The 57,671-nt window shown below is 37.3% G+C and carries 40 protein-coding genes (1 of these 40 running past the window's edge); 23 read left to right on the top strand and 17 right to left on the bottom strand.

The genetic code is table 11. The features are described 5' to 3' along the window. The first annotated feature begins 217 nt into the window (after positions 1 to 217). Positions 218 to 592, top strand: coding sequence for a BlaI/MecI/CopY family transcriptional regulator (locus tag HND50_20060; protein NOG47544.1), 375 nt, complete (start codon positions 218 to 220; stop codon positions 590 to 592). Further along, complete coding sequence (locus tag HND50_20065; protein ID NOG47545.1) at positions 593 to 2,056, top strand: peptidoglycan DD-metalloendopeptidase family protein; 1,464 nt, start codon at positions 593 to 595, stop codon at positions 2,054 to 2,056. Between the two features lie 141 nt (positions 2,057 to 2,197). Here HND50_20065 and HND50_20070 read toward each other — a convergent pair whose 3' ends face one another. Continuing rightward, positions 2,198 to 3,832: a TlpA family protein disulfide reductase gene (locus tag HND50_20070; protein ID NOG47546.1), complete on the bottom strand. Its 1,635-nt coding sequence runs from the start codon at positions 3,830 to 3,832 to the stop codon at positions 2,198 to 2,200. 226 nt (positions 3,833 to 4,058) lie between these two features. Further along, positions 4,059 to 6,338 (bottom strand): carbohydrate binding family 9 domain-containing protein, encoded by a 2,280-nt coding sequence (locus tag HND50_20075; GenBank protein ID NOG47547.1) that lies wholly within the window; start codon positions 6,336 to 6,338, stop codon positions 4,059 to 4,061. A 182-nt stretch (positions 6,339 to 6,520) separates the two neighbouring features. Between HND50_20075 and HND50_20080 the strand changes: the two genes are divergently transcribed. Next, positions 6,521 to 8,014, top strand: coding sequence for a hypothetical protein (locus HND50_20080; protein ID NOG47548.1), 1,494 nt, complete (start codon positions 6,521 to 6,523; stop codon positions 8,012 to 8,014). A 246-nt stretch (positions 8,015 to 8,260) separates the two neighbouring features. Then, positions 8,261 to 9,679, top strand: a complete 1,419-nt coding sequence (locus tag HND50_20085) for a hypothetical protein (protein ID NOG47549.1) — start codon at positions 8,261 to 8,263, stop codon at positions 9,677 to 9,679. Positions 9,680 to 9,802: 123 nt separating this feature from the next. Here HND50_20085 and HND50_20090 read toward each other — a convergent pair whose 3' ends face one another. The 4 genes from HND50_20090 to HND50_20105 all read right to left on the bottom strand — a co-directional run bounded on the left by HND50_20090 (position 9,803) and on the right by HND50_20105 (position 13,686). Continuing rightward, a complete protein-coding gene (locus tag HND50_20090) occupies positions 9,803 to 11,251 on the bottom strand; it encodes a T9SS type A sorting domain-containing protein (protein ID NOG47550.1) in 1,449 nt (482 codons plus the stop codon). A gap of 18 nt (positions 11,252 to 11,269) precedes the next feature. Then, complete coding sequence (locus HND50_20095) at positions 11,270 to 12,361, bottom strand: hypothetical protein (protein ID NOG47551.1); 1,092 nt, start codon at positions 12,359 to 12,361, stop codon at positions 11,270 to 11,272. Next, the gene (locus tag HND50_20100; GenBank protein ID NOG47552.1) at positions 12,351 to 13,004 is read right to left on the bottom strand and encodes a hypothetical protein; all 654 of its coding nucleotides are present in this window, start codon (positions 13,002 to 13,004) and stop codon (positions 12,351 to 12,353) included. Before HND50_20100 ends, HND50_20095 begins: the two co-directional genes overlap by 11 nt. A gap of 118 nt (positions 13,005 to 13,122) precedes the next feature. Then, positions 13,123 to 13,686, bottom strand: coding sequence for a sigma-70 family RNA polymerase sigma factor (locus tag HND50_20105; protein ID NOG47553.1), 564 nt, complete (start codon positions 13,684 to 13,686; stop codon positions 13,123 to 13,125). 148 nt (positions 13,687 to 13,834) lie between these two features. Between HND50_20105 and HND50_20110 the strand changes: the two genes are divergently transcribed. Beyond that, complete coding sequence (locus tag HND50_20110; protein ID NOG47554.1) at positions 13,835 to 16,006, top strand: VWA domain-containing protein; 2,172 nt, start codon at positions 13,835 to 13,837, stop codon at positions 16,004 to 16,006. A gap of 132 nt (positions 16,007 to 16,138) precedes the next feature. Here HND50_20110 and HND50_20115 read toward each other — a convergent pair whose 3' ends face one another. Further along, the gene (locus HND50_20115) at positions 16,139 to 16,765 is read right to left on the bottom strand and encodes a FecR domain-containing protein (GenBank protein NOG47555.1); all 627 of its coding nucleotides are present in this window, start codon (positions 16,763 to 16,765) and stop codon (positions 16,139 to 16,141) included. Positions 16,766 to 17,228: 463 nt separating this feature from the next. Between HND50_20115 and HND50_20120 the strand changes: the two genes are divergently transcribed. Genes HND50_20120 through HND50_20130 form a run of 3 tightly spaced genes read left to right on the top strand, consistent with a single transcriptional unit; the run spans position 17,229 to position 22,499 of the window. After that, positions 17,229 to 19,985, top strand: a complete 2,757-nt coding sequence (locus HND50_20120; protein ID NOG47556.1) for a GHKL domain-containing protein — start codon at positions 17,229 to 17,231, stop codon at positions 19,983 to 19,985. Beyond that, positions 19,982 to 20,347, top strand: coding sequence for a response regulator (locus HND50_20125; GenBank protein ID NOG47557.1), 366 nt, complete (start codon positions 19,982 to 19,984; stop codon positions 20,345 to 20,347). The genes HND50_20120 and HND50_20125 overlap by 4 nt, the downstream gene beginning before the upstream one ends. A gap of 1 nt (position 20,348) precedes the next feature. After that, complete coding sequence (locus tag HND50_20130; protein ID NOG47558.1) at positions 20,349 to 22,499, top strand: DNA polymerase III subunit epsilon; 2,151 nt, start codon at positions 20,349 to 20,351, stop codon at positions 22,497 to 22,499. Between the two features lie 6 nt (positions 22,500 to 22,505). Here HND50_20130 and HND50_20135 read toward each other — a convergent pair whose 3' ends face one another. From HND50_20135 to HND50_20170, 8 genes are all read right to left on the bottom strand, one after another. After that, positions 22,506 to 24,407, bottom strand: coding sequence for a CBS domain-containing protein (locus HND50_20135; protein ID NOG47559.1), 1,902 nt, complete (start codon positions 24,405 to 24,407; stop codon positions 22,506 to 22,508). Positions 24,408 to 24,518: 111 nt separating this feature from the next. Beyond that, positions 24,519 to 24,728, bottom strand: coding sequence for a hypothetical protein (locus HND50_20140; protein NOG47560.1), 210 nt, complete (start codon positions 24,726 to 24,728; stop codon positions 24,519 to 24,521). 26 nt (positions 24,729 to 24,754) lie between these two features. Next, a complete protein-coding gene (locus HND50_20145; GenBank protein NOG47561.1) occupies positions 24,755 to 26,668 on the bottom strand; it encodes a propionyl-CoA synthetase in 1,914 nt (637 codons plus the stop codon). A 125-nt stretch (positions 26,669 to 26,793) separates the two neighbouring features. Beyond that, complete coding sequence (gene acs, locus HND50_20150) at positions 26,794 to 28,701, bottom strand: acetate--CoA ligase (GenBank protein NOG47562.1); 1,908 nt, start codon at positions 28,699 to 28,701, stop codon at positions 26,794 to 26,796. A 166-nt stretch (positions 28,702 to 28,867) separates the two neighbouring features. After that, positions 28,868 to 30,559, bottom strand: coding sequence for a cation acetate symporter (locus tag HND50_20155; GenBank protein NOG47563.1), 1,692 nt, complete (start codon positions 30,557 to 30,559; stop codon positions 28,868 to 28,870). Between the two features lie 35 nt (positions 30,560 to 30,594). Next, entirely contained in the window at positions 30,595 to 30,855 is a 261-nt protein-coding gene (locus tag HND50_20160) for a DUF4212 domain-containing protein (GenBank protein NOG47564.1), read from the bottom strand. 90 nt (positions 30,856 to 30,945) lie between these two features. Further along, positions 30,946 to 32,103, bottom strand: coding sequence for a hypothetical protein (locus HND50_20165; protein ID NOG47565.1), 1,158 nt, complete (start codon positions 32,101 to 32,103; stop codon positions 30,946 to 30,948). A gap of 375 nt (positions 32,104 to 32,478) precedes the next feature. Then, on the bottom strand, positions 32,479 to 33,870 hold the full coding sequence (locus HND50_20170; protein NOG47566.1) for a sigma 54-interacting transcriptional regulator: 1,392 nt from the start codon (positions 33,868 to 33,870) through the stop codon (positions 32,479 to 32,481). Positions 33,871 to 34,128: 258 nt separating this feature from the next. On the opposite strand from HND50_20170, the gene HND50_20175 reads away from it, so the two are divergent. The 15 genes from HND50_20175 (at position 34,129) to HND50_20245 (ending at position 56,411) form a co-directional block, all read left to right on the top strand. Beyond that, positions 34,129 to 35,109: a calcium/sodium antiporter gene (locus tag HND50_20175; protein NOG47567.1), complete on the top strand. Its 981-nt coding sequence runs from the start codon at positions 34,129 to 34,131 to the stop codon at positions 35,107 to 35,109. Positions 35,110 to 35,207: 98 nt separating this feature from the next. Further along, on the top strand, positions 35,208 to 36,980 hold the full coding sequence (locus tag HND50_20180) for a response regulator (GenBank protein NOG47568.1): 1,773 nt from the start codon (positions 35,208 to 35,210) through the stop codon (positions 36,978 to 36,980). 182 nt (positions 36,981 to 37,162) lie between these two features. Further along, positions 37,163 to 38,038: an ABC transporter ATP-binding protein gene (locus tag HND50_20185; protein NOG47569.1), complete on the top strand. Its 876-nt coding sequence runs from the start codon at positions 37,163 to 37,165 to the stop codon at positions 38,036 to 38,038. 111 nt (positions 38,039 to 38,149) lie between these two features. Beyond that, positions 38,150 to 41,470, top strand: a complete 3,321-nt coding sequence (locus HND50_20190) for a hypothetical protein (protein NOG47570.1) — start codon at positions 38,150 to 38,152, stop codon at positions 41,468 to 41,470. A gap of 142 nt (positions 41,471 to 41,612) precedes the next feature. Then, positions 41,613 to 43,073, top strand: coding sequence for a TolC family protein (locus HND50_20195; GenBank protein NOG47571.1), 1,461 nt, complete (start codon positions 41,613 to 41,615; stop codon positions 43,071 to 43,073). Positions 43,074 to 43,204: 131 nt separating this feature from the next. After that, complete coding sequence (locus tag HND50_20200) at positions 43,205 to 44,254, top strand: efflux RND transporter periplasmic adaptor subunit (protein ID NOG47572.1); 1,050 nt, start codon at positions 43,205 to 43,207, stop codon at positions 44,252 to 44,254. Positions 44,255 to 44,336: 82 nt separating this feature from the next. Next, the gene (locus tag HND50_20205; GenBank protein NOG47573.1) at positions 44,337 to 44,750 is read left to right on the top strand and encodes an endonuclease domain-containing protein; all 414 of its coding nucleotides are present in this window, start codon (positions 44,337 to 44,339) and stop codon (positions 44,748 to 44,750) included. An 86-nt stretch (positions 44,751 to 44,836) separates the two neighbouring features. After that, entirely contained in the window at positions 44,837 to 47,896 is a 3,060-nt protein-coding gene (locus HND50_20210) for an efflux RND transporter permease subunit (protein NOG47574.1), read from the top strand. A 115-nt stretch (positions 47,897 to 48,011) separates the two neighbouring features. Then, positions 48,012 to 52,703 carry an ATP-binding cassette domain-containing protein gene (locus HND50_20215; GenBank protein NOG47575.1) on the top strand — a complete coding sequence of 1,564 codons (4,692 nt, stop codon included), beginning with the start codon at positions 48,012 to 48,014 and terminating at the stop codon, positions 52,701 to 52,703. A gap of 95 nt (positions 52,704 to 52,798) precedes the next feature. Next, positions 52,799 to 53,509: a hypothetical protein gene (locus HND50_20220; protein ID NOG47576.1), complete on the top strand. Its 711-nt coding sequence runs from the start codon at positions 52,799 to 52,801 to the stop codon at positions 53,507 to 53,509. Positions 53,510 to 53,689: 180 nt separating this feature from the next. Beyond that, positions 53,690 to 54,643, top strand: coding sequence for a protein-methionine-sulfoxide reductase catalytic subunit MsrP (gene msrP / locus HND50_20225; protein NOG47577.1), 954 nt, complete (start codon positions 53,690 to 53,692; stop codon positions 54,641 to 54,643). An 85-nt stretch (positions 54,644 to 54,728) separates the two neighbouring features. After that, a complete protein-coding gene (locus tag HND50_20230; GenBank protein ID NOG47578.1) occupies positions 54,729 to 55,019 on the top strand; it encodes a type II toxin-antitoxin system Phd/YefM family antitoxin in 291 nt (96 codons plus the stop codon). Further along, on the top strand, positions 55,016 to 55,339 hold the full coding sequence (locus HND50_20235; GenBank protein ID NOG47579.1) for a type II toxin-antitoxin system RelE/ParE family toxin: 324 nt from the start codon (positions 55,016 to 55,018) through the stop codon (positions 55,337 to 55,339). The genes HND50_20230 and HND50_20235 overlap by 4 nt, the downstream gene beginning before the upstream one ends. Beyond that, positions 55,339 to 55,914, top strand: a complete 576-nt coding sequence (locus HND50_20240) for a sulfoxide reductase heme-binding subunit YedZ (GenBank protein NOG47580.1) — start codon at positions 55,339 to 55,341, stop codon at positions 55,912 to 55,914. Before HND50_20235 ends, HND50_20240 begins: the two co-directional genes overlap by 1 nt. Next, positions 55,911 to 56,411, top strand: a complete 501-nt coding sequence (locus HND50_20245) for a DUF2007 domain-containing protein (protein NOG47581.1) — start codon at positions 55,911 to 55,913, stop codon at positions 56,409 to 56,411. The genes HND50_20240 and HND50_20245 overlap by 4 nt, the downstream gene beginning before the upstream one ends. A gap of 2 nt (positions 56,412 to 56,413) precedes the next feature. Here HND50_20245 and HND50_20250 read toward each other — a convergent pair whose 3' ends face one another. Together HND50_20250 and HND50_20255 are read right to left on the bottom strand one after the other, a co-directional pair. Further along, entirely contained in the window at positions 56,414 to 57,364 is a 951-nt protein-coding gene (locus HND50_20250) for a hypothetical protein (GenBank protein ID NOG47582.1), read from the bottom strand. A gap of 12 nt (positions 57,365 to 57,376) precedes the next feature. Beyond that, positions 57,377 to 57,671, bottom strand: the final stretch of a protein-coding gene (locus HND50_20255; protein NOG47583.1) for a M20/M25/M40 family metallo-hydrolase. The gene runs 782 nt beyond the window's last position; 295 of the gene's 1,077 nt are visible here — the last part of the coding sequence; the start codon falls outside the window, past its right edge — the gene reads right to left on this strand; the stop codon is at positions 57,377 to 57,379.

Here is a 57,671-nt window from a genome sequence, read left to right on the forward strand (position 1 = left end):
TTTTTCAGGTATTCTTTTTTAGAATGACCACTCATAATTTTAGACTCCAGTTTTGGGTTACATAAATTATGAGTCAACGACTACTTTTTGAAATGGCCAGGGTTACATTTAATTTGATTCAAGTCGCATTTAAGCCATTTAAAAATTTTATTTGCTTTCATAATCCCTGTGCAATATATTGTCGCCAAGTTATTACAATGTAACAGGAGAGCGACACATGAAAAATCCAATTCCGGAAATATCCAAATCTGAATACGACATTCTGCGTATCCTTTGGCGCCAGGGTGAACAATCTATCCGGGAAGTGCATGACCAAATGCCCCAAAACTACACATGGGCTTACTCCACAACAAAAACAACCATGGATCGGATGAACAAAAAAGGACTCCTGAATAGAAAAGAATTTCATGGTGTATTTTTATATGAACCTTTATTGAGCCGTCCGCAAGGCCTGTTTCGCTGGGTTCAGTTTATGGCCGATCGCGTGCTGGAAATGAGCTATGGCGAAGTTGTTTCATTGTTTGCGCAGAATAAAAAACTATCCACTGAGGAAATTGAAGAGTTGCGTTCCTTGCTTGATGGGGAGAAATAAATGATTACTGTTCTTGATAACTCAATAATTTCATTTCTTTTTATAAATTCAATTTTTTCATTAATAATTTTTCTTCTGGTATGGCCGTTACAGCATTTTTTATTTAAGAAAAATTTTAAATTACGATACGCGCTTTTGGCTTTAGTTTTGCTTCGATTGTTTTTGCCAACTGAGATTATTCCCGGATTTAACTCACTTGGCTGGCTTTTATCATCTTTTGAAGTAGAACCAAATATGACCGGTTTCTCTATTGAGGAGCCGGCAATGTTAACAGGAGATAGTGGTTCAATTGTCCGGGAAAACCTTAGTTCAAATTCGGGATATAATCTAAAAACTATTTTTGTTACGAGTTGGTTTGTAGGCTCGGGTCTTTTTTTTATAATATTTTGCCTGCTTAGATTAAGGTATAAAAAATATATTTCCGGGGCTGAGATAAACTCTAAACATACAATTCTTTCTTACCAGAAAAATTGGAAAAGATATTTCAATATTTCACGTTCTGTTAAAATTCGTCTTACCAATAAAACTACAATTCCATTTACGATTGGTGTTTTCCGACCTCAAATAATTATTCCTGAAAGCATTTTTAAAAATGGCCCATCGGTTCAATTGGAATCTGTAATTGCACATGAAATGGCGCACATTAAAAGATGGGATGACCTGCATATTATAATTTTAGCATTCATACAGGCTGTTTATTTTTTCAATCCACTCGTGTGGTTTTTAGTAAAAGAACTTAATCAGTTACGCGAATTGGAATGTGACCGTCTGGTATTGCAAAAAGGGAACATATCGCACCAAAAGTATGGACTATCTTTATTAAAAACAGTAAGTAAACAACCAAATGCAGTGTTGTTGTTTATCCTTGCAATGTCCGATAAAAAATCAAAAATAAAAACCCGTTTAACTGCAATAAAAGGAGATTTGTTAATGAATAAGAAACTAAACTTTACCAGCTATTTTGTACTTTTTGTAATTACAGCAATTTCAATATCAATGAGTAATCCACAGGAAAAGCCAATCCACGAAAAAGTTACTGTAGAAAAATTTGCCAGCTCGATAATGGTAAAACCTTTAGATTTTCAATCACCTTTGAAAAATTTTAAAATTACGTCAAACTATGGAGAGCAACGTCATCCAATCACAAAAAAAGAAAGACACCATGATGGGATTGATTTGAAAGCACCTGCAAAAACTGAAATCTTTGCTGCTGAAGAAGGCCAGGTTGTAGAGGCAGGGCGTCGCGGGGCATATGGAAAAAGAGTTTCTATTTTGCACAAGGATGGATTAAAAACCATGTATGCTCATTTAAATAAATATTTTGTTAAAAAAGGTCAAATAGTCAAAAAAGGGGATGTGATTGGTTTGGTTGGTAACACAGGTGTGTCCACGGGGCCTCATTTGCATTTCGAAATTCGTGAAGATGGAAAACCGGTAAATCCAAAAGATTATATTAAATTCTGAAAAATTAAAATGCCGTCATTTTTTTTGTTTCAAAATCCATTTTCTTAAAACTCAAGGTTAATTGGATTCCGAAATAAATTCGGAATGAAATCTTTAAAATAGATTCCATCCCATGCGGGATGGAATCTGTATAATAAAATTTTACATCACTTTGTTTAAATGCTTCTCTAAGGTTTTCTTTAAATTTTCCCCTCGTAATTCACTTCCTGTAGCAATAATAATACCCTCGCTGTTTACAAGAATAGGCTTAGGAATTCCTATAACTTCAAATCTTTTGCTTAATTCGTTTTCAAAACCTTTTTCTACAAAAGTATGCAACCAAGGCATTGGCCAGGTACCTTTTCTGTATTTATCAACTGTTGTAAGTTTTGGGTCAAATGAAAGACTGAGGATTTCAAACTTATCGCTTTTAAACTCCTTATATACTGCATGAAGATTTGGCATTTCTACGCGGCATGGACTACACCAAACAGCCCAGAAATCAATCAAATAATATTTCCCAAGCATAGACTCTCTGGAAACCCGTTCTTCACTATGGATAAGCTGCACATCAAAATCTGGTACTTGTTTGCCCTTCATAATGGCTTTACTCGGATCAAGCTCACCAAGATACCAACGTAATTCGCCTTTAAGTTCGGGATAGCCTTGAACCAGTTTATCATAAACATTTGCCATCAATTTCAAATTGTCATTTTCTTTTGCTTCCATACCTTGTTTAACCAAAATTCTTGCCTGAACACTTTTAGAAGGAATTTTGTTAAAACTTTCTGCAATCATTTTATTGGCTTTTTCTTTGCCATACGCTTCACTATAAATATTTGTTAAAGAGTTAGAATTAAGACTCCAAAGAGGATCCGTAATTGACAATAGTTCAACTGCAATTTTGGGGTCAGCATCTTTATATTTGGCGTTGATAATTTTAACATATTTTGTAGCGCTATAGCGTGCGATAAGTTTATTATCCTGGTTCATTTGTTTTTCCAGATAAACGGCTAATGGGGCAAAATCAAACTTAAAACCATCAAGACTTTTGTGCTTGGAATTATATGTTCTGCGTGCACTGTAATACTTATCCAACCCGGCATTTGCTTTTTTATCGATTGCAGCAATCTGGTTCAATTCATCATTGTTTTTATAAACAACTTTTGGAACGTCTTTTGAGTTAGAGCGGAAAACTTTTGCAGGATCAAAAACGATTGTGGCTGAACCATTTACTGTTTTTACAATAGATTTATAGTCGCCACCACCGTCATATTCAAATAAATTATTCATGTTGCCATTTACACTGTGGCCATCGTTATCCACATCAATAAGTTGATACGCCACTTTTTCTGCATCACTTTTAAGGCTGTAAATAAAAGTCCCGTCATCCGTTTTTTTCATATCCTCAGCACTTCGGAAACTGAATTTGTTCCAATCCCCAATTATTTTTACATCTTCAAATGTTTTTTTGTAATTATTGGCTTTAAGCTGGATAGTCACATCAACTGTAATTTCTTTTTCATCAGTTACAAGGGGTACTGTTAAGGCTTTATGATCTACTGCAGTCAGATAAAGCATATAATATTTTCCACTTTCAACCTGTAGTGAAAAATTACCGGATTTATCAGCATGTGTGCTTTTAAGTGGTTTACTGGTACTTCCGCCAAACTCAACGATATGAGCATCGGCAAATTTTGGTGCTTTACCTTCGGCATTTTTTATCTGGCCGTTTATTGTAATTCCGGCAAAGCTAAATTGCAGTAAAGCTGCAAATATTAGGATAATTTTGAACATGTTCCTCTCCATTTATAGGTGTAATTATTTAACAGTGAAATATACGATATGAAAAGCTGATTGCCAAACTCTGAATGCTCTTTTAAACAATAAAAAAAGACTCCCGGATAGGAACCAATAGGCCTTCTGAGAGTCTTTTGAAAATCCGGTGAATTTTGGGTTGGGGGAAAAACTTTGAGCCGTTCACCGGATACTTGTAGTACCATATTTATCGGTTTTATTTTCATTAAATTGAGAACAGATATTGAAATTTCATAAAAAATTGTCGTGATGTTGTTGTCCAGTTTGGAGAGGCCAAAAATGAGCTATTATTATAATTTACTTTGTCTGCACTCATTCCTAAATAAAATATGGTAAATGGATTAACTTTATAACTCAACAAGGGCTCAATATCCAGAACATCGTTAAACTGGTTATATTGCAAAACCATTCGCAGAAATAGTTCACGCGTAAATTGATAGTTTGCCCGAACTCTATAAATGGATCCTGCAAAAGAAAATTTTTCATCTGTCTTGCGGATCAATTCTGCATAAGTGTATTCCGGCTGGATGATAAAATTGTCAAGTGGTTTAATAGTACCCCAGGCCTCAAATACCTGTGTTCCATGACCCTTAACCAGGTTACTTCTATCGATATAATTACCTCTTCTAACAAAAAAGCCAAGAGACACCATTTCAGAAAAGCGGGAATTTGTCCAGAAATAGACTCTGTTAATCGCATTAAATTCCTTTTTAGAAAAACGCTCATTGTTAATCTGCCAACCAAACTCGACGTTTGTCTGACCTTCGAGGTTCATAAATATTGCCGGCGCAATCCATTCATCTTTAACAGTTCCGGTATAATTCCAGTGGCGGGCTGTATTAATCCTTGGCTGAATCCTTTTAAAAACGGGATTGTCATCAAAATAAAAAGTATATCCTGTTTGCAAAGATACAAGACGATTATTATTTTGAGTAACCAAACCATTCCCCGTTCGAAAAGTGGGAGAAGTTTGCCTGAAATCTACATCAAAGCGCCAATGCCGCCCATCTCTTTCTACACTGGCATAAATTGAATTTCCATTGATCGTTTCACCGTCAAACCCGGCATTATGTTTTCCGTTTGAGAAAGTAATATCATTAAAAGATGATGTTAAAGATGTATCATTTGGTTCTTTATTTGTGCTGCCAACAGCCTGGAACTCAATTTGATAATTACTAAAAAAGCGATAGAGTGCATCTATACTATAGTTTGTAACCGAGCCTCCTTCGTCTAACCGCCGATCAGAAATCAATGCACCAATAAAATTATTTTCACCATATTCTTGTTTAAATCTTAAAATATTTGAAACACTTTTTTCCATTGCCACAAAACGGCTTCTTTCTTCGAATGGCAGAAAAACCGGGGTTTTTTCATCAGCCGCTCCCAGATAGGCCAAAGTAGTTTTATCCCAACGTCCGATAATTTTTGCAGCAACTATCGGATTGTTGATGGAGCGCGTGTAAACAATCCGTTGCCAACTTTGGAATAAATCAGAACCCTCCTGAAAAAATGGTCGTCTTTCCGGGAACGAAAGTGCAAATGTATTATTTACATCAATTTGCGAAGCGTCCGATTCTACCTGGCTGAAATCTGGATTCACACTTCCTTCCACAGTTAAGCTGGGTGTGGCCGCCCATTTAAAACTTAAACCTACTTCCCCTTTTAAGTCTTTATTTTTAAATGCTGATCCGGGATTGTCAAAATTTGACAACTGTCCGCTTTGATTGGCAATAACTGCCGGTAACAGCTCAAAAGAACTTGCCGGCACAATATTTTCAACGCCTTTTACTTCACCATATTGGCATAAAAAACAAGGATCATCGCGATCGATTTTTGTCCAGGAATAATTGTAGCGGTTTTCACGTGGGTGGTTACGCCAAAAATTTATACGCCAGTTTTGGACATCATTATCAGGGAAGCGCATACTGCTGAAAGGAATTGCCATTTCAACCTGAAAGCCTTTATCTGTTATCTTTCCTGCTGAAGAAAAAATCATATCAAACCGGTCATCCTCACCACCGGATTCTGAAAAACGTGTATCACCTTGTACGCCAAAAGCATTTGAAAAAACAAAATAAGCCCAGTTTGAATTTCCATAAGTATCAATCAGGACGCCAACATAATCATCATTCCATATTTCATCACGGTCGCGTAAAGAAGCACGTACTTTATCCGGATCATCTTCACAAATAAAAGCCACATATAAAAACTCCTGATCATAAGCAATCCGGACTTTTGTGCCGACCTGAGGTTTTACCATGTCTCCGGGTTGGGTTTCAACAAAGTTTTCTGCAATAGCAGCTTCTGTCCAAAGGCTTTCATCCAGCTCGCCGTCAATTTCCATTTGATCTGTTAAAAATGGTATTTTCAATTCCGGGTTAATATTTGGTGTAAAAGTTTGAAGGTCAGGCGTTTCTCCGGCCATCATGGGTAAAGAATTTAAAATAAAAAAAGTAAAAGATAAGATTAGTATCTTTTTATGCATAATATCTCCCGGAAAACTAGTTTTTGAGGAATGATAAAATAATTACGCGGTCAATAATAAAAATGTTACAATGAAATTTAAAATGGCCGCTTCTTTGCCGATTAGAGATATGCCCGATTTATTTCTTAAAAATCTAAAATTGTATATATTAAACCGTCTTTTACATTCATGAAGGAGGAAAAATGCGTTTGATTTCTTTTGTCTTATTAATCCTGTTCTCAATATCCTTATATGCAGGCGAAACTAAAACACCTATGCCACAACCGGAAGAACAGTCCGGCGGTTTTGATATTACAATGGGGCTTTCGGCTGGCGCTGCTGTTTTGGATGGTGAAGTGTATAATCAGATTGGTATTCGTCCTTTAATAACAATGGGTAAGCTTGGAATCGCTCTTGATTTAAGCCTCTATCTTGATGCTGATGGAAATATTCGCAAAGAAAATTGGGATGAAGCCAGCGACTTTTTTGAAAAGTTATATTTTGTGCGTTGGGCCAGACCGGGTGATCCGTTTTATGTAAAGGCAGGGGCCATAGACAACTATACACTAGGATATGGTTTGCTGATGAACCATTATTCTAACGCTATTGAATACCCAAGTGTGATCCGCACTGGGATGGAAATTGGACTTCAGGGCGACCGTCTTGGTTTTCAGGGTATGGTAAATAATTTTTCTGAAACATTTGATGGCGGCGGTGTTGTAGCCGGGCGATTAAGTTTTAAAGTGATTGGTGATTTGGAACTTGGCGTTAGTGCAGTGGCCGATATTAATCAATTTAAAGGTTTAAAAGACCGCGATGGTGACGGCGTGCCGGATTTTGTTGATGACTTTCCAAATAAGAAAAAATACAGTATTGATACAGATGGTGATGGTGTTCCTGATGGAATTGATCCGGACCAGGATGGTGATGGTTATACCGATAATTCTCAGGATCCGCTTATTGCCAATAACGATCCTGATGGTGTCGAATTAAAAGGTGATCCTTTAAACATCAAAAATGCAAAGGACAAAGATCAATTGGCATTTGCCGCTGATATTGCTTATCCGGTTGTAAAGCAAAAATACTTAAACTTAACAGTCTATTCTCAATTTGCTCAATTTATGAATGATGGCGGTTGGGGAGCCAGTGCACCTGGTGTTCGTGCAAAGTTTGCTTTTATTAATGCTTTTGCTGAGTATCGCATTTTTGATGAAAAATTTCTCCCTGAATACTTTAATACAACTTACGAGCTGGAGCGTGTAACTCAGTTTGGCGATAGCGTTTTAACCAAGCGTCAAAAACTGCAATTAATAAATGAGAAACTCCAAGGCTATGTTATTGGTGCAGATTTTAATATTGCGGATTTTATTGTATTTGGCGCCGAATATCAGAATATGTCTAAAAATAAAGTGGAATTAAAAACCTTTCGTGCCAACCTGGATTTAAATTCAGATTTGATTCCAAAAATTAAAACTGCCGGTGCATACTTTTACCAAAACAATACTGGCCTGAAAAAACTATTTGATAAAACCGAAGGCACAATAATCGGTTACAAATTTGGTTACGATATTGGTGGTGGTGCAGCACTCGTTTTTGATTTCCGTCAGACATTCCGCGATAAAGATGGCAATGGAATTATTAAAGGCAGTGATGAAACAATCAAAAGTACATTGATCCAAACAGTTTTTACTTTCTAAAAATTAAAAATAATGCGGAGATTATCTCCGCATTTTCTTTCTTTTATCTCCACTTTTTTATCATCTTTAAAACAGTTAAGCCGAAACTCAATTCAGCTAAAATAGTATCCTTTCTGCACACTAAATATTTTTTTTAAGAATTGATCACCGACAAAGCCATTGCCGATGTTATTAAATTAAGTTTTCCGGCGTTGGCACAAATTTTGACATTATAAAATATCTTTAACCAAAGAAACAGGAGGAATCATGCAACGTTCTATTTTTTCATTTTTTCTAATAATAATCTGGATGGGTTTCTACTCATGCAGCGAAACCAGCACCACAGACGACAAAGTAGAATTAGAAGTATCAGAAGAGGTTCAGGACCAAGTAGCGTTTGGATACCAGGTAAACCAAATTGCAGGCACGGGTGATGAAATTGGTAGCCTGACAAATCCCCAGGAAGTTGATGAAGTCGAAGTTGATTTTCCAACCGGGGCTGTAACATTTTTAAAAGAGAGAGCTAATAATTTAACAAGAGAAGCCAAAGCTAAATTTGCCAAAATGCCAAAACTGTTTAAAACCAATGGTGAAACTTTAATTGGAAGTTTTGGTGATACAATAGGAACAAAAATTATTATTGCAAGCCTGTTTTTTGACGCTGACTCAGGGTTTTCCCGTTATCAGGTTGTTACAACCGATTCTGATCCGGACAAACGTGTGCAATATGACTCAACATCTATTATAATTGATATTAATGAACTAAATATTGAAATAGATGACCGTTTTAAAAGTTTATATAATTTAAGAAGATTTGCCCCTGTTTTTATTGTACAATCGATTGCTTCAGAAATGGTTGCAACAGATTGGGATGTAGAGGGTGAAGTAACAGGGTTTACAGCAACCACTACTTCAGAGTACAATGAAAACCGCAATCTTCAAAAGGTTATATCAGAAATTACTTTGCACCCGGATGGCAGTGGCGATATCCAGGAAACCTATTATTTTAAAGATGGCGAGACAAAAGTTAATTCCGTTTCATTTAACAATAATGGAACAGGAACGTTTTCCCGGACCTTTAAAAATGGAACAACGATAACCGGCTCTTTCGATAACGTGGAAGATGATGGCGAAGGTTCCTATGAAGCAACAACAACATTTCCATCAGGATTTTACCTGGCCAGCATTTTTAAATCCGCAAGTGTGCTTTTTGATTTTATAGATGAGAAAATGACCAGTGATTATAAGGAAGTTATTACATTCAGCGATGGTGTTGTTGATTCAGCCAGCATGCATCTTGAAGTAAGCAAAGAAGATGATTATCTGGTAACAGAAATGGATGTTACCCGCCGGAATGGCGCAACAGGCCGTTTGGTTGCGATGGAGGGTTTTGATATTACGACATTGGATGGAACATGGACTACAGCAGATAATTATTACATAACAGTTTCAGCTGAATATTACGCTGATGGCAGTGCCTGGTTAAAATACGATGTCTATTTGAATAAAACACGATACGACGCTGGAGCTGATCCGATCGCTACAGGAGAATATAATTTTACTCCAGATGGCAGCGGTTCCGGAACTTTGACTCATAATGGCGAAGTTTATGAAGTAGACCTGCAGGATGGAATTGGCGAAATCAGCCTCAATGGAGCAAAAAGAACAATCAACCTTTACAGGTAATTGTTATGGTGTCATTCCTGAATGTATTAAGCAGGAATCTGATACAATGAATTAGATTTGATTCGATTTAAAGGATCATGCATTAATAAATCTTGCATGGTCCTTTTTTGTTTTTAGATTGGTTCATTTTATGAGGAGCATTCGACGTGTTTCTACATACTTGTTTTCGTAGATAAGCTTATAAAAATAAATTCCGCTTGAAACAGAATTAGCTAAATCATCTTCTCCATTCCATATAAAGTTATGCAAACCTTGCTGTTTAAAACCACTATAAAGTGATTTTACCTTTTGGCCATTAATATTAAAAATGGATATTTCCACCGTTCCGGATTTTGATAATTCAAATGAAATTTTAGTGCTGGGATTAAATGGGTTGGGTTTGTTTTGATGCAATCTGAAAAATTTGGGAAGAGTTTCAATATTTTTTTCCAGACCGGTGGCAATGGGCTCAAACTTGTATATCCAGCCATCAAATGCACAAATATACAATTCATTATTTTGATCTACCCCAAAAGCTGAAATAAATTTATCACTGTTTAAAAGAAGTTCGTTTTGTGCCCCGTTTAAACTGTCATATTGCAACGCCCATATCTCTCCTGTAAGAAAATCGGCGTATATATATTTGCCATACAATTCTGGGTTTTTTGTACCGCGATAAACATAGCCACCGCTTACTGATCTATCGCCACCATTGTGTGGATATTCCCATATGGGCATAGTTAAACCCGAATCAATGCAAGAAGCAGATCCATAACAATGAAAACCTTCCATTGTATTCCAGCCATAGTTTTTCCCGGACTCGATCAGGTCAATTTCTTCATATGCATTTTGACCTACATCTGCGCACCACAATAGATTTGTTTCAATATCAAAGCTAAACCGCCAGGGATTTCTTAAACCATAAGCATAAATTTCCTCACGCCAGCTACTGTCATTTCCAACAAATGGATTATCTGCCGGAATTGTATAATTATTGCCCTGGCTGCTGCTATCTACATCAATGCGCAAAATACTGCCAAGAAGGGTTTTTCTGTTTTGGCCGTGTCCTTTTGGGTCACCACCACTGCCGCCATCACCTAAAGCAATATATAGATACCCATCCGGTCCAAAAGCAATTTGTCCACCGTTGTGATTACGATAAGGCTGTTCAATTTCCATAATGATTTTTTTTGTGGATTGATCAGCGCTGTCTGGATTTTGGGGACTTACAGAATAACGTGCAACGATAGACTTGGGTGCGCCTTTTGCACTGTAATAAACGAAAAAATGCCCGCTCTTTTTATAATTAGGATGAAAGGCCAGACCAAGCAAACCTTCTTCATTTCCCACCCTGCTAATTGAATCTGAAATATTGAAAAAAATTTCGCTGGAAATAACAGACGAATCATTTGGAAAAACATGAATATATCCTTGCTGATCTGCTACAAAAATCCTATCAGAATTATCCGGTGCATATTGCAGATCAATAGGTCGGTTAAAAAATATTTCAGGAAATGCTTTTTCAATTTTGAGTTGTCCATTCACAGCTGTTAATGAAAGGATTAAAAAGATAAGGAGAAATTGTTTGATCATATTTGCCCGATTGAATTTTTAGTTTTCCTTGATTTTTTTCGCTTTTGGAGTAGCAGAGTCTAAATTTACTTTATATACAAACTGATTGAGGAATGTAATGAGAAGACTATCCTTATTATTCCAAGTGACAAGAATATTATCCTTTTTTATAAGATAGATTTCATTGGATACATCCAACTGTAATGATAATGAGTTTTGATTTTTTTCTATTACTTTTACCGGAAAAGATTTTGGAAAATCCCGAATCGAATCATTTTGACTTAGCATAATACGGATGTCATTTTTATTTATTTTAAACGAATAATTTTTAAGGGCGCTTTCTTTACTCACAGAAGAAACTAACCCTTTTTGTTTTGCTAATGGTGCGCTGCTTCTCATTCCGGAAGAACCCGAAGCATACCCGCCGGCTGCATTTAAAGTATTATCTAGGTCTGCGCTTTCGAGTTTGTTGGCCGATATTTCACTACCGGCAATGTCAGCTGATTCACCAAGGGTAATTTGCTCTGCAGGTAACTTTTTTAATTTTGCAATTTGCGGATTAGCTGTTTCTGTTTCACCAATTGCATCATCTTCAGACTCGACCATTAAATCCTGCAAAGATTTTCTCTGTCTTTTTGGTTCTTCTAATTTTGATAACTCGTTTGCCTCACTTTTTTTTATTTTTTTTCGCGACTCCTGAACAGGTTTATCTTTTGCCCCGCCGACTCTTTGCGCAATTAATTCATCGCCTTCTTCTTCACTCATTTGCTCTTCATAAACGGCTGGCGTTGTTTTCTCAGCAATTAATTCTTCAGGTTTGTCAAAAAGCTGGAAATAAATGACGGATGGAAGTAGAACAAAAATAAACAGAACAGCAGCAGCTTTATAAATTATGGACCAATCTGCTTTTGGTGAACGGATTTCTTCAACCTGACGTTCAATTTCCCGCCTCATTGAATCTGTTCCGGTTTCACGCAATCCTTCAATCAGGTCGAGGGTTTCCTGCAACTCTTTTTGAGCTTGTTTGTTCTCTTTGAGGAAAGCTTCATAAGCAGTTTTTTCTTTGCTTGTTAGTTTTCCCAAGACATACTTTTCATGTATATCGTTTTTATGTATGTAATCAAGATTCATAATACCTGTCATCTTCCCATTTATTTGGGTTGTATCGGATATAATCTTTTATTTTCAGATATGATTTTTCATTTCTGATTATGTGATCATAAAACCGTGATTGCCATTGAAAGCTTCGGTTGATGGTTTTTTTGATTTCAAATGTACATCTGCCTTTATACCATCGAATAATTTTTGATATGGAATGTTTTGAAATCATCGGATTTTTTTCGCCTGTTATTCCACCCTGTTTTGTAGAGACGCGATTAATCGCGTCTCTACCATGAACTGATTTGTTATCATTGAATTGATTAATCGCGTCTCTACCATGAACCGATTTGTTATTGTCGTTTTGATTTATTACATCCAGTCTTTCATTGGATTCCTTTTCACTTTTTGTAATTAAAATTATTCCATGAATGTGATTAGGCATAATTACAAATTCATCTAAAATGACACTGTCAAATTGATCTTTAATTTTAAGCCAATTGTTTAAAGCAATGGTTCCTTGATCATTCAAATGCATTTTGGCATTAATAACCTGGCCGAAAAAATTAAGATGCTTAAATGTACAGATGGTAATAAAATATAATCCGGGATTTGAATAGTCCCAATATTTTAACCTGGTTGTATCAGTTCTGTATGTATTTTTGTATAAATCCATATTTTTATTTGTAGAGACGCGATTAATCGCAGTCTCTACGTTATATATTAATGGTGATAATACATTTTTGAATTAATTGTGTCTCACTATCAAAACCAGGAAGACTATTTAAAGATTCTCATTTCTTTTCAATAGATTTTATCAAGACTTCCAATGCTTTTTTGCATTGATACTTTTTGGCTTTGGCCACGTTACTGTTGGCAAAATTTAAAATCTCAGCAATTTCGTTCATACTGCGTTCTTCAAAATAAAACAACAACAGCAGTTCCTTGCATGGCGGTTCCAGTTTTTGCAAGGCTTCCCTTACTAACAACTTCTGTTCATCATCTATTAGGTTATCAAGTGAATTATTTCCATCTGTTTTGTTTTCCAGAGATTCAATATTATGATCTAATTTTTTCTGACGCCGCTTTTCAGCCATCCATTTATTCTTGGCGATGGCAAAAAGGTAAGTACTAATTTTTGCGCTCAATTCAAATCGGCCGGCATTTACGTTTTGCCAAAGAACAATTATTGCCTCTTGCAGCAAATCCGCTATATCCGCTGCGCCACCCCCGTGGTTTTTTATATAACTGGAAATAATCCGTTCATTGCTAATATACAGTTCACCAAGAACAGTCCTGTCATTCGCTTTTATCCGCCGTAAAACTTCGTTATCTGAAAGAAAAATTCGTTTGAGCATTTACCTTTTGTCAGTTAATAGCATTAAGTGGTAAGAAGTAAATGAAACGGAAGTCCAGAAGCAAGATAAAATACAAAACGGAGAGCGCGATTAATCGCGTCTGAACAAAATAGAAAAATAATAATTTATAATCTTACTGGAGGAAATTATGTTACAGCGAATATTTTTATCAATCATTCTAAGCACCAGCTTATTGTTTGCCCAAGGGCGTATTATTTTTCCAGAGCCATTGCCGCCTAAAATGCCAGCAGTGCCAATCGAGCTGACTAAAGTTATTACGAGCATCAACATCTCACAGGATGTAGCGCAGGTAAAACTGGAGCAGTCTTTCCAAAATAAATCATCACGGCGGTTGCAGGGAGAATATATTTACAGCCTGCCGGGAATTGCCCAGATTGATGATTTTTATCTTTATATAAATGGTAAAAAAACGAAGGGCCAGCTTTTGGACAGCAAAAAAGCACGTTCTATTTATGAAGATATTGTGCGTAGGATGAATGATCCGGCTTTACTGGAATATGCAGATTATGGCTTGTTTAAGGCCAGTATTTTCCCAATCAATCCAAATGAGACACGCCAGATTGAATTAAGCTATAGCCAGGTTGTGCCTTTTGAATCCGGGCATTATAAGTTTGAGCTGCCAATCCGCCAAAGTGGGCAGGGGGCAATTGAAAACTATGAAATTAATCTGGAGCTGAAAGCCGGGCAGTCACTGGCAAATATTTATTCTCCATCGCACAAAATTGAGATTGATCGAAAAGACAGTCGCAATGTAAGCATACGTTTTAGCGGCAAACATGTTGATGGCAGCCGAAATTTCGTATTGTTTTATTCACTTTCATCTAATGAAATAAATGGATCGCTGTTAAGTTTCCGTCCGCGCACAGACCGTGACGGTTATTTTATGTTTTTTGCAAACCCGGCATTTGGAAACGTCAATAAAAAAGCGATCGCTAAAGATGTGATATTTGTAATTGATGTTTCCGGGAGTATGGGCGGCGAAAAAATTGAGCAGGCAAGAGATGCACTGCGTTTTTGTGTAAATGTGTTAAACAGTGACGACCGTTTTGAGATAATCCGATTTAGCAGCGGCGTGTATTCTTTTTCCGGGAAACTGCAAAAAGCCGGGAAAGAACAGAAAAAAAACGCGCTCTATTTTATTGATAACCTGAACTCCAATGGCGGGACAAATATTAATGAAGCGTTGTTACAGGCATTAAAGTTGAAAAAGAAAAAAGACAACCGGCCAACAAGCATCGTTTTTTTGACAGATGGTTTACCAACGGAAGGCATTACCGATATCAAACAAATTGTACAGAATATCCAACAAGAAAGCGGCAACTTTATCCGCCTGTTTAACTTTGGTGTTGGCTATGATGTAAATACCTGGCTTTTGGACAGGCTGGTACAGGAAAGCAATGGCAGTGTAACTTATGTAAAACCAGGTGAAGATATCGAAAGCGCCATTTCTGGATTATTTACAAAAATTTCCAGTCCGCTTTTAACCGACACGAAAATTGAAATAGACGGTGTTGATATCTATGATGTCTATCCGCAGAAATTACCGGATATTTTTAAGGGCCAGCGCATTATGGTGACCGGGCGTTATCGCAAATCCGGCAAAGCAGAAATTACATTGAGTGGCAAAGAAAATTCCCGCAGGCGCAGTTTTGATTATGATATGAAATTTGCTAAACGTGAAACTGAAAATGATTTTATCGCCAAACTTTGGGCAAACAGAAAAGTAAATCATTTGCTTAATAAGATTCGCTTTGAAGGAGAAAATGAGGAGCTTGTCCAGTCTGTTAAAAACCTTGGTGAAGAGTTTGGAATTGTAACGCCTTATACATCCTATCTTGTGACCGAACAAAAAGCAGAGCTGGCTGATTTGGAATTAAGAGCACCAAGATCGCAAATGACAACAAAATTGCAGAAGCGCAAAGAATCCATGTCATCACGCGGGATGGGCGGGGTTATGTACGATGCACTTGGAAGTATGAGCAAAGATGCAAACAAAGCCAGTGGCTATTCAGCAGTAATGTCCAGTAGTTCGCGTCAGGCGGTGATGGAGGAAGCAGAGCAGGATGATGATATGCTGTTTATACATAAAAATGTAAGCGGCAAAGCCTTTACTTTAAAGGATGGTTTCTGGACTGAAAATGGAGTTGATACGACATCTATAAAAATTAAAACAATACAATTTATGGGAAAAAAATATCTGGATTTAATGAATCAAGATAAAGAGCTCAGGAAGATTTTATCTTTGGGTAACCAGGTTATTTTTAACTGGAAAAAGGACATTTATAAAACTGTGAAATAGGTTTTCTTAAAATATTGAATGAGTAATATTTGTCATTCTGAGCGAATTAAAGTGAAGCGAAGAATCCACTCAAGCAAATGGGATACTTCGCTTCGCTCAGTATGACACTTTTCCTTTAGAATTTGCAACTTGTCACTCAGCTGGCTTTTTTACCGCATTATCCAGCCTGTACATAAAATCAAAAATTTCAAGATCATCATGCTGCATCATCCCGGCGTGGTCCATTTCAAGCTTATCATCAGTCCGTTCACTAAAATTAGAATGATGGTGTGCAGATGAAAGGTTAGTCAATTCGGTCTGTTTATCATCCTCGATGGAGATGGTACCATTACAAGCACAAAAATAAGATTTGTCCTGATCGATAACACTGACAAAAAATATTGTTCCCCGGACAGCAGCAACAGCTGTTGGTGTACGTACTTTATACTTACTGTTTTTTTCTAAAATATTCAGGACCTTTCCTTTAACTATGTTTAAATTTATCGATCCATCAAAGTTGTAGGTTACCTGGCTTTCTTCTCGAACCCGAAATGCGCTTTGCTTGCCAAATTTTACTTCGAGAAACGACTCTTTCCCTGTTTCAATCAGGTCACCATTAAATATTTCCTGACCAAGAGAAACCGGTTGTCCGTTTATACTTGCATCACCAATTAAAAAATAAACGCTTGGTTTACCAGCTAAAGTAACTTCTTTTTTCTTTGTATATTCACATGAAATCAGAGTGAACAATGTTAGGAGTGTGACAGTTTTTAAAAGCATACATCCTCTCTTTCAAATTATTATTTTTGTCTGGGACATTTTTTGGTTTGATAGCCAAATATAATTTCTATCTTTATTGCAATATTCATCAAGTTATCACAAAAGTTAAGTAGAAATAGAATAATTATGGATTTTCTTAATTTAAATAATGCTAAGCAGAGGGAAACCTTGAACTTTTAGTGGGTGGCTGTTATATTTTAGCACCAAAAGTAGTATTAAATATTACCACTTATGAACAATTCCCTGCGATCGTGTCAAATTATTGTTTTTATTTTTATTTTGGGCCTCTTTTTATTTAATCAGCCAATAATTTCTATTTTTACAAATAATAATAGTTTGTTTAATTTCCCGGTTATTCTTTTATATCTCTTTTCAATTTGGGGATTTTTTATCCTACTGATGGCGCTTTTGGCTATTTTTTTAAATAAACAAACAGATTCTAATTCCAATAATCAGGACTAAAATGCTGAGCAATGGACTAATCTTAGTCGTTTCATTTATTTATATTGCCATTTTATTTGCGGTAGCGCGCTATGGCGATAAAAGATCTGACGAGAAACGAAGCATTATTAGTAACCCATATATATATGCTTTATCTATGGCTGTTTATTGTTCTGCCTGGACTTTTTACGGAAGTGTTGGCAAAGCGGCGAATAGTGGAATTGGTTTTTTGCCTGTTTATCTTGGGCCCACGTTAATGGCGCCTTTGTTTTGGATTATCTTGAGAAAAATGATCCGCATTGCCAAAAAGCATAGAATTACTTCCATTGCCGATTTTATATCTTCCAGATATGGCAAAAGTATTTTAATTGGCAGCACAGTTACTTTAATCGCTGTAACAGGAATATTGCCATACATAGCACTTCAGTTAAAAGCAGTTTCATCCAGTTATTTTATTTTAAGCAATTATCCCGATTTAATTACATCGTCAAATTTTAAGGATATTCCCTTTTTTGAAGATACGGCATTTTATATCACACTACTTTTAGCGCTTTTTGCGATTGTTTTTGGAACCCGACATATTGATGCCACTGAAAGACATGAAGGCCTCGTAACAGCAATCGCCTTTGAATCTTTTGTAAAACTATTCGCCTTTTTAATAATCGGTTTTTTTGTTACTTACAGCCTGCATGATGGTTTTGGTGATCTTTTTACTAAAGCTAAATCGCTCACAAATTTTGACAGTTTATTTTCTGAGCCGACAATTATTCAATCCGGATCATGGTTTGGTTTAACCTTTTTATCGATGCTGGCCATCCTTTTCCTGCCGAGACAGTTCCAGGTTTCTGTTGTTGAAAATGTAAATGAGGACCACTTAAAAAAAGCGGTCTGGATTTTTCCATTGTACCTTTTAATCATCAATATTTTTGTGATCCCGATTGCCTTGGGAGGTTTACTACATTTTGAAGGCAGCCCGATAGATGCAGATACTTTTGTATTAACTTTGCCTCTTGCCGTTGGCCAAACCGGTATTGCTTTACTTGTATTTTTGGGAGGGCTTTCCGCTGCTACAGGTATGGTAATTGTGGCAACTGTTGCCTTAAGTACCATGTTCAGCAATGATATGCTGATGCCTTTAATTTTACGTCTGAAATTTCTTAAACTAAATGAAGAAAAAGATTTACGCTGGTTACTTTTATTAATCCGGCGCGGAACAATTATTCTTATATTATTGCTTAGCTATTTTTATTACCGTGTTATAGAATCCCATTACTCCCTTGTATCTATCGGGTTGATTTCATTTACGGCTGTAGCGCAGTTTGCCCCGATTATTCTTGGTGGAATGTATTGGAAAGGCGGTACAAAATACGGCGCGTTAGCCGGTATGCTTGCAGGTTTTCTGGTTTGGGGTTTTACATTGGCTTTGCCATCGCTTGTTCCTGCCGGAATTGTATCGCCCATGCTGATGGAAGAAGGGTTGTTTGGAATATCCCTTTTTAAACCAATGGCTTTTTTAGGCTTAACGGGTCTTGATAGTATTACACACGCACTGTTTTGGAGCATCCTGTTTAACTGTTTCTTTTACTTCGGCGTTTCTATTTTGGGCCGGCCATCTGCAATTGAATATAGCCAGGCCGCACTTTTTGTAGATATTGACAAATATTCACCGGAATTTGAACACCGCGCCATTGGCCAGGGAACAGCCTCAATTGATGACCTGAGAACATTGTTAAAACGCTTTATTGGCAGCAAACGCACTGAGCGGCTTTTATCATACTATGCAAAAAAGAATAATCTTGATTGGGAAACCCGCCCACTGGCGGATGCCGGTTTAATAAATTTTGTAGAAAAAAGATTATCAGGTGTTATTGGATCATCATCAGCACGAATAATGGTTTCCTCTGTTGTAAAAGAGAAAAAAGTTTCCATCGATGATGTGATGAAGATTTTAAGCGAGACCCAGCAAGTTATTGCTTACAGCCAGGAGCTTGAAAAAAAATCCATGGAGCTCGAGAAAGCAACGGATGAGTTAAAAAGGGCAAATCAGAAACTTAAAAAGATGGATCAGTTTAAGGATGATTTTATTGCTACAATCACTCATGAATTAAGAACACCACTCACATCTGTCCGCGCATTTACGGAAATTTTATATGATAATCCCGAGATTGATATCCGGCAGCGACAGAATTTTTTAAATATTATTATAAAAGAAACTGAAAGATTGACACGCTTAATAAACCAGATTTTAGATATTCAAAAAATCGAATCACAGGAAATGGATTGGCAATTCAGCCCGGTCTCCTTAAACGAAATAATAGAAGATTCTATCGCAACAATGGGTAAGGTTTTTGAGGACCAGAAAATAACACTCGAAATTGTAAATGAACATAACTATCTTTTAAATGGCGACAAAGACAAATTAATGCAGGTTATGTTAAACCTACTCTCCAATGCAGTGAAGTATTGTAACAAAGATGAAAGTTTTATAAAAATCAGCTCTGAAAAACGTAACAGTGTTATTCAAATTGATATCGAAGATAACGGCATGGGCGTTCATGAGGACGATCAAACTATAATTTTTGAAAAATTCAGACAGGCAACAAAAATAGATCCTGACAAAGAAAGACCACAGGGCAGTGGATTGGGGCTTTCAATCACCCGCCAAATAGTTGAAGCCCACGGCGGCTCTATTTGGGTGAAAAGTAAACCGGGGCAAGGTGCAAAGTTTTCATTTTCTTTGCCTTTTTCTTCCAAACTGCAACAGGGGGAACGTGTATGAAAAAAATATTGATTGTCGATGACGAACCAAATATCGTGATTTCATTAGAGTTTTTAATGGCGCAAAACGGGTATCACGTTCAAAAAGCACGCAGTGGGGAAGAAGCGCTTGAGATAGTAGATGAGTATGTTCCCGATTTAATTTTACTTGATGTAATGCTGCCTTTTAGAAGCGGGTTTGAGGTTTGTCAATCGATACGTGAAAAAACGAAATTGGCCCATGTTAAAATCATTTTACTTACGGCAAAAGGACGCGAAGCAGATATTGAACGTGGTTTGTCCGCCGGAGCAGATTCATATATCGTTAAACCCTTTTCCACTCAAAAACTTGTAGATAAAGTTGCTGAAATATTAAAAAGTTAAAATGGCCCGCAAACATAAAATTCTTCTTTGGCTTACATTCAGTGCATTCTTGCCTGCAATTATATTTTTGGCAGTGGTTTTTGGTTTTTGGTTTCAATTGAATACGCCTGAGCAAGAGATACTTCTAAACCTTCTTAAACCTTTAAAAACATATCTAATTTTATCTCTTTTTACATTTCTTTTTATTTTGGGCTTTGTTGCAAAAAAAATGTTTAGTGATTATTTCATTCCGCTTCAAAAATTAATTGAAGATGCTGAGGTAATGAAAAACTCGCCTCAGAAAACCTCTATTTCAAGCAGTGGAGCGAAAACAATCCAACAAATAGCTGGGCTTTTTGCGGATTTTGCAATCCAGAAAAAAGATTTACAGGAGAACGTTAACAAGAAAATTACTGAAGCAAATATCAATCTTGAAAAAGAGAAAAATATTTTAGCATCGCTTATTTCCGAATTGCAAGAGGGCGTGCTAATCTGCAATATTGAAGGCCAGATTTTACTTTACAATAAACGCGTACAACAGTATCTCTCATCACAAGAAGATGAAACCGGCTCATTTCAACGCTTAACCGGTATTGGCCGATCGGTATTTAAATCAATTTCTAAGGAAGTTATTGTTCATGCCCTGGATGAAATTCAGCATAAAATAGAACATAAAGACGATCATTTTAGTTCTCAGTTGGTTTTGCCATTACCATCGGGAACCCTGGCACGAATGCATGTTGTACCTGTTCTCGGTAAAAATGAAACAATGACTGGTTTCATTATAATTATGTATGATGTTTCCGAGCAGCTTGAGCATGATATTCAGCGCTATGAAATGATACAGGCGCTTGTTCGTGGAACACGTTCGTCTGCTGCAAATATCCGGGCTGCGATTGAATCGGTTATTAGTTACAAAGATATGGACAGCGGGCAGCTCTCGTTGTTTCATAATGTAATTAACGATGAAGCATCGTCCCTGACAGAACATTTAAACAGCACAATTGAAAAGTATAAAAAATATTTCTCTTTAAACTGGCCTCTGGAAAATATCAGCGCAAACAGCTTGCTGCGCCTCACTAAACGCAAACTGGCAGATTTAAAAGAAAATCAAATTGAAATACTTAATGCAGATGAACATTTATGGCTTAAAGTTGAAAACTTTTCTTTTATAAATATGATTCTTTTTTTAATTCACCAATTAAATGAACATGAAATAAATGACTCTTTAAAACTGAATATTTCAAAAGCGGAGAATTTTAATTACTTCGATATTTTATGGTCAGGTAAGCGAATATCCCAGGAAAAGTTTGATTTAATTATTAACGAACAAATAGCAATTGCTGGATTAAATTTCCCTTATACCGTGCTCGAAATTATTGATCGGCATAACGGGCGCATTTGGCTTAAAGCAGAAGAAGGAAATCAGGAAGGCGGCATCAGGATTCTTTTAAAACCGGGTTTTGTCACCGATGAAAATAATCAATGGGGCAGCAATGTTTCTTTTGAAAATAGACCTGAATTTTATGATTTTGATCTTTTTTCTCAGCGGGCAAACAGCCAAAAATGGGAAGATATTGATTTGTCCAGTTTAAAGTTTGTTGTTTTTGATACAGAAACAACAGGACTGGACCCTGCCAATGGCGATGAGATTATTTCGATTGGGGCAGTGCGAATTGTGAATAACAAAATTCTAAGTGGCGAGCAATATGAACAACTAATCGATCCGCAAAGAAAGCTACCTAAAGCCGCTTCAGAAATAACAGGCATTACATCGGATATGCTTAAAGGGCAACCAACAATTGATAAAGTCCTGCCTCTGTTTCATGGTTATGCTGAAGAGACAATTTTGGTTGCACATAATGCTGCTTTTGATATGCGTTTTTTGCAGTTGAAAGAGAACCAACTAAATCTTCGTTTTGAAAACCCGGTTTTGGATACTTTGCTTTTATCGGCGTTTATTCATCCGCACCAGGAAAGCCACAGCCTTGATACACTTGCAAAACGTTTTGAGCTGACAAATATTGGCAGGCACACAGCTTTAGGAGATGCGATTGTAACGGCAGAAGTTTTTATAAAACTGATCGATCTTCTAAAAGAAAAAGGTATTTCTACTTTGGGGCAAGCGTTGGAAGCTTCCCAAAAAACCTATTATGCCCGAATTAAGTACTAAGTAAGATCAGGTATTAGCAGTAAACTTGAGGCTCATTTTTTGTTGAAATTTTTCTATCAGGCTAAAGATTTCTTTGAGCAACCTTTGTTCTATGTGGGTTAGTTGCTTTGGAATAATATAATTATCCGCTTCTTCATTCATATCTAAAATTGCACTTAACTGACGTACAAACCGTAGTTGCATCAAATAGGTGTAAGCTTGTTTTAAATCATCATATTCCTGCTTTTCAAAAACTTCAAGCTTTTTTAACTCCAACAGGCGGCTTAAAGTATTTGTTGCTTCAATTTTATGATAAAGGCTGTAAAGGCGTGTAAAATCAACAATTGGTGTCATTGCTTTTTTTATATCAAAGGCATCTTTGTGTTTACCGTGCGATTCCAAAACAAAATTTCTAAAAAATCCCAAAGGAGGCCTAAAGTGCTGTGCATTTTTTGTGAGGTGGAAATAGAATAAATCGCTGCGTTTACTAAGCTTTTCAAATAGATAGTCCCGTAATTTTTCCACCAAAAAATCATCCCCGTAACCCGATCTAAAATCAAAAAATATGCTTGAATGCATTAAGGCTAATGGCTCTGGTGTGTTTATCCAATTTGAAAAGTAGCTTTTCCATTTAGCCAATGGCTGGCACCATTTTGGATTTTGTGCCATAACATTTCCCTTGCAAAAAGTATAGCCTGCCTGGTTAAGCTGTGTGCAGATTGTTTTGCCCAAGGCCAGGAAGTATGCGTGAATTTCATTAGCATTATCTTTGGGTGTGTCTTCATACAAAATGGCATTATCCTGATCTGTTTTCAATGTTTGTTCACGTCGACCCTCGCTGCCCATAATCATAAAAACAAATTTAACTGGTGGTTCACCATGTTTTGCAAGGGCAAACCTGATTATCCTTTTTAAAATCTCATCTGATATTCGTGTGATAAAACGGTTTATAAATTCTGACCGTGCTCCATTATGAATCATTCCACGGATCATTGCCGGTAATTGTGGTTGGATGGTGTGTAGTTGTTCCATTGAAGATACGGAAACAATTTGCTGCAAGAGAGATAACGGTGACTGTCCCTGGGCAACAATCATATCATGATCAGTAATAATTCCTTTTATTTTCCCCAAATCATTTTGCACAACAAGGTGTTTGATGTGGTGGTTGCTCATTGTAAAGATGGCGTCAAATACAGATGTGTTATTATTGATATAAATTATTGGTGAAGACATAATTGTGTTTACCGGGTCTTCCGGATCAGCACCTTTTACAACAACTTTTTCGCGGAAATCCTTATCCGTAATAATTCCTGTATATTCATGTTGTTTGTTTTTAATAAGCAGTGCGCTCTTTTTTTGAGCAGACATAATTGATGCAGCCTGGCGGATTGTTTTCTGCTCAGCGCATTCTGCCCATTCTTTGATTAACAGTGAAGAGACATGTTTGTTAAAAATATTCAGATTTAGATCATTATTCTCCTGAAGAGTTTTTGACATTATTGCAGAATATGATCTGTCCAGCATCCTTTTGCCGAAGGTGTCTGTAAAGAATGACGAGAATTCTTCATTAGATTGGCAGAGTTCCAGGAATATGCTTTTATTTAATTTTAGAAAAGTACTGTTTTCATGTGTACGTACGGTGCGAACAGAAAGTCCATCATTTAGTAAAATGGAAATACCGCCATATATTTCACCCTCGCTTAAGAAACCTTGCAGGGTTTTACTTCGGCCTTCCTGGTAGTAAATTTCCAGGGCGCCCGATTGAATAATATATAATGAATCAACTTTGGATTTGCCTTGCACAAAAAGAACTTCATCTTCCGTGCAATTGTCTTTTATTATTTTTTCAGACAGTTTGGCGATTGTTGTTTCTGGTAGGAAATTGAAAGGTGACAGGTTTGATAAATATTTGAATAAGGATCTTTTCACTATATTTATGGCTGAAAATGAATACTGTATGAATGAGATTACATATCCACTAATTCAAAAGCAATCATTTCTTTTATTAATAAGCCCGCAGGTACTTACCTGTCTCCCGGCTTATGAACCGGGGGTTGCAGCATTTCCATTCTGAAAATTGAGAAATCTCTTTTTTAGTAAAACCCAATAGAGCAGAATAAAGTAGAGTCCAATTCCAATAGAAATGAGATAATGGCCACCTAATAATGGTTCTATATAAAACCTAAAACCCAGTGTTATTAATACATAAATGGCTGTAAATATGGCCGATTGTTTTTTGTTTAATTTCATAATTGCCTCTTTAATTTAAAGATTTCCTAAATCCCGTCTGTTTGAAAAGCATTACCGATCTGTTTTTGATACAATACTTCTTTTATCTCATCAAGAATGCCAACATCATCAATGGTTGAGGGGATTGAATATTCTTCACCATCAGCAATTTTACGAATTAGATGGCGCAGTATTTTTCCTGACCTTGTTTTTGGAAGGCGCTTAACAACAGCTGTTTGACGGAAGTTGGCAAAAGAACCTATTTCTTCACGGATCATTGTGATAAGCTCGCCGGAAAGAGAATGTTCATCTACTTTATATCGATCCTTAATTACAACAAAACCAGCCGGTGCCTGGCCTCGCAATTCATCGTTTATGCCCACAACCGCACATTCTGCAACTGCCGGATGGCTGGCAATATGTTCTTCCATGGCGCCAGTGGAAAGACGATGCCCGGCTACATTTATTACATCATCTGTTCTACCCATGATGAAAACAAACCCGTCTTCGTCAATATAACCGCCATCGCCGGTATGATAGTATCCAGGAAAACGTTCGAGATAAGATGCCAGAAATCTTTTTTTGTCATTCCATAAAGTCGGTAAACATCCCGGTGGTAGAGGCAGCTTTACAGCAATATTTCCTTCTGTGTTTGCTTTTACCTGTTTACCATCATCATCTAAAATCTGAACATCATATCCATAAACAGGTTTTGTGGCAGAACCCGGCTTTACATCAAACTTTTCAATTCCGATAGGATTGGCTACCATCGGCCAGCCTGATTCAGTTTGCCACCAATGATCGACGATGGGTTTATCGGGTAGCAGTTCTTTTAACCAATGATAGGTTGGAGGATCTAACCGTTCTCCGGCCAGAAACAGATATTTCAGTTTAGACAAATCATAATTTTTGCACATATTGCCAAAAGGGTCTTCCTTTTTTATAGCCCGGAAAGCGGTTGGTGCGGTAAAAAAAGTTTTTACTTTATATTCAGATAAAATTCTCCAAAAAACTCCGGCATGAGGTGTGCGAACCGGTTTTCCTTCAAACAGGATAGTTGTGGCACCGGCCAATAATGGCGCATAAACAATATAGGAATGGCCTACAACCCAGCCCACATCTGAAGCAGCCCAAAAAACATCGCCTCTTTCTATTCCATAGATTTGTTTCATACTGGCTTTTAGAGCAACTGCATGGCCGCCATTATCGCGCACAATACCTTTTGGTTTGCCGGTGGTACCTGATGTGTACAAAATATATAATGGATCGGTAGCCTCTACAGGAATGTATGCACCCGGACGGGCTTTTGTAACAAGTTCACTATAATCTAAATCACGACCGGGAATTAAATCAGCAGTAACTTGCGGGCGTTGTAAAACAATACAATGTTCAGGTTTGTGCTTGGCTTGCTCAATGGCACTGTCAATCAATGGTTTGTAAGAAATAACCCGCGTAAATTCAATACCATTACTCGCAGTTACAATTATCTTTGGTTTAGCATCGTCAATCCGAATGGCAAGTTCATTGGGAGCAAATCCACCAAAAACAACAGAGTGAACAGCGCCGATCCGTGCACAACCCAACATGCTTATTACTGCTTCCGGGATCATTGGCATGTAAATCACCACACGGTCGCCTTTGCGAACACCTAACTCCTGTAGCGCACCGCTAAATGCGGCAACTTTGTCGCGCAATTCTAAATAAGTAAATTTTTGTTTAGTCCCAGTTACGGGCGAGTCAAATATCATTGCAATATTGTCACCATGATCAATCTCGATGTGATAATCCAATGCAAGGTAAGATGTATTTAAAACACCACCTTTAAACCATCTGTAAAAACCTTCTTTATCTTGAGAAAGGACTTGCTCCGGCTTTTGAAACCAAAAAAGATCTTCGGCTTTTTCTCCCCAAAAAGCTTCAGGGTTTTCAATGGATTTTTTAAAATCATCTGAATAATTCATTTAAATTTCCTTTATTACTTTTTCAACTCTAAAACCCTGATGGTGCATAATATATCACCCGTTCCGGTTACCCGGTTCTGATGATTCTTTACCTTTTACTTGACCATCAGGTTGATATTTTTTTGTCAGGCTTCTAGTGTACTCAAATCGCCTTCATCCAATCCCTGGGCACGCGCTTTTAAAACACGGCGCATAATTTTACCACTTCTTGTTTTTGGTAAAGTCTCGGTGAATGTTACTGTTTCTGGCCGGGCAATGGGGCCTAGTTCCTTGGACACATGATCTTTTAGGCTTTCATTTAATTCCTGGCTGCCAGAAAGACCTGCCTTTAAAATAACATAAACATGAATGGCATTTCCCTTTAGCTCATGTGGCAAAGCAATTGCTGCAGCTTCTGCAACATCCTGATGGCTGACAAGAGCACTCTCAATTTCAGCAGTACCAAGGCGGTAGCCACTAACTTTTATAACATCATCAATCCGGCCAATAACCCAGATGTAGCCATCTTCATCAATTCGTGCAGAATCGCCTGCGGTGTACCAGCCCTGCTTTTCATATGTTTTCCAGTATGTTTCTTCATAGCGGTCAGGGTCACCAAAAATTGTTCGCGCCATTCCCGGCCAGGGATTTTTAATAACCAGCTTGCCTTCTTCATTAGCAGGCACTTCATTTCCATCATCATCCACAACAGCAATTTCGTTCCCAAAAAATGGCTTTGTTCCGGAGCCCGGTTTTAGGGGCGTGATCGGTAAAGGCGTGATCATAAAACCGCCGGTTTCAGTCTGCCACCATGTGTCCATAATCGGGCAGCGCTCCTGGCCAATAACATTGTAGTACCAGCGCCATGCTTCCGGATTTATGGGTTCCCCAACAGATCCTAAAAGGCGTAGAGAACTTATATCATGACGTTTGGGCCACTGATCGCCAAAACGCATTAATCCACGAATAGCCGTTGGTGATGTGTAAAGAATTGTTATTCCGTATTTTTCAACTATTTGCCACCAGCGGTTTGGATAAGGGTGGTTTGGTGCGCCTTCATACATCATAACAGTGCTTCCGTTAATCAGCGGGCTGTAAACAATATAGCTGTGGCCGGTTATCCAGCCCGGGTCGGCAGCACACCACCAACGGTCATCGTCCTTCACATCAAAAACCATGCGGTGTGTAGTGGCTGTATATACGGCATATCCACCATGTGTGTGTAAAACACCTTTGGGTTTACCTGTCGTTCCGGATGTATAAAGGATAAAAAGCATGTCTTCAGAATCCAGAACCTCTGTTTTACATTTGGGGCTGGCAATTGGCAGCGAACATAACTCATGATACCAGAAGTCCCTGTCATTTTCCATGTAAACATCATGCCCGGTGCGCTTTACAGTAATGCACGCTTCAATGGTTGGTGATCGTTTTATGGCATCATTTACAATCCCTTTAAGATCTGCAACTTTACCGCGCCGGAAACCTCCATCGGCAGTAACCAAAACACGGCTTTTGGCATCGTCAATCCTATCGGCCAAAGCTTCTACACTAAACCCGCCATATACAACGCTGTGTGCTGCGCCGATTTTTGCACAGGCAAGCATGGCAAATGCCAGTTCCGGTATTTGAGGCATATAAATGGTTACAATATCACCTTTTTTTACACCCATACTTTTTAAAATATTTGCAAACTTCGATACTTCACGATTGAGGGCATGGTATGAAAAAGTACGCACATCACCGGGTTCACCTTCCCAAATTATTGCCAGTTTATTGCGGCGCCAATTTGTAAGATGCCTGTCAATTGCATTGTGAATAATATTTATTTTACCACCGGTGAACCATTTATAAAAAGGTTTATTGCTATCATCAAGGACCTTCTCCCACTTGGAAAACCATTCCAGGTTCTCAGCTTGTTCGCTCCAAAAACCTTCCCGGTCTTCGATTGATTTTTTATAAAGCTCATCATATTCCTTTACCGTGGCTTTATCAATTACTTGTTGCGAGGGATAATACAAATCTGCGTCAGTTGTTCTGTTTTTTTCATTTGACATGAAATACCTCCTGAATGAATTGGGTTTTTGTTGATTCAAAAAAGTATTGAAAATTTCTGCGTAAAATTAATCCGCAACTTATGGGAAGGGCTAATCCCAAACGCTTTCTTATCCCAATTCATAAAATATTGTAAGGGACAGCCCCAACCATAAACAGCCGATTTATTTAAGCATCGCTCGCTTTTGCTTCACGAGGAACGCGTATATCTTCAATCATATGTTGAACATCTTCCGGTACAGCCGGAGAGAATTTGGATACAGTTGTGGCAACGATAAAATTAAGAACCATACCAAGTGTACCGATTCCTTCCGGTGAAATACCAAACCACCAGTTATCAGCTACATTAGCACCGGGGTTAATAAATTTAAAATAGATGATATAGCCGGCAGTAAGTACTATGCCTGAAATCATACCCCAAATAGCGCCTTCTTTTGTAGTCTTTTTAGAAAAGATCCCCAAAATAATAATCGGGAAGAATGAGGAAGCTGCCAGACCAAAAGCAAAGGCAACCACCTGCGCCACAAATCCAGGCGGATTTATCCCAAAATAACCGGCAAGCAAAACTGCAAAACCTGCTGCGATACGGGCATAGGTGAGCTCTTGCTTATCTTTTGTTTGGGGTGCTATCACATTCTTTATAAGGTCATGCGATATGGATGTCGAAATCACAAGAAGCAATCCGGCTGCTGTAGAAAGTGCAGCGGCGAGACCACCTGCGGCGACAAGTGCAATTACCCAATTCGGGAGTTGTGCAATTTCCGGATTAGCTAAAACCATAATATCGCGATCGATGGTTAATTCATTTACAGCTGTATCGGCTCTGTACTGCATAAGGCCGTCTTTATTCTTATCTTCAAATTTGATAAGATTTGTTTCTTCCCAGTTTTTTAACCAGGATGGAGCATCAGCGTAAGATTGGTCATTCAAAGTCTGGATCATATTTGTTCTTGCAAAAGCAGCAACTGCCGGTGCAGTCGTGTAAAGAATTGCGATAAACAGTAACGCATAACCTGCAGATTTACGCGCATCGGATACTTTAGGAACCGTAAAAAAACGAATGATTACATGGGGCAATCCTGCAGTTCCAACCATTAACGCTGCCGTTATAAAGAAAACATCAATCATAGATTTACTGCCGCCACCCGTATAGGCCGCAAAACCCAGTTGCGTACTTAGGCCATCGAGCTTATCCAAAAGATAACCGCTGCCATCACTTAACTCGCTACCAAAACCTAATTGAGGAATTGGGTTGCCAGTTAAAAGGATTGAAATAAAAATTGCTGGAATTAAGTAAGCAATAATCAAAACAACATATTGGGCAACTTGTGTATAGGTAATACCTTTCATACCGCCAAGTACGGCATAAAAGAAAACTATGGCCATACCAATTAATACACCACTGTTAATATCTACTTCCAGAAAGCGGGAGAATACAATCCCAACCCCGCGCATTTGGCCGGCAACGTAAGTAAATGAAACAAAAATAGCACACACAACAGCTACAACACGTGCAGTGTCAGAATAGTAGCGCGTACCAACAAAATCAGGAACTGTAAATTTTCCAAATTTTCTTAAATATGGTGCCAGTAATAATGCCAGTAAAACATAACCGCCTGTCCAACCCATCAGGTAAACAGATCCATCACGGCCAATAAATGAAATTAAACCTGCCATTGAAATAAATGATGCTGCGGACATCCAATCAGCTCCTGTAGCCATACCATTTGCCAAGGCCGGGACGCTACGATGGGCAACATAAAAGTCACTTGTGGATCGGGCCCGTGACCAAATCGCAATACCTATGTATATTGAAAAGGTGAAGCCAACAAGAATCCAGGTCCAAGTTAAAATACTCATATTTTTACCTTTCTAATTTCGATTTAAATAACTAATTATTCTTCGTGAACGTCGTATTCACGATCCAGCTTGTTCATTAAATGAACATAAACGAATATCAAAATCACGAATACAATTTCAGATCCTTGCTGGGCAAACCAAAAGCCTAATTTAAATCCAAAGAAGCGGATTGTATCCAGCTGTTCGACCAGGAGAATACCAAATACATAAGATACCACAAACCAAACTGAGAGCAGTATCCCAACATATCTGATATTTTTTTTCCAATATTCCTGAAGATTTTTTTTATCACTCATAAAACGTCTCCAATGCTTTGTTTAGAGTTTAAATTTTTTCTGTTTGTAGAAACCTAAAAGTAACTATCTCTCCATCAGACAAAGTTACTTTTAGTTAAAAAAGAGAAATGTAGAAAATAGTAATCTTATATTGTCCGCATCCTCGGTGTTTTCAACTTCAAGCTTTGAGTTAGCTGTTCCATACGCCGCGGCTGTATATTCTAATTCAACGGCAAACCGTGCTTTTCCAGAATTCCATACTGCTCTTGGAGAAACACGCAAAACACTGGCAATATTAGAGCCACGCATTTTTGCTGTGCCAGCCTTTGTATCTTCATCAGCTCCATTATTGGCAGTATAACCTGCAAAAACACCAACCTGGAAATCGCCATGTGTATGGATATCTGTCCAAACCGATAAATTATTGGTAGAAACGTAAGAAGAGCTGTCAGCATCAAAAGCATACCCGCCAAGCATTAGCAAATCTGTCATATTTTGTCCAAGTACTCCCTCAGCTTTTATTGTTACCGCATCGGTTACAAGTTTTGCATAACCAAGAAATGAAATTCCGGTTACAGTTTCATCGCTTGAAAGAGATGGCCTCAAAGATTTATAATCAACACCCCCGCCAAAAACATGCTTTCCTGATGTAAGTTGAATTTGTGCATGAAGATTTGGGACTACAGCATCCCTTAAAGATTTACTACCGCCGGAACTTGCAAAATCGCGCTGCGACATGGCTGCAGCAATAAGTTTAACATTGTCGGAAACTTTTTGTGTTAAACGGATTTGCGGATTGCGTGAAAAAGGCTGAAAGGGAACACCTGTATTAAAGGAAACAGTTCCGGGAAAAACGGCTGTTACAAACATTGGGTGCCAGTATTGGCCAAAAAGCATTTGCGTATTGTCCCAATCAAAGGTTGCAAACGCATGTCGTAACCGAAAGCCATTTACATCGGCTGCAGAGTGTCCGAAAAATGCGCCTTCTACAACCCCCTTTACTTTTGCTCCAAATGCATCCGGTGCGCTTATTGATGTTTTTAAGCGTGTTTGAATGGCGAGCATATTAAAACTTGGATTATCATTCGCATCTGATGTAATTGCCGGATAGAGATGAAAATGTCCTTCACGTGCAGCAACAACCTGCCGTGTGTCAAAAAAGGCATCAAATTTGACAAACCCGGAAAATTTAACGCCGAATTCACCATCTTGAGCTAAAGCCGTGCCTCCTACTAAAAAAATACAAAAGAGCAAAATACCTTTGTGCATAATTAGTACCTCCTAATAAAGTATAAATAGAATAATATGTCCGATGGAAGGAATTGAGTTTTGCTCTCCTTATGCGAAAAGTATGCCAACCAAAGTGATTAAATGCACTAGTGATGATAAAAGGGGGCTAAATTCAATATTATTAAAAGATTATATAAATTAATCCAGTTGAAACCATTAAAATATCAATAAGTGAAACCGCGACACGCGTGTCTTTATAATTTGAAATTTATTATGAAGGTTTATTAAATATTAATTAGCAATAAACTATATAAGTGCAGTAATATTAATAGTTTAAAAGGAGGTTAATGAAGTGTGTCATAGATGTCACATCAAATAATGTGACATGTTTGTCATCCTATTTGGCGATTAGCGCTATATTTTGTTTTTAAATTGGGAAGCTTCAATCTGATGTTTGGTAAGCAGGCGTTGAAAAGTTCTCCTGGGAACCTGGGCTTCTTGGGCAGCATGGGATATATTACCTGAAGTCTGTTCAAGGTATTGCAGTAATAATTTTTTTTCTATTTTTTGGATATTAGATTCTTTTATTTTCATTAATCCAAGATTTAAATCAATTAAATTATCTGCATCTGCGCTTTGATTGGAGTTTTTTTCTACAGGCAAATCAGAAACTTCCAGAATATTTTCATTGGCCATAATAACGCCTCTTTCAATTACATTTTTTAGTTCCCGTATATTGCCAGGCCAGGAATAGTTTTGTAATTCTTTTATCACGTCATTAGAAATTGTTTTAACTTTACTGTCAAATTTATCATGGGTGTTTTTTAAAAAGTGATATGCAAGAAGGCTTATATCTTCTCTCCGCTCCCTAAGGGCCGGAAGCTCAATTGTAAAAGCGTTAAGCCGGTAAAAGAGATCAGACCGGAAAGTATTTTCTTTAATTGATTCTTCCAGTTTGCTATTTGTGGCGGCTATTATGCGTACATTCACTTTTTTTGTCTCAAAGCTACCAACCCGGCGAATTTCCTGAGATTGCAAAAATCGTAACATTTTTCCCTGCATTTCAAGGGGCATATCACCAATCTCATCTAAAAATACAGTTCCGTTATTCGCTATTTCAAGTAGACCCGGGCGGTCTTCTTCTGCGCCTGTAAAAGCTCCCTTTTTATAACCGAAGAGTTCACTTTCAAAAAGGCTGGCACTTATTGCGGTGCAATTTACTGTAACCATTGGCGCATCCCGCCATGGGCTTACCTGGTGTATTGTCCTAGCAACCATTTCTTTGCCTGTTCCGCTTTCGCCACGTATAAGAACGGTTGTTTGTGTTGGGGCAACGCGGCTAATTTGGTTACCTATTTCTTTCATGCGGTTGGTGTGCCCCATAATCATTTCATGGGTAACATATTTTTTTATATTAAGGCTAAGATAGTTTTCTAAAATTTTCCGTTTGCTGGTTTCATCTACCATTGTCCAGATTAGCATTGCGCTGACTTTACCAATTAAAACACTACCGGGCATTTTATCCTGCATAAGTTTATGCTGTAGAATCTTATCGCCGGTAACATTTAATATAAGGTCAATAGTTTCATCACGGATAAACTCTTTGTAGTCTTTTGATGTGGGGAGATTTTCTTCCCTGGCTAATTTCATGGCAGGGCTATCCGGCTTTTTATCAATTACGCCTACAACTTGGATCGATGGATCGCTGCGGAATTGCTCCAAAAGTTGCCGGCCATTATTATCACCACCAATTAAGAGAAGGCGAATTCCCTGTGTATTCGAATCGGTTTTTTGATTAATTGGCATGATAGGTTTCATTAAAAGAAAATTATATTGGCTTGGCAAAAGTGTGGCTAAAATACAGACTTTAGAGTGAACGGTGCAAGTAGGGGCAGTTTAGCCAGGGATTTGATATTTTATCCAATCAGGATTTATTAAAAATTAGCTTGTGTTCATCAAATGGTTTCTTATAAATTAATTACAAATCCACAAATCAAAAGATTCAATTTTGTACTGATTTCCATTTCGCTTAAATTACCCGCTTTAAAATAATTGGACATCATTTTGATTCTAATAAACAGCCTTCTTTTTTTTGCCGGATTACTTTTACTTTATATAGGTGCCGAGTTATTGGTTCGCGGCTCTTCACGCATTGCATTAATGTTGAGGATCTCTCCAATAATTGTTGGATTAACAGTTGTTGCTTTTGGTACGTCTTCACCTGAATTTTTGGTTAGCTTTTTTGCGGCCTACAAAGGAAATATTGATATTTCAGTTGGAAATATTGTTGGCAGTAATATTGCAAATATAGGACTTGTTCTGGGTTTCTCTGCACTGCTCAGGCCAATATCCCGTTTAAAAGATAGTATTAAAAATGAGTTAATCTGGGTAACAGCTGTATCAATATTATTCTGGATATTTGCCATGGATAATTCGGTTGGCCACTTTGAAGGCGGTATACTGTTCTTTGGCATTATTTTATTTACAGTGTTACTGATTAGGACAAGCATAAATAACCGCTCCCAACAAAGTACTGAAGATATTCCACATGTCGATACAGGTTGGTCTTTCATAGATTCACTTTCTAATAAAAGCAAAGTCATAATCTTTTTGATATGGACTATTATTGGCATTATTGTTTTGGGCTATGGTTCAAAAGTAACTATCGATTCGGCAACTGCCATTGCAGAAGAATTAGGCATAAGCCAGGTTATTATTGGCTTAACAATGGTTGCTTTCGGAACATCCCTTCCGGAACTGGCCACTGGGATTATTAGCGTTATAAAAAAGGAAAATGAATTGCTGGTTGGTAATGTAATTGGCAGCAATCTTTTTAATATCCTGGGTGTTGCCGGCCCAATAGCTTTGTTTTTCCCAATTCCTATTACCGAGTCTGTAATATGGGCCGACTTCCCTGTAATGCTCGCTTTCACTTTCTTATTAATTATCGTCATGTTTGGCATAGGTAAAATTAACCGTTTTATAGCTGGGATTTTATTTCTTGGTTACTTAACTTATATGACCTTAATTGTAATAACCCGCTAGTCACTTCTTTGTAATTATTCTACCTAATCCCAATTTTTTTAATGTGTTATCAAGATTAGACGATAAAAGGTTTTATACTTTTTAAATCGTTAAAAAAAATGAAATTATATCAAAGTAACTGCGAAGATAATACTTTAGCCGCGTCTCTTGGGCATATTATCCTCTACTCATTTTTATTTTTATTACCGGATGATGGTCTATACCATCCATCAATTAGTATTTATACTGTTCTGGCGATTATCTCACTTACAATACCTAAAATTGCTCTTATTTTTTTTAACAGAGGTAAAAAATATGAAGAAATAATTGCATTCATTTTAATTGAATTAAGTGCTGTCTTTTGGACAATTACATATATTTCCGAAATAGTTCTTTCTTCACAGCTAAATCATTATATAATCATTTTGTTTTTAAATATAGTTGGTATTTCTTTTATTGCTTCATTTGCCCTGTTTAAAAACCTTTCGTTTAATTATTTGTTTAATTCAACTCTATTAATAGTCTCAGCACTATTTACGTTTCTGTTTTTAGAAGAATTACAATTGCCATTTATTTTAATTTTCTTGCTAAGTTTTGTCATTGGGATTTCTTATAGTAAAGTCCACAATAAAAACTGGTTAGAATTCTTAGCGGAAAAAGATCGAAGTATTCAATATTCGCAAGCCTTGGCAAAAACAAATGAAAAGCTTAAAGAGGCATTGGCAAAAGCAGAATCTGCCACACGTATGAAAGGAGATTTTATTGCTACGGTAAGCCATGAAATTAGAACACCTATGAATGGTATTCTGGGAATGACCACACTGTTAAGAGACAGCAACCTCAATGAAGAACAAAAAGAATTCGTTGACATGATCCAAAGTTCTGCTGATTCGCTACTCACAATAATTGATGATATTTTGGATTTTTCAAAACTTGAATCGGGGAAATTGAGAGTTGAGAATGTTTCCTTTAATATTTTAGAGGTCCTTAATGAAATTGCTGTCGTTTTTGGAGAGCTATCTAGCTCAAAAGGGTTGGATTTTCAATTAAAAATGGAAGATGAGTTTCAAAATAATGTTATTGGTGACCCGGTCCGTTTACGGCAAGTTTTAATTAACATTATAGGGAATGCCATAAAATTTACACTGCAAGGATATATAAAACTGTCAGTAAAAATGGATTCAATTGCCGGAAACATTAAAATGGTACAATTTAAAATTGAAGACACCGGTATTGGAATAGAGAAACAACAATTAGATACAATTTTTGATCGTTTTACCCAGGCCGATGCTTCAACAACACGTAAGTTTGGAGGAACCGGATTAGGCTTGGCAATTACTAAAGAACTTGTTGATTTGATGAGTGGTGAGTTACAAATTGATAGTAGGCCAGGAATAGGAACAGTTTTCTTAATTAAGATACCATTTAAGTTAGATAGTTCTTTAAGGGGCAATGAAGAAAAACCAAACAATAATAGAAACCTGGCCTCATTAAATGGAATAGCAAAAGGCAAAACAATCTTATTAGTAGAAGATAATCTTATTAATCAAAAAGTTGCGTCTTTAATCCTGCAAAAGACGGGTTGCTCAATTGAAACAGCTTTGAACGGGCAGGAAGCTGTTGAAATGGTTAAATCAAACAATTATGATCTTATTTTTATGGACATCCAAATGCCGGTATTAAATGGTGTCGAAGCAACTGCTAAAATTCGTGTTTTACAACAAAATGATAAATACACGCCAATAATCGCTATGACGGCAGATGCCATGAAAGGTGACCGGGAAAAATATATAAGTGCCGGCATGGATGATTATATCAGTAAACCTATTAAGCAGGAAGTGCTGTTCAGCGTTCTCTCGGAGTGGATATCTAAAAACAATAATAATACTTAATCACCTTAGTTAGTCCTTTTCTCCTCGTATTCAATAAATTCATTTTTTTTGGTTCTATTGTCACGTTTCTTTATGCTTAAAATTCTCTTGTAACAATTTAAGTTTTAGATTCGTAGAAAGTTTGCAATAAAAAGCCGACTCTTTTGTCTATAATTAAAACAAACAGATTGATCCTCTTTTAAATGAAAATTAACATTCGAGAACTCTCTAAAATATATCCAAATAAAAACAAAGCTTTAGATAATGTTTCCTTTGAAATATCTGATGGTTTGTTTGGGCTTCTTGGCCCAAATGGGGCTGGTAAATCAACATTGATGCGTATTCTCGTTACATTGATGAAACCAACAAAAGGATCAGTGACAATTGATGGTTTTGATCTGCAAAAAAATCGTAAGGAAATCCGTGGTTTATTGGGTTACCTGCCACAAGACTTTAGTACATTTCCTAAAATAAAAACATGGGAGTTTCTCGATTACAGTGCACGTTTGGCCGGTCTTTCCAATAAAAAAAAACGTATCCAAAAAATAGATTTACTTCTGGAAAAAGTTGGCTTGTTCGATTCGCGTGAAAAGCTGGCCAGTAAGCTTTCCGGTGGAATGAAAAGGCGTGTTGGAATTGCCCAGGCATTGATCAATGATCCCAAAATATTAATTGTTGATGAGCCAACCACAGGGCTGGATCCTGAAGAAAGAATTCGCTTCCGCAATTTATTAACGGAAATGTCCAGGGACGAGCGGATAATTATTTTATCAACTCATATAGTTGGTGATATTTCCAGCACATGCCATGATATGGCTTTGTTAAGCAAAGGCAGCCTTGCTTTTAAGGGAGCTCCAAAAGACTTAATTGAACAAGCTGTTCCTTATACATATCAACTTGAAGTGGATTATTCTGAGCTTGAAAAAGTAAAACAGGAACACATAGTTATTTCCACCGTGCCAGTCGATAGTGGATGGCAGGTAGATGTTGTTGCAAAAAATATAAATGGATTTAAAGCCAGACAAATTGAGCCTAACCTTGAACACGCCTATGTCTGTTTTATGGAATTGTTAAATTAGTTTTTAATTGTTGTCATTCTGAACGAAGCAATTACGGAGTGAAGAATCCCATTGCTTCAGGGGATACTTTGTGCCTCAGCATGACACTCTGTTTTTTTTGAGACAAAATTTATGATCAGCTTTTATCAATCAATAAAAATAAATGCTATTTACGAAATAAAAATCCTGCTTAGGGGTTGGTTTTTTCGCATTTTTGCAATTGGGTCTATTGTCAGCCTGGCTGGTATGAATGTTCTTTTTCACAGTTCAGTATCACCTGTCCCGCGGTTTATCCACTCAATGGATTCGTTTCTGCCGTATATGAGCATTGCCATGCCACATTATTTACTTATTGTGGTGCTAATTTTTCTCACAACGGATTTGTATAAACGCGATAAAAAGTTTAATACATCCGATGTGGTTTATATAAGAGATATGAGTAATCTCAGTTTTTTACTTGGCCGAATTTCCGGTATCCTAATGCTCTTTTTTGCGCTTGATTTTATATATATTTTAAGCGGCGCTATTGTAAATCTGTTTTTCAGCAATCTCAGTTTTATCTGGCAGGTATATTTTATTTATCCTCTTTTGCTTTCTATGCCGGCGCTAATTTTTGCCGTAGGGCTTACAATGTTTTTAATGCATGTTGTCCGCAATCAGGCAGTTGTAATAATCCTGGTGATTGGCTTGCTGGTAGCATCTGTTTTTTATGGCTCTGATTTTGGTTTTCTGATGTTTGATATTCTGGCTGCAAAACTTGCATTTACTTATTCAGATTTTACGGGACTCAGCAATTTTACTACTCTTGCATCTCAAAGGCTTGGCTGGTTTGGTTTAGGATTAGTTTTTATGTTGCTGAGTGTATTGCTGGTTCAGCGGCTGCCACAATCAAAAAAAGCTAAAGTTTTTATTATTATATCTCTTATAGGTATGCCTCTTGTTAGTGGATCATTCTTTTTCAATTATTACAATTATTATAAAGAAGGTGAGCAGCTAAGAGAAAAAGTTGCCAGGCAAACAGAATTATTCTTAACAAATGAAACGGTACATGTAAACAGCTATGATCTAAATGTAAAACATGAAGGCAATCGTCTTTTTGTAGAGGCAAAACTTGGTTTCGAAAATAGGTCAAATCACCCGATTGATACGGTAAAATTTTTGTTAAATCCCGGGTTGCAGATAAGCAGGGTTTCTCAAGCCGGAAGAGACTTAACTTTTAGCCAGAATGGAATTGTTGCCAAAATTTTATTGGATGAAAAATTAATCCAAACAAAATCAGGTTCACTTCAAATTACTTATTCCGGCTCAATTGATGATCGCATCGCGTATCCACATATTATTGGTGAAGACAGAGACCAAACACATTATATTTGGATGTACCGGATGGAAGCGCGTTATGGTTTTACCGAGGATAATTATCTGCTTTTACCACCTGCGCTTTATTGGTATCCCAAAACATATACTGCCGGCCATCGAGATATTTTAAAACCATTTTCCGCGTTTTCCTTAACTGTTCAAACAAGCAAAGATTTAATAGCCATTTCCCAGGGGAATGTAATTAATAATGAACCAGGGATATTTGAATTTGAAAATACAATTTCCTTAAAAGAAATTTCTTTGATAATCGGGCCTTACGATAAGAAAACCATTCAGGTAGATAGTTTGGAAATCAGTGTCTATTCTTATGAGCAACACGACTATTATAAAGAATTTTTTAAAGAAATCGGAGATACTCTTCCCGAAGTTGTTAAAAGCCAGTTGCAGGATTTTGAGAATAAAGTAGGATTGAGTTATCCATTTGACCGTTTTACAATCGTTGAAGTTCCTATTCACCATCACGCCTATCAACGCAACGGACGTTTAAATGCAGATTTTTTACAAGCTGAACAAGTTTGGCTTCCGGAAAATATGGCCACTCTCTCTTCATCCTATTTCAAACATCAGCAGGAAAGGCAGAAGCGTTTTGGAAACCGAAGCAACCAGACTTATACGGATTTGGAAAAAGAGATTATGCTTTTCCGGCGCTTTGTAAACAACACTTTTATTGGTATGGAAGGCCGCCGCTTTGGTGATGAAAATCTTATGTCATTTGTCCCGGACCTGAATGTTTATCCATTATTTCTAAATTTTTGCCTGGCATTGGGAGATGAAGAAAACCAGGCTTTTGCAATTGCTTTGGAATCGAACTTGCGTCAGGATGCAATTTTTCAAGGACCGCGTAACCGCTGGAGTATTGGAGAACTTACAACAACCGAAGAAGCAAATCTTGCATTAAGCGATACTAGTTTAGATGTTATTATGAAAGCTGCGGATGAAGATTTGGTTAATAAAGTGTTGGCTGTTAAAGGGAGCTATCTTTTAAAAAAACTAAAACATATTTTGGGTGAAAGTGGCTTTGATAATTTTATGCAGAATATGATTGCTGAAAATCGTTTTAAATCTATTTCGGTGGATTCGATTGCCGGTATTTTGAAAAGTGATCACAATTATGATATGACCTCTGAATTAAAACAGTGGAGATATGATGATCGTTTACCGGGATATTTGATAAGAGGCTTTGAGCTTTACCAGATAAGGGACGGTGACCGCTTAAGATATCAGGTACTTTTTTCTGTTTATAACCCAACACCGGTAAGTGGATTAATAGAAGTTGAATTTTCCTATCCGGGTGAAGGACGCCGTCGTTTTATGGAAGGTATTACTGCAAATAGTGAACAATGGTTGTATGAAATAGAGGCAGAAAAATCTCTGCAAATAGGAATCGTTTTAGATGCAGAACCACGGGCCATTAGGGTGAATACATTAGTTTCTCAAAATTTGCCAACAGTGTACTCACATGTTTTTGATGATGCAGAATTAAAACAAAACACGAAAGCAATAGAAGGGCAATTATTGTTTAGCTGGATGGATGAGGTTGAAAAGGATGATGCGATAAGTGACAATAGCGGGGAAGATTTTGGATATGTTCACCCACAATATCACAGCCAGTTAAAAGAATGGATACATGAAGATGCCAATAAAGAAAAAGATGAGTATGAAGGGTTTGCCTGGTGGTATGGCCCGTCTCAATGGAAAAAATTAAAATTCCCATCTTTTTATGGGGAGTTTGTGCACTCTGCTTATTATGCCAGAAGCGGTTCCGGCGAAAGAAAAGCTACCTGGGTAGCAGATATCCCGGAAGATGCATTTTACCAGGTATATGTTCATGTTCCCGATAAAAGTGATTTCCGCAGAGGGAGACGTGGTGGTGAAAGCTTCGGGGTTCAAAAGTATATTATCTACCACTCTGATGGTGAAGATGAAATAGAACTTGATTTTTCGGAAGCGGAACCAGGCTGGAATTATATGGAAACATATTATTTTAAAGAAGGACAAGGCAAAGTTGTTTTAACAGATGATAGCGATGGCCGAATGGTTGTAGCCGATGCTGTTAAATGGGAATTGAAAGAATAAACTGGAATAGAACGAAACGTAATACGGCATTAGATCGTCAACCTGAACTTGGTTCAGGTTCTACTTATGTAAAGGATGCCAAATTAAACTAGGCATGACGAAATTCATTCCTTATAACAAAATTTTTAAAGAAAGACAATTTATGAAGAAATTCAGTATTCTTATTGTGGGATTATTTTTATTCCAGTTTGCGGCTGCACAGGAAATAATAAATTTTGATGATGCTATGCGTATAGCGAGGGAAAACAGCCCAACTATAAGGCAGGCACGTTTTAGCCTGGAACGCAGCCAGGAATTGCTTAATGCTCAGGAGGCTGCCCTGAACTCCCGTTTCAGTTTAAATGTTGAGCCATTTTTATTTCAACGCAGCCGTAACTTTCAGGCATTACTTGGCCGGTTTAATGATTCTGAAGAGAAACGTTCCAGTGCCACATTTATTGTAGCCCAACCCATTTTGCTTACAGATGGAACACTTTCTTTGCAGAACACTTTTCAATACAGAGATACGCAAAGCGAATTTCAAGGTGATGTTCAGAATAAGATTTATAGTAACAACCTGTTTTTATCATTTAGCCAGCCTTTATTTACATACAACCGGACAAAACTGGCCTTGGAAGAGGTTAAAGCAGATCTGGATTATTCTTATCTAAATTACGTTATTAATGAACTGCAGTTGGAGCAGCAAGTTGCTAATCTTTTTTATAGGACCTACCAAAATAAACTGGCCCTGCAGGTTGCACGTGAGGATTTATCCAATACAAAACAAAGTTATGAAATAATTGAAAATAAGGTTAATGCAGGGTTGGCAGCAAAAGAGGAGCTTTTTCAGGCAGAGTTAAACCTGATTACCAGCCGCTCTTCGGTACAAAACAGCGAAGTGACCTTGCAAAATTCTTTAGATGATCTTAAGCAGCTTTTGGGTATTGATTTGTATAAAGAAATATCTGTTGCAACTGAAATAAGCCAGGATAAAATAGAAATATCCGCTGAGCGGGCAATAAAGCTGGGGCTGGCAAATCGCCTGGAGCTGCGACAAAGAGATCTTGATATACGTAGCTCGAAGGCCAGTTTAATAAGGGCCGCTGCTACAAATGAGTTTAAAGGGAATTTAAATCTGAGTTATGGATTTATAGGAAATGATGAAGCTGTAAATCAAATATTTGATAATCAGGACCAAAACCAGAGCGCCAGTATTTCATTTGATATTCCGATTTATGATTGGGGAGAACAGGAATCCCGCGAGAAAGCTGCTCAAATATCTGTCATGACTTCTGAATTCAATCGGGAAGATGAAAAAGTAAATATTATTATTGGGCTAAGAAAAGCCTATCGTTCACTGGAGAACCAATCGCTGCAGATTGACCTTGCAAAGCAAAATGTAAAAATTGCCCAGCAAACTTATGATATCAATCTTGAGCGATATAAAAACGGTGACTTAACAAGCATGGATTTAAACTTGTTCCAAAATCAGCTTTCTACAAAAAAGAACAACCTGGTTGATGCGCAAATTAATTATAAACTTTTACTCTTGGATTTAAAAGTACAGGCCTTATGGGATTTTGAAAAAGACAGGGCTGTGGATATTCAAAAACAAAATCGTTAAGCGTGTTGCGAAGAGCGTTTTATCCAAAGCAGATATTATGCAAGTTGGAAAAAAGATTTGATGTAATTTGAGAAAAAACGCTTTTCGCATTACACCGTACACCATACGGTATTTTATAAGGAGATATTAAATTGAAACAAACATTACTATTTCTGTTAGTATTTTTACTCGCCATTTCTTGTGATGACAGTGATGCCGATGACGCACTTGAAATTATAATCCCGGTTAATGTAACTGAATTGAAGCGATCTAAGATAATGGAATTTATCACTTCAACTGCGGATATAATGGCGCACAAAAAAGAAACGGCTTTGTCTCAGTCAGAGGGATTTTATCGCCTGGCAGTAAATCCAAAAACCGGAAATCCTTTTCGGCCCGGAGAAAGTATTCAAAAAGGACAGGTAGTTATCTTTATTGATAATCCGGAATTTGAAAACAATATTGCTTATGAATCAAAAAAATTAAACCTGGATATTTCTAAACGTGAATATGAAAAGCAACAATCTTTATATGAAAAAGGCGGGGTTACACAGCGCGAACTGATCAACGCTGAACGTACTTTTATTGACTCGGAATATGCTTTTGAAAATGCCAAAATTCAGCTTGGTAAATTACGAATTGAAGCCTCATTTGATGGAATTATTACAAGCCTGCCATATTATACAAAAGGGGTTTATATTTCCGTAGGCCAGCCCATGTGTGAAATTATGGATTATAAAACCATGTACGCCGAGGTTGCATTTCCTGCAAAAGAATTGGGCCAGGTTAAGGCAGGACAATTTGTTAGGGTAACGCAATACAATCTCCCTGGAGATACGCTAATCGGTACAGTTGAACAGGTTGATCCTGCTCTGGAAACTCAGAGCCGTTCATTTAAATCAAAAATTGTTGTTGATAATCCTGACAATAAATTGAGGCCCGGAATGTTTGTAAAGTTGGAGACGATTGTTGCATCGCAAGACAGTGCGCTTGTTATTCCTCAGGATGTGATCCTTTCCAAACGGCAGGGTAAAACAGTTTTTATAGTTGAAAAAAGTGCGGCACAGCGACGGGTTATTGCAACCGGTCTTGAAAATGAACAAAACGTTGAGGTTCTGAGCGGACTTAAAGAAGGAGATCGCTTGGTTATAAAAGGTTTTGAAACATTGCGGCACCACTCTAAAGTAAAAATTGTCAGGTAACGTTTTTAAATGTGTGAGAATTTAATTCCCCTCTTGGGAGGGGCAAGGGGTGGGTCATTTTATTTACAAGAATAGTGTTTAAATGAAAAATAAAACAATTCTTAAATACAAACCAGAACTTGTACCTCTGGCAAGAAAACTCCGTAATAATCAAACTTATTCCGAACGATTGTTATGGAAGCACTTGAAAAGTAAACAAATAAGAGGATTTGATTTTGACCGCCAAAAACAAATTGATAACTATATATTAGATTTTTTCTGCAACGAGTTAATGTTGGCTATTGAGATTGACGGTGAAAGCCACAATGATAAAGAAAAATATGATCATGACCGTCAAAAACGATTAGAAAGTTTGGGGATATTGTTTTTAAGGTTTGATGGACTGCAAGTTATAAATAACATTAATGGGGTATTACAAGTGATATACGATTGGGTTGATAATTACAAAGAACCCACCCCTAACCCCTCCCAAGAGGGGAATTTAAGCAATCATTAAAATAACCTACTCTTCTGTAAACATAATATAAACCTCTTTCCTGAGAGATTGTGTTTTGGGAAAAAGGTGTAAATAAGAAAATAATTATGAAATCAATTAGTGAATTTTCGGTTAAATACCCGGTAACTGTTTTAATGCTCATCTGCGCAGTTGGCCTGCTTGGGTTAATCTCTTTTGATCGCCTTTCTGTAGATCTCTTTCCGGATATGAATAATCCACGTATTTATATTGAAGTGGTTTCCGGTGAGCTGCCTCCAGAAGAACTGGAACGCAAATTTATTGACAACATCGAAGCATTGGTTATGCGCCAGAGAAAAGTTGTTTCGGTGGCATCTATCCTGCGTGTGGGTCAGGCCCAAATTACAGTTGAATACGATTGGGATGCAGATATGGATGAAGCATTTCTGGATCTGCAAAAAAACCTCGCACAATTTTCTCAAAACTCAGACATCGATGAATTGAACCTTTCTCAATATGATCCAAATGGAGCCCCTGTTTTACTGATTGGATTATCACATGATGAAATTACCGATATGGATGCCCTGCGCCGTATTGGTGATAATTATATCCGCAATGAACTGATCCGCTTGGATGGTGTTGCGGCTGTAGAAGTTGTGGGTGGCCAGGAAAAAGAAGTACGCATAGAAACTCAGGAACAGATTCTTGACGCTTTTAATCTCAGTATTGCCGACGTTGCCAGTCAAATTCAAAGTGCTAATCTTGATTTAACCGGCGGTTCGATTGAAGAGCTTGGGAAAAAATATGTGATTAAAGGTTTGGGGGCTTTTGAAAACCTTGATGAAATAAATAAGGTAGTAGTTACTTATAAAGGCGGGGACGAACAAGGCCAAAACCAGATACCGGTATTTTTAAGTGATATCGGCAAAGTTAAATATGTAAATAAAGATGCACAGAGCATTGTAAAAATTAATGGTGTGCGCAGTGTGGGGCTGGCTGTTTATAAGGAGACAAAAACCAATACTGTCACAGCTGCCGAAACTGTAATCGAAGCCTTAAAAGTTATTAAAAAAGCTTTACCGGGATATAAATTTTCTGTGATCAGCAACCAAGCTAAATTTATAAGTAGTGCCATCAATGAAGTTGAACAAAGTGCCATTTATGGAATTTTACTGGCAGTAATAATTTTATTTGTTTTTTTAAGACGAGCAGGTACCACAATTATCATAAGTTTGGCCATACCCATTTCCATTGTTGCCACGTTTAACCTGATGTATTTTAATGACTTATCGCTAAATATAATGACCCTTGGCGGATTAGCTCTCGGAGCAGGAATGCTGGTTGATAATGCCATTGTGGTAATGGAAAGTATTTTTCGCAATCTGGAAGAAGGCCTTTCTCTAAAAGAGGCAGCAGTAAAAGGAACATCACAGGTATCTGGTGCTATAACAGCTTCAACAATTACAACCATTATTGTTTTTCTACCAATAATTTATGTACAAGGCCCTTCAGCAGAGTTGTTTAAAGCGCAGGCCTGGACGGTAGCATTTTCACTGATTGCTTCACTGGTTGTTGCAATTTTAGTGATTCCCATGTTGAGCAACTGGATTTTGAAAGACAAATCAACACAGAGCGAATCGATCCGTTTTGAGGGTTATAAATCTTTTCTTGAAGCAACACTTTCTAAAAGAAAAATTGTACTTGGTGTGGCCGTGATTGTAGTTGCGTTGACCGTACTGGCTGCATTTTATATGAAGAGTGAATTTATACCAAAAGGGAAAAGCGAATCATATAGTCTGGAAATAAAGCTGCCCGAAGGTACCAATCTTGATTTCACCGATAAGTTTGTTCAGGGTTTTGAAAAAAGCCTGGCCAGTGTTATTGGTGATAGTTTGATTGAAATGTATACTCAAATTGGTGAGATGCCATCCTCAGTCTCCGGTAACACGAGCGAATCGGTTCAGAGTGAAAACAGTGCGGTATTAAAAATCAGGTTTAACCAACAAAACAACGCGTATGCAAAACGTTTTACAGGATTTGTAACTGCTTATCTCGATTCTTTTGAACAGGTAGAATATTTACTCAAACCGGAAGGCTCTTCGTTAAGCGTCACTTTGGGAACGGATGTTTCTGCGCCACTTGTTGTGGAAATTGAAGGTGAAGAACAAGAGGAATTGAAAGCTTTGGCCGGGCAATCTTTGAGTGTCTTAAAGAATCTTCCAGTTTTACGAAACATTGAAACCAGCGTTCAAACCGGCAGGCCGCAGGTTAATTTGGTTATTGACCGTGTAGTTGCCGGATATAACAATCTAAGTATTGAACAAATCAGTAGTCAGTTAAAAGAATTATTGGGCGGGCAAAACTCTGGTTCCTGGGAATACCAGGGAGAGCTGCGGGAAATAAATGTAAACTATCCGGAATTGAGCTTGACCGATCTTGAGCAAGCATATATTTATAGCGGCGAGAAAAAAATTCCATTAACCGATCTGGCTAATTTTAATGTTATTGATTCTGAGCGCGAACTCTACCGTCGCAATCAAAAACGTATTGCCTGGATTAGTGCAGACTTTGATGAAAATTATTCTCTTTCAGAAATCGTTGCACAGGTCCAATCGGAATTGGATAAAATTACTTTCCCTCCAAATTATAGTTTTAAAATTACCGGCGAAGAAGAAAAACGCAGTGAATCTTTTGCAACCCTTAAGTTTGCATTATTGCTTTCTATTGTTCTGATTTATATGGTTTTGGCTTCGCAGTTTGAATCCCTGTTACACCCATTCACAATAATTTTAACAGTTCCGTTGGCAGCCGTTGGTGCAATTTTAATTTTCTTTGTTTTAAACATGAACCTGAATGTAATGGCCTACATTGGCATAATTATGCTCATGGGGATTGCTGTAAACGATTCTATAATTTTAGTGGATGCAATAAACAGGCAACGCCGTAATGGAGTAGAATTAATTGCTTCCATAGTTGAAGCAGGCCAACAGCGTATCCGGCCGATAATTATGACCAGCTTAACAACTATTTTGGCTTTGTTGCCTTTAACAATCGGTTTTGGCGAAAGTGCCGCGCTACGAGCGCCCATGGCAGTGGCTGTTATAGGCGGTTTAATCAGCTCTACAGGTTTGACGCTTATTGTAATCCCTTGTGTTTATTATTACATGGAAAAATTGCGGAGAGCCTGAACAAGTTCCCCTACAGTGAGGGGATTAATATTTACAATTTCGAACAGCTTTGGAGTGAATCGACTGTGTCGGTTCAGACATTAACACAGTTAATGCAATCCAAATAATAAACATTATGGCAAAAAAAATTACATCATTTCTGCAGCGTAAAGTCTTTATCTCAATGCTCTTTTTAGGGCTCTCGTTGTTAGGATTCATATCATACAAACAGCTTCAGCTTGAATTACTTCCGATAATTGAGTTGCCGTATCTAATTGTTCAGATCGGTTCCGGGCGGGAAATGGATCCCGACTATCTGGAGCGTGAAGCGTTAATTCCATTGGAAAGTGCTGTGGGCACGCTGGAAGATGTTGATAAAATAGAATCCTATGCCGGGCGTCGTTTTGGCAGTATTTTCATCAGCTACCGTTCTACAACAAACATGAAATATGCTTTCCTGAAATTACAGGAAAAAGTAGATGGAATAAAAGCTTCTTTAGCGGCTGATTTCTTTGTTCAGGTTATTAAAATTGATACCCAGGATCTGAGTAACATGTTTATGAATCTTCAGGTTAGGGGAAGCGGTGGCATTGATCGCATTCGTACAATAATCGATAAAGAGATAAAGCAGGAGTTTGAATCCATTGACGGTATTGCTAATGTAGAAGTTTTTGGCGGCCAGCTTAGTGCTGTAAATATTGTTCTGGATAACCAGCAAACAGAGGCATATGGAATCACGCCGGGAAGGATACGATCGCTAATTGCCCAATACCGGCAAAGTACGACTTATATCGGGCAGGTAAATAATTATCAGCTAAAAAATACGGTCAATGTAATTGGCGACTATACGCGTATCCACGAAATTGAAAATATTGTTGTTGATGCTCAGCGAAACATCCTGCTAAAAGATATTGCCGATATAACTTTTGATCTCCAGGAAGAGACATCTATCAGCCGCGTGAATAGCAAAGAAGCCGTAACCATGCAGCTTGTCCGGGATACCCAGGTAAACCTTATTTCCTTATCTCACGAAACACACTCGGTAATTGAGAGGCTAAATAAAACTCTGGCCCAGCAGGATATTGAAATTGTTGTTCAACAGGATAGTGCTGAAATACTTGAAGATAATATTGATCTGATAATCGAGCTTGCATTTTGGGGTGGCATCCTTGCTATAATTATCTTGTGGTATTTTTTACGTAACCTGCGTCTGGTTTTGATAATTGCCGTTACAATCCCTGTTTCTGTCTTAACTGCATTCAATGTTTTTTATGCTTACGACATTACTTTAAACAGTCTTACCCTGGTTGGAATTGCATTGGCGATTGGCATGTTGCTGGATAACAGTGTCGTTGTTTTAGAAAATATTTATCGTAATGCCAGAAAAACATCCGACTTTTTATCCGCCACCAAACAAGGAACCATGCAAATGGCCCGCTCGGTTTCTGCATCGACATTAACTACTATAGCCATTTTTCTACCTTTTCTTTTTGCAGATGAGTATATGATTCGCACAATCGGTTTTCAGATTGGTGTTTCGATAATATCTACTTTGCTCATTTCATTAATTGTGGCGTTGATTTTAATACCAATGGCGGCACATTATTTTCTATCGAGGGGAAATGGTTCAGCCGACTCAATACAATTTTCTTTAACAGCAGGAAAGTTTTTACCTTTTTATAATTTAATCTTAAAAACCATGTTGCGTTACCCGGCGCGCACAATAATTATTACTGTAGTGATTTTTGTTCTAAGTGTTGTTTGGGCACTTCTTTTAGGAATGACGAAAACTGAAGATATTGAGCTGGAGGATTTTAATCTTTATGTGACGATGCCGGAAGGTGCCACCCTGGAAAGTACAGATCTTGCGGTGCAGGAGTTGGAGGGAAAGTTTACGGAGATAGAAGAATTGCAAGATGTTGTCAGCCAAATCTATGAACAGGAGGCTGTGCTGACATTAAAACTAAAAGAAGATTATAAAGAAATTGATGATCGCAGCATTGCAGATGTAAAAGAGTTTCTTAATGAAATAATTGACCGCTACCGTACTGCCGATGTGAGTTTTGAGCAACCGGATAATAGCGAACGTTTTAGTGGACGAGGCGGTGGCGGCGGAGGTCCTGGTGGTGCAATGGGCGGTGGGTTAATGTCTGCTTTGGGCCTTTCGTCTACAGGCGGCAAAATAATAATAACCGGCAAAGATTTTAACCTGATGCGTGTTTTTGCAGATGATGTAGAAAGTGAATTGGATGAACTTTCATCCATAAGCCGGATTAGAAATAATGCAACACGAAAACGCCCGGAAATCCATTTACTGTTCGATCGTGAGCAATTGTCCCGTTTGGGAATAACCCTTAGTACAATCGCATCAGAGCTTTCATCATTCCAAAGTGAAATATCCACGGGCATGTCTTTTAAAGATGGATTGGATGAGTATGATATTGTTATCCGCAACGCAAATCTTGAAGAAAAGGACAGAAATGATCTTGAGCAGTTAAATATTCAATCCCAGACAGGAGCGGTTTATCCTCTTGGTCAAATTAGTGAAGTTTTTGTTGCAGAGGGAAGTGCAGGCATTAACCGCGTCAATCAGGAACGGCGAATTGAGCTGAGCTTTTATTACTTATCGGAGATTAATAGTTCGTCCACACTTTTAGAGGCAGCGCAAGATGAAGTTGAAGATGCAGTCGCATCAGTAGCTTTGCCAAGCGGAATCGCCATCCAGATAGAACATGATGAAGTTGATTTGGGTGATTTTAAATTTCTTTTTATTGTGGCTTTCATCCTCATATTTATGATTCTTTCATCGGTATTTGAGTCTTTGGTAAAACCATTTATAATAATGTTTACAATCCCATTGGCCGCAACCGGATCTTTATGGGCAATTATTTTTACAGGTAATACAATCGCCAATGTAAATGTATTAATCGGTCTGCTTATTCTTTTGGGGATAGTTGTTAATAACGGCATAATTTTAATTGACTATTCGCAGCAGTTAAGGCGCAAAGGAATGCGTATGCAGCGCGCAATTATGCTTTCCGGGCAGGCACGTTTACGGCCGATTATTATCACTGCTTTAACAACCATAGTTGCAATGATCCCTTTAGCTTTAGGAGAAGAGCAATATGTAACACGCATTGCTGCTCCATTTGCAATTGCAGTAATTGGCGGGCTTTCTTTAAGTACAGTTTTTACTTTGGTATTTATCCCGACTATTTATTCCGGTTTGGAAAACAGTATTATTTGGTTTAAAGAACTGCCATTGGTTAGTAAGCTTATTCAGGCTTTCTTTTTTATCGTTGGGGCCACTGCAATATATTTATACATAGAAAGCTGGATCTGGCAGTTCGCACTCTATTTTGCATTGGGTTTTATAATTCCGGGTCTGACCTATTTTATAGCAAATAGTTTGCGACAGGCGAAATCGGATTATATAAAAAGTGGTGAAAGTATAACCATAGAGATAAATAATGTTTATAAGATGTATGAGTTGCCGGGCCGTTTTTTAAAAGAGTGGAAGCGCAAGAAAGAACGAAATATTGCAGGTTCAAACGGGGCGCCGTTGTTAAAAACTGTTGTTAAAGATATTTGGAAATTTATCATCTGGGGTTTTTCGATTTATTTTGTCTATTTCTACCTTGAGTCCGGTTTTTGGATCGTAGTATTAATGCATGTGATTTATGGATTGACTCTGCATCTGGCTAAATCATTGTTGTCTTTACATGAAGAGAAAAAATCAATATGGAAAAACAGGATTTTTGCAACTCTGTTTTGGGGGGTTCCAATCCTGAATGTGTTGTTTATATTTTTAAGTTTAGAAAGCCTGACTGCAGCGATATTTATGTTTTTGATTTGGTCGGTAATGCTAATTGTTTATTCCGGTGCACGTAAATTGACCCTTCAAAAAATCGATATAAATAAAATAAGCGGGCGTCTTAGCGGGCTACGGAAATTATTTTACAGAATAGTTTCAGTGGTTCCATTGTTGGGTAAACGAAAACAACCATTTACTGCACTTGAGGGTGTGTCTTTAAAAATAGAGAATGGCATGTTTGGTTTACTTGGCCCAAATGGTGCAGGAAAAACGACTTTAATGCGTATAATCTGCGGCGTTCTGGATCAAAGTTACGGCACTCTTTCAATTAATGGTTATGATGTAAATAAACACCGCGAGGAATTGCAGGGACTAATTGGTTATTTGCCACAGGATTTTGGCATGTACGAAAACCTCACTGCAGAGGAATTTTTAAATTACCAGGCAATTCTAAAAAATCTACTCGATAAAAATGTGCGTCAGGAGAGAATTGATTTTGTTTTGGATTCTGTTCATTTGAATGAATCGCGTAATAAAAAAATTGGCTCCTTTTCCGGTGGAATGAAACAGCGGGTTGGCATTGCCCAAACTTTATTGCATTTACCGCGCATTCTTGTTGTGGATGAACCCACGGCAGGACTTGACCCGCGTGAACGAATACGTTTCAGAAATTTATTGGTTGAGCTTAGCCGTGAAAGGGTTGTCATTTTTTCAACACATATTATTGAAGATATTGCCAGCTCTTGTGACAGGGTTGCTATTTTAAACGAAGGCCAATTGTGTTATTTGGGAGTTCCCCAGGAGATGGCCGGTGAGGCACACGGGAAAGTATGGCAGGCAAACATAAGCGAAGAAAAATTTGAATCACTTAGTCAGGAAATGAAAGTTACTCATCATACCCGTATGGAAAATGAAATAAGGATCCGGGTTTTGTCAAAAGACAAACCTCTTGATGATGCAATTGCTGTAAATCCAACTTTAGAAGACGCTTATTTGTGGCTCCTGAAAAAATGAAGCTGCATTCAATTTTTTATATTAATGAATTGGTAGTTATGAGTTGCAGGTTAAAAACTACAGCTTGTAACATGTAACTTGGAACAAGTTCTAAAATGATACTAAATAGACTAAAACTTTTAATTACAATTGTCCGTGTAAACCTGAAGATAATTTTCGGAAATAAATTTATTTATTTTGTTTTGGCAGGAGTGGGTTTTTACCTGTTTGTTGCACTGATTGGATTGTTTGATGCAGATTGGTATCCTGACCAGGAAGATGTTTATTATACTATAATATTTCCGGGACTATTGTTAATATTTTATCCCACTGCTTTTGGAATTCAAAATGACATGGATTCCCGTACTTTGGAAATGCTTTTTGGGATCCCAAATTATCGATATAAAGTTTGGCTTGTTCGTTTGATTATTATTCTTTTTACCGTTTTTTTTATTTTGGTTTTTCTTTCCTGGCTAAGTTCCTATTTAATCGTTTCTGTACCAATTTTTGAGATGGCATGGCATCTTATGTTTCCGGTGTTTTTTGTTGGAAGCCTTTGTTTTATGGTTTCAACGCTTATTAAAAATGGAAATGGAACGGCAGCTGTTATGGTGTTGATTGGTCTTATTTTCTGGATAAGCGCCGGCATATTTGAATCTAGTAAATGGAATATTTTTTTAAATCCATACGATTTTCCTTATGACGTATATCTCTCAATTTGGGATGAGACAGTTTTTTATAACCGTCTGTATCTTGTGATTGGATCAATCCTTACAATTCTTGGCGGATTATTTCGCTTACAGAAACGTGAAAAATTCATCCAATAAATCCTTATCTTGTAATTGGTTTTCCTCCCTTCTTTATGCAAATAAAACAAATTCCAATCTAATGATCCTATTATCTATTTTTTAACTTTTTGTGAATATTTAAGTTTATTTTTAATAATGATTTGCAGAATTATTTGATCGGAAATTTGCGTTTGGAAAATGAAATATGGAGACTTTAATATGTTAATAAATAAATCGCCGGATATTAAGAGCTCGGAAATTACAGATGAACAGGATTATGTAAATCGACGAAAGTTTATAAAATTTTCACTGGCTACAGTTGGTGGAATGGCCTTAAACAGCCAGTCACTTTTTGCTGCTCAAAATAATTCGGGGTTGCGAGAGCTAAAAGATGTGAAGCCAAGCAAATTTAGTACAGTAGAGAAAAAAAATTCATGGGAAAATATAACCACGTATAATAATTTTTATGAATTTGGCACCGGCAAAGATGATCCGGCTGACTATGCCCATACTTTGAAAACCAAACCCTGGAAAGTTGAAATTTCAGGTCACTGTAATAAACCTGGCAATTATGATGTTGATGATATAGTAAAAAATAACCAGCTGGAAGAAAGGATCTATCGTTTACGTTGTGTTGAAGCATGGAGCATGGTTGTGCCGTGGATTGGCATTCCATTGAGCGCAATAATAAATAAGGCTGATCCAACTTCAAAAGCAAAGTATGTTGAGTTCACTACTTTGAATGATCCTAAACAAATGCCCGGACTTAGAAGTTCAGTTTTACCCTGGCCATATATTGAAGGTTTGCGTATGGATGAAGCAAAGAACCCATTGACGCTTCTTGCTGTTGGACTGTATGGCCGGATTTTACCAAATCAAAACGGCGCTCCAATCCGATTGGTTGTGCCATGGAAATATGGGTTTAAAAGTATTAAATCCATAGTAAAAATCCGCTTTGTGGATAAAATGCCACGTAATACCTGGAATGTAGCTGCGCCTCGTGAGTATGGGTTTTTTGCCAATGTAAACCCAAATGTTGATCATCCGCGCTGGAGCCAAAAAAGGGAAAGGCGTTTGGGCAATTTTTTTAAGCAGGAAACAGATCTGTTTAATGGCTACACAGAACAAGTTGGTCAAATGTATTCCAAGTTAGACCTTAATAAATGGTTTTAGTTAGCAAATTTATATATAAAGATTTTTAAAGAACTTGCCATAGGTCTTTATTCGGACTATATTAAGACCTAAAAAAGGACTGAATATGAAATTAAAAAATATTAAACCGGTGAGCTACTTCAAAGCCCATGCTTCCGAAATTTTAAAAAATGTATCCGATAACCAGGAAACATATGTAATCACCCAAAACGGTGAGGCCAAAGCAGTTGTGCAAAGCATTGAGGATTTTGAGATCACACAGAATACGCTGAACATGCTGAAATTGTTGAGTCAACGTGAACAGGAAATTAAGGAAGGAAAAACAATTCCAGCCAAAGAAGCTTTTAAACAGATCAGAAACAATATAGATCAATTTAGAGAACAGAATGAAAAATGAATTTTAATGTTACTCTAACTCCAAGTTCTCTAAAGGATATCAACGAAATATTTGAATACGTCTATCTAAATGATTCACTTAACAACGCCACCAAACTAATTTCCAGAATTGAGGAAAGTATCTTTTCATTAGATACTTTTCCTTTGCGAGGACATTCAATACCAGAGTTGGAAAGTTTAATTAAAAAGAACTACAAAGAGATTCATTTTAAACCTTATAGAATTATTTATCGAGTTGAAGATAGGGATGTTTATATTTTGGCAGTTCTCGATGGTCGTAGAAATATCCGTGAGTTACTTTTAAGACGAATAGATGATTAATGATAAAAAAAATCAAACCTGTACTTGTCTTCTTTTGTTTACTCCCAATATTGTATTTGATCTATGCTGCTTTTACAGATAACCTTGGGGCAAACCCAATTGAAGAATTATTACGCCAAACCGGTTTCTGGACTTTAATTTTTTTAGTAGCCACTCTATCAATTTCGCCAATAAGGAAATTCAGCGGCTGGAATAAAATTATTCAGTTTAGACGAATGATTGGTTTGTTTACATTTTTTTATGCTTTTCTGCATTTTGGAGTATACCTTGGATTGGATCGCTTTTTTGAATGGCCCGAAATTGTTGAAGATATTTCCAAACGGCCGTTTATTACGATTGGTTTTTCGGCGTTTATTTTGCTGATTCCGCTGGCCATAACTTCTACAAAAGGCTGGATTAGACGGTTGGGCAAAAAATGGAAAAAGCTTCATTACCTGGTTTACTTGGTTGCGGTTTTAGGGGTTGTTCATTTTTGGTGGCTGGTCAAAAAGGATATCACTGAGCCTATGATTTTTGCAATTATTTTTACGGCACTCTTTGGAATTCGAACAATCAAATCCCAAAAAAGAAAATGAAATCTAATAAGATAATTACAGTTTATACTTCACAAAATCAGACTGACCACATTATGGTTCAATCCATTTTAGAAGGGCAGGGCATAAAATTTTTTACAAAAAATGAAAACCTGCAAAACCTATTTGGTGTCGGTCAATTTTCCACCGGATATAATCCCATTACAGGTCCAATGGAAATTCAGGTTCATCCACAGGATGTAGAAATTGCCAAAACGGTAATAAAAGATTATCTGGGGAATGAGCGGTCTGTGAAAGGCATGTCGTATTCTGAAGGATCTGAAGAGATTGATAATAAAACTGTAAATGAATATAACCATTGCCTTAACGCAGCAATAATTATCGGGCTTGTTATCCCTCCGTTAAATCTTTACCATTTATTAAAAGCCATCTTAATAAAAAACAATTCGCATTTAAATTTAGATGGTGGTTTTAAGCTTACTTTAGCTTCACTTTTATCGTTATTTGGGTTGTTTATTTTGATTAAATTTATTGTTTGACGCTAGCTTAACAATGAATAGGAGACAATCAGCTGACCGTTTTCCCGCCACTTAACCCAACCTTTTCCAAGGGATTTAAAACCATCATCAAACTGTTCAACATAAGCCCATTGGTTCGAAATACGCAAAACTTTTAGAAAAGCATATTCCTGCATGTTGATTGGGGCAGCGTGTGATAAAGGTTTTATCCGGATTAGATTATTCTGGGGCTGTAACGGTTCGATGCTGTTTATGGTTAATAAAAATTCTGGCCAAAACTTTATCTGGCAATTAGTTTTACTTAAATAGGATTTTTGACCATTATACTCATTTACTAAAACCTCAATAAAACCAGATTGGATTGAAATAATGCGTAAATAGAGAATATCATAATCCAGTTTTAAATGAGCAGGAGCGAACCATGGTGGGGCGTAGCTGATTTCAATTCCCCGTTCAGTTCTTTTAAAAACCAGGCTGTCAGTTGGCAAATGGTCAGAAATTGATTTTTCCAGGTTGGGATTGTTATAAAAATAAAGAACGTGTAAATCGTGGAAATTTGGTTTGGCCATCCCAAGACCCATGGGCGGCTTATTGCTGTTCAGCGCCTGTGGAGCAGAAATCATGGAAACAGAACTCGTGGTTACTTTTGTCTTTTGGGGTTGATTATCTGGATTCAAATCTGATCGGTTTGTGTTGTATCTGTAAATGGAAAAAAGTAGAAATATAATAAGTAAAGCAGCATAAATCTTATTAATTAAAACAATCAATTCGTTTTTCAAATAGCGGGCTAAAACAATGGCTAAAATAAAAACAATTACCCCGCTCATTACGCCATAACCCAAAACTATTGCGCCACCGGCTAAGCCTTGATTTTTCCCCGCTCCTGTAATACCCGCAAATACCATTCCCAGAAAGAAGAAAATGAGTGCGGACAATAAGTAAAATAAAATATGTGAAGTATTAATTTTTTTCATAGCTACTCCCGATTATTCAGCAGAAAGCCGCATAATTTCGACTATCATATTTTTTGCCTTTTCCATATCCGAAATATAAATGTGTTCATCTGTGGAATGTTCAAGCTTTGCACCGATCCCAACACCGGCCATTTCAATGCCGTTATTATTATAAATGGATGCATCTGTGAAGCCGGTAATAAAAGTGGTTGTCGCGTTGATCCCAACACTATTCAAAGCTTTCTTCGAAATCTCAACAACTTCTGAATCAGGATTGATTTCAACAGCTTTACATTTATTATCGATAAGTATTTCTACTTCTGCGCCA

It is taken from the genome of Calditrichota bacterium (assembly GCA_013112635.1).
Taxonomy (GTDB): domain Bacteria; phylum Calditrichota; class Calditrichia; order Calditrichales; family J004; genus JABFGF01.

What these genes read in the sequence shown, in the direction of transcription:
- HND50_20235 (NOG47579.1), top strand. Translation starts at nt 55,016, where the DNA reads ATGAATTTTAATGTTACTCTAACTCCAAGTTCTCTAAAGGATATCAAC.
- HND50_20060 (NOG47544.1), top strand. Translation starts at nt 218, where the DNA reads ATGAAAAATCCAATTCCGGAAATATCCAAATCTGAATACGACATTCTG.
- HND50_20160 (NOG47564.1), bottom strand. Translation starts at nt 30,855, where the DNA reads ATGAGTGATAAAAAAAATCTTCAGGAATATTGGAAAAAAAATATCAGA.
- HND50_20105 (NOG47553.1), bottom strand. Translation starts at nt 13,686, where the DNA reads ATGCTCAAACGAATTTTTCTTTCAGATAACGAAGTTTTACGGCGGATA.
- HND50_20085 (NOG47549.1), top strand. Translation starts at nt 8,261, where the DNA reads ATGCAACGTTCTATTTTTTCATTTTTTCTAATAATAATCTGGATGGGT.
- msrP (NOG47577.1), top strand. Translation starts at nt 53,690, where the DNA reads ATGTTAATAAATAAATCGCCGGATATTAAGAGCTCGGAAATTACAGAT.
- HND50_20215 (NOG47575.1), top strand. Translation starts at nt 48,012, where the DNA reads ATGGCAAAAAAAATTACATCATTTCTGCAGCGTAAAGTCTTTATCTCA.
- HND50_20165 (NOG47565.1), bottom strand. Translation starts at nt 32,103, where the DNA reads ATGCACAAAGGTATTTTGCTCTTTTGTATTTTTTTAGTAGGAGGCACG.
- HND50_20250 (NOG47582.1), bottom strand. Translation starts at nt 57,364, where the DNA reads ATGAAAAAAATTAATACTTCACATATTTTATTTTACTTATTGTCCGCA.
- HND50_20120 (NOG47556.1), top strand. Translation starts at nt 17,229, where the DNA reads ATGCTGAGCAATGGACTAATCTTAGTCGTTTCATTTATTTATATTGCC.
- HND50_20125 (NOG47557.1), top strand. Translation starts at nt 19,982, where the DNA reads ATGAAAAAAATATTGATTGTCGATGACGAACCAAATATCGTGATTTCA.
- HND50_20220 (NOG47576.1), top strand. Translation starts at nt 52,799, where the DNA reads ATGATACTAAATAGACTAAAACTTTTAATTACAATTGTCCGTGTAAAC.
- HND50_20205 (NOG47573.1), top strand. Translation starts at nt 44,337, where the DNA reads ATGAAAAATAAAACAATTCTTAAATACAAACCAGAACTTGTACCTCTG.
- HND50_20080 (NOG47548.1), top strand. Translation starts at nt 6,521, where the DNA reads ATGCGTTTGATTTCTTTTGTCTTATTAATCCTGTTCTCAATATCCTTA.
- HND50_20210 (NOG47574.1), top strand. Translation starts at nt 44,837, where the DNA reads ATGAAATCAATTAGTGAATTTTCGGTTAAATACCCGGTAACTGTTTTA.
- HND50_20170 (NOG47566.1), bottom strand. Translation starts at nt 33,870, where the DNA reads ATGCCAATTAATCAAAAAACCGATTCGAATACACAGGGAATTCGCCTT.
- HND50_20100 (NOG47552.1), bottom strand. Translation starts at nt 13,004, where the DNA reads ATGGATTTATACAAAAATACATACAGAACTGATACAACCAGGTTAAAA.
- HND50_20065 (NOG47545.1), top strand. Translation starts at nt 593, where the DNA reads ATGATTACTGTTCTTGATAACTCAATAATTTCATTTCTTTTTATAAAT.
- HND50_20130 (NOG47558.1), top strand. Translation starts at nt 20,349, where the DNA reads ATGGCCCGCAAACATAAAATTCTTCTTTGGCTTACATTCAGTGCATTC.
- HND50_20230 (NOG47578.1), top strand. Translation starts at nt 54,729, where the DNA reads ATGAAATTAAAAAATATTAAACCGGTGAGCTACTTCAAAGCCCATGCT.
- HND50_20140 (NOG47560.1), bottom strand. Translation starts at nt 24,728, where the DNA reads ATGAAATTAAACAAAAAACAATCGGCCATATTTACAGCCATTTATGTA.
- HND50_20110 (NOG47554.1), top strand. Translation starts at nt 13,835, where the DNA reads ATGTTACAGCGAATATTTTTATCAATCATTCTAAGCACCAGCTTATTG.
- HND50_20095 (NOG47551.1), bottom strand. Translation starts at nt 12,361, where the DNA reads ATGAATCTTGATTACATACATAAAAACGATATACATGAAAAGTATGTC.
- HND50_20070 (NOG47546.1), bottom strand. Translation starts at nt 3,832, where the DNA reads ATGTTCAAAATTATCCTAATATTTGCAGCTTTACTGCAATTTAGCTTT.
- HND50_20195 (NOG47571.1), top strand. Translation starts at nt 41,613, where the DNA reads ATGAAGAAATTCAGTATTCTTATTGTGGGATTATTTTTATTCCAGTTT.
- HND50_20245 (NOG47581.1), top strand. Translation starts at nt 55,911, where the DNA reads ATGAAATCTAATAAGATAATTACAGTTTATACTTCACAAAATCAGACT.
- HND50_20180 (NOG47568.1), top strand. Translation starts at nt 35,208, where the DNA reads ATGAAATTATATCAAAGTAACTGCGAAGATAATACTTTAGCCGCGTCT.
- HND50_20240 (NOG47580.1), top strand. Translation starts at nt 55,339, where the DNA reads ATGATAAAAAAAATCAAACCTGTACTTGTCTTCTTTTGTTTACTCCCA.
- HND50_20115 (NOG47555.1), bottom strand. Translation starts at nt 16,765, where the DNA reads ATGCTTTTAAAAACTGTCACACTCCTAACATTGTTCACTCTGATTTCA.
- HND50_20155 (NOG47563.1), bottom strand. Translation starts at nt 30,559, where the DNA reads ATGAGTATTTTAACTTGGACCTGGATTCTTGTTGGCTTCACCTTTTCA.
- HND50_20090 (NOG47550.1), bottom strand. Translation starts at nt 11,251, where the DNA reads ATGATCAAACAATTTCTCCTTATCTTTTTAATCCTTTCATTAACAGCT.
- HND50_20190 (NOG47570.1), top strand. Translation starts at nt 38,150, where the DNA reads ATGATCAGCTTTTATCAATCAATAAAAATAAATGCTATTTACGAAATA.
- acs (NOG47562.1), bottom strand. Translation starts at nt 28,701, where the DNA reads ATGTCAAATGAAAAAAACAGAACAACTGACGCAGATTTGTATTATCCC.
- HND50_20145 (NOG47561.1), bottom strand. Translation starts at nt 26,668, where the DNA reads ATGAATTATTCAGATGATTTTAAAAAATCCATTGAAAACCCTGAAGCT.
- HND50_20075 (NOG47547.1), bottom strand. Translation starts at nt 6,338, where the DNA reads ATGCATAAAAAGATACTAATCTTATCTTTTACTTTTTTTATTTTAAAT.
- HND50_20185 (NOG47569.1), top strand. Translation starts at nt 37,163, where the DNA reads ATGAAAATTAACATTCGAGAACTCTCTAAAATATATCCAAATAAAAAC.